A 46,524-nucleotide genomic window follows, 5' to 3' on the forward strand; every position below is an offset into this window, starting at 1 on the left:
TATTCGAGGATTTCCACCGACATGAGCGACACGACCCACCTCGGCGGCGCGCTGCCGCCGCTCTCTTCCCCCGGCGCGCGCGACGCCGGCACGCGTTTCCGGATCGTGCCCGCGCGCCACCGGTCGCGCACGGCCGGCACCGTGCTCGCCGTCGCGCTGATCGCGATCGTCCTGCATTCGATTCTCGGCAACCCGCAATGGGGCTGGCCGGTGTTCGCCGAATGGTTCCTGTCGCCGCCGGTGCTGTCGGGGCTCGCGCGCACGCTGGTGCTGACGCTGCTCGGCGCGGTGTTCGGCCTCGTGCTCGGCGCGTTCGTCGCGCTGGCCCGGCTGTCGCGTTCGCGGCTGCTGTCGGCGAGCGCTTGGACCTTCGTGTGGCTGTTCCGCTCGATTCCGCTGATCGTGCTGCTGCTCATCCTGAACAACCTCGGCTACCTGTACGAGCATGTGCGGCTCGGCGTGCCGTTCACCGACATCGTCTGGTTCGACACGCCGACGACCGACCTGATCAGCCCGTTCCTCGCGGCCGTGCTCGGCCTCACGCTGCACCACGCGGCGTTTTCCGCGGAGGTGATTCGCGGCGGCATTCTCGCGGTCGACCAGGGCCAGCTCGAGGCGGCCGCCGCGCTCGGGCTGCCGCGCGGCCGCCAGACCACGCGGATCGTGCTGCCGCAGGCGATGCGCGCGATCCTGCCGACCGCGTTCAACGACCTGATCATGCTCGCGAAAGGCACGTCGATGGTCTACGTGCTCGCGATGCCCGAGCTGTTCTATACGGTGCAGGTGATCTATCGCCGCAATCTCGAAGTGATTCCGCTGCTGATGGTCGCCACCGTCTGGTACCTGATCATCCTGACCGTGCTGTCGGCCATCCAGGTGCAGGTCGAGCGGCACTATGCGCGAGGGGCGCTGCGCAACCCGCCGCCGTCCGTCATCACGTTCGCGCTCGCGCGCCTCGGCGTGCTGTGGCGGCGTGTCGCGTCCCGTCACGCGGCATCGGTCGCGCAGGCTCACGGTGATAGCGACGCGGCGACCGCCGTCGCGCCGCGCGCCGGCGGCGAAGTGGCCGTGCATGGCGTGTCGAAGCAGTTCGGCATGCAGCGCGTGCTCGACAACGTGTCGTTCGTCGCGCCGCGCGGCAGCGTGACCGCGATCGTCGGGCCGTCGGGCTCGGGCAAGTCGACGCTGCTGCGCACGATCAACCATCTCGAACGCGTCGACGACGGCTTCATCGACATCGACGGCGAACTGATCGGCTATCGCCGCGACGGCGACGTGCTCTATGAACTGAAGGAGCGCGACGTGCTGACGCGGCGCACGGCCGTCGGGATGGTGTTCCAGAACTTCAACCTGTTCCCGCACCTGACCGTGCTCGAGAACCTGGTCGAAGCGCCGGTCGTCGTCGGCGGCATCACGCGCGACGCCGCCGAACGCATCGCCCGCACGCTGCTCGCGCGCGTCGGCCTCGCGGACAAGGCCGATGCGTACCCGCGCCAGTTGTCCGGCGGCCAGCAGCAGCGCGTCGCGATCGCGCGGGCGCTCGCGCTGCGCCCGAAGGTGCTGCTGTTCGACGAACCGACGTCGGCGCTCGATCCCGAGCTCGTCAACGAGGTGCTCGACGTGATCAAGGAACTCGCGCGTTCGGGCACGACGCTCGTGATCGTCACGCACGAGATCGGCTTCGCGCGCGAAGTCGCGGACAACGTGCTGTTCATGGAGCGCGGGCGCATCGTCGAAGCCGGGCCGCCGGCCGTCGTGCTCGATGCGCCGTCGCATCCGCGCACGCGCGCGTTCCTGTCGCGGGTGCTGTGATGCGCGCCGCTCCCGACCTGCGAGGTGCCGCACGATGACCGACCGACGCCAGTTCATGACCGCCGCGCTGGTCGCGGCAGCGGGCAGCCTTCCGTGGCACGCGGTGCAGGCAGCCGCCGCGACCGCGGATCTCGATCCGCGCCAGGCCGGCCGCCCGCGCGCGCAACCCGACGACGCGGCGATCCGTGCGGCAGCCGGCTACCGCTGGGTACGCGACGGTGCGTTCACGGTCGCGATTTCACCGCACGCGCCGCCCGTGTCGACCTACGCGACCGACGCGCGCACCGTGGTCGGCGCCGATCCCGACTATGCGCAGCTCGTCGCCGACGCGCTCGGCCGCACGCTCGTGCTGCTGCCGATCGCGTGGGCCGACTGGCCGCTCGGGCTGACGTCCGGCAAGTACGACGCGGTGATCTCGAACGTCGGCGTGACCGAGAAGCGCAAGGAGAAATACGATTTCACGACCTACCGGCTCGGGCTGCACGGCTTCTACGTGCGCACCGGCAGCCCGATCGCGAAGCTCGCCGAACCGAAGGACATCGCCGGCCTGCGCATCATCACCGGCGCGGGGACGAGCCAGGAGCGCATCCTGCTCGAGTGGAACAAGCGCAACGTGGCGCAGGGGCTGAAACCGGCCGAGCTGCTCTATTTCGACGACGATGCGGCGTCGCGCGTCGCGCTGCTGTCGGGTCGCGCCGATGCGGAGCTGAACCCGAATGCGTCGCTCGCATACGAGGCCGCACGCACCGGCAAGATCCGCCGCGTCGGCGTCGTCAATGCGGGCTGGCCGGCCAACGCCGACGTGGCGATCGCGACGCGGCGCGGCAGTGGGCTCGCGCCCGCGCTGACGCTGGCGACGAACGCGCTGATCGGCAGCGGCCGCTACGGGCAGGCGCTCGCGCGCTGGGGTTTGCAGAGTGAAGCGATCGCGCGTGCGGAGACCAATCCGCCGGGGCTGCCGTCGTTTTGACGGCGTCGACGGGGCGATGCCCGACATGACATCGCCCCGGCATGCCACGATGGCAATGCCGGGGCGCGTCGAAGCAACATCGTTGGCTGCAGGAGCCTACGCGGTCACCGCCGCGTGATACCGGTCGAGTTCCGCGACGTGCGCATGAATCGCCGGAATCAGCTCGCGCCCGTAATCGAGCGCATCGTCCAGCGGATCGAACCCGCGAATCAGGAACGTCGACACGCCCAGCCGGTAATACGCACCGAGCGCCCGCGCGACCTGTTCCGGCGTGCCGACCAGCGCGGTCGAATTCCAGCGCGCGCCGGTCAGGTTCGCGACACCCATCCACAGCCGCTCATCGAGCACGTCGCCCTGCGCGGCGGCCGCCATCAGCCGTTGCGAACCTGCATTCTGCGGCGCATGGTCGGCGATCGGCTGGCCGTTCGCGAGCCGTGCCGCGCGCACGCGTTCGCGGATCGCCTCGGCCTTCTCCCATGCGGCCGCCTCGGTGTCGGCCACGATCGGCCGGAACGACACGCTGATGCGCGGCGCACGCCCGAACGGTGCGGCGGCTTCGCGCACGCGTGCGATTTGCTCGCGCACCGACGCGAGCGGCTCACCCCACGTCATGTAGACATCGGCATGCTCGCCCGCGACCGCCAGCGCAGCCGGCGACGAACCGCCGAAATAGATCGGCACGTGCGGCCGCTGCGCGCCCTTCACGAGCGGCGACGCACCGCGCAGCCGATAGAACGCACCGTCATGGTCGACCGGCGCGTCGGCTTGCCAGATCCGTTTCAGCACGTCGAGATATTCGCCGGTGCGTCGGTAGCGCGCGTCGTGCGGCACGAAATCGCCGTCGCGCTGCAGGTCGGCATCGTCGCCGCCCGACACGACGTTCAGCGCCAGCCGGCCGCCGCTGAACACGTCGAGCGTCGCGATCTGCCGCGCGGCGGCCGACGGCACGATCACGCCCGGCCGGTGCGCGAGCAGGATGCGGATGCGTTCGGTCGCGGCAGCCGCGAACGACGCGACGATGAAGCCGTCCGCCGCGTTGCTGAAATGGCCGACCAGGATCTGGTCGAAGCCGGCGGCCTCGTGCGCCTGCGCGAAGCGGCGCACGTAGTCGGGCTGGACGGCCGCGCCGCCCGGTACGTCGACCTCCGCGCCGGGTGTCGCGGTGATCATGCCGATGATGTCGACTGGCATGTCGGGATGTCCTTGGGGTGCTCGATTGGAAATCGTGGCCGGGATGGCCCGCTTACTGCGCGGCGGCCGTCTTCTGCGCCGGCGCCGCGAACGCGCCCGCATACGAGCGGTCGAGCAGCTTCGACGTGTCGTACGCGGCCGGAATCACGCCGGCCTTGTACAGGAAGTCGGCCGTGTTCTGCGCGTCCTTCGCGGCCGTCTCGTCGACCGGGCCGACGCGCTGCTTCGCGTTGTTGAGCCAGCGGTACGCGACGTCGGGTTCGAGCTTCGCGCGCTTCGCCCACAGGTCCGCGTACTCGCGCGGATGGCTGTCGACCCACTGGCGCGCGGCGACGACGCGCCGCAGGAAATCGGTGAGCTCGGCGCGCTTGCCGGAGGCGGCCTGCTCGTTCGCGGCGACGAAGCTCAGCGCCGGCATCAGCCCCTGCGCGGTCGTCACCGGTCGCGCACCTTGCCGCAACGCGAGCGTGCTGACGAACGGCTCCCACAACGACACGGCGTCGACCGAGCCGTTCGCGAGCGCGTTGGTCGCATCGATCGGCATCAGGTACGCGTACTTGACCGAATCGGCGCGCAAGCCCGCGTGTTCGAGCGCGCGCAGCACGAGCTGCTGGCTCCACGCGCCGCGCCATACGGCGATGGTCTTGCCCTGCAGGTCGGCCACGGTGCGCACCGGCGAATTCTTCGGCACGAGGATCGCGACGCCGTCGAGGCTCTGCCGCGACACGGCGACCACCTTCACCGGCGCGCCGCGCGCGGCCAGCGTGAGCAGCGCGGAATCGCCGAGAAAGCCGACGTCGATCGCATTGCCGTTCAGCGATTCGGCGACGGGCGCCGCGGCCTGGAAATGCTTCCACTCGATCGTGTAAGGCAGGTCCTTCAGCACGCCGGACGCCTCCATCGACGCCTGGATGTTGAAGTAGTTCTGTTCACCGACGCGCAGCGTGACGGTGTCCTTGGCCATGCCCGGCTGCGCTGCAAGCGCCAGCAAGAGTGCCGTGACGATTCGACTCAACAACGTGATCTCCCGGAGGGTTGGCGGACGGCCGCGCGCGGGCGGCGCCCGTGGTCCGCCGTGCACGGTGGTCGGCGGAACGGATGGAACCGCTGAAGATACGTCGATCTTCATCATGAAACAAACGCAATATTCTTCTATGCAAAGATGCAAATGTTTTATGACATGGCAGGCGTCGCCGGATGCCGCCGGCCGCGCTCGAGGGAATCCGGTTCGAATGAATCCTCGACAGATATTTCGTGCGCGAAATAAATCACGGACTATATTTCGCATACGAAATAACTACCCGTAACGAGGACAGCCATGACCTCCGAGCCCATCGAGTTTTCCGCCGCCGACGGCTACGCGCTGCACGGCACGCTGTGGTCGCCGGACGCGCCGCCGCGCGCGCTGGTGCTGATCCATCCGGCAACGGCCGTGCCGGAGCGGCTGTATGCGGGCTTCGCGCGCTTCCTGACCGAACGCGGCTTCGCGGCGCTCACCTACAACTATCGCGGCATCGGCGCGTCTCGCCCCGCGCGCCTGGGTGCGTTGAAGGCCCGCATGCGCGACTGGATGGAACTCGACGTGGGCGCCGCGACCGCGTGGGCGCGGCAGGCGTACGAAGGCTTGCCGCTGCTGGCGGTCGGCCATAGCGTCGGCGGGCACGCGATCGGGCTGTCCGCCGCGACGCCGCACCTGCGTGCGGCCGTGCTGGTCGCCGCGCATGCGGGCAGCACGCGGCTGATCACGCAGGCGGCCGAACGCCTGAAGGTGCGGCTGATCCTGCGCGTGCTCGGCCCGCTGATGTCGGCGCTGCTCGGCTACGTGCCCGGCAAGCGGCTCGGGCTCGGCGAGGACATGCCGGCCGGCGTGTTCCGCGAATGGAGCCGCTGGACCACGCTGCCGCACTATTTCTTCGACGATCCGACACTCGGCGCGGCCGAGCGTTACGCGAAACAGCAGTTGCCGATCCTCGCGCTCGGCTTCGACGACGACCCGTGGGCGAACCCGCCGGCGATCGGGCTGCTGGTAAGCTATCTGACCCGCGCGACGGTCGAACGCCGCCAGATCGATCCGTACGCGGCGGGCAGCGGCCCGGTCGGGCACATGGGCTTCTTCCGCAGCCGCCCCGGCACCGTGCTGTGGCCCGACGTGGCCGACTGGCTCGCGCAGGAGCTCGATCCGCCGCGAACCGCGGGCCGCCCCTCCCTTTCCATTGCAGCCGGGAACCCAGCTTGAGCGAAGACCGACGACTGTTTTTCATGTTGAACATCGGCCAGCGGCGCGTGCAGCGCTGGATCGACCGCAAGGCGGAGACCGAGACGCGCGCGAGCGCCGCGCAGGCGGGCGCCTTGTTCTGTCTCGCGAAACAGGATGGTGCGCTGATCGGTGAAGTCGGCGCCGCGCTGCAACTCGCGCCGTCCGCGATGACAGGGCTCGCCGATCGGATGGCGAAAGCCGGCCTCATTACGCGTCACGCCGATTCGGATGACGGCCGCGCGACGCGCCTGTACCTGACCGACGCAGGCCACGCCGCGCTCAAGCATGCGCGCGTGCTGCTCCGCGAACTCAACGGCAAGCTGTGCGACGGGTTTTCCGACGACGAACTCGATGTCGTCGCGCGCTGGCTGCATGCGTTGCAGGAGCGGTTTCCGGCGGAGCGCTGAGCGGCACCTTCCGGCATCTTCACCGGCACTCACCGGCCCCATCGAAAGCGATTCCGATTCGCATTTTCATGCCGCCTCGACGGCATTTTTTGCGCGCCCGCCGCCCTCTTCCGGCAACGCTTTCCGGCTACGCACTGTTACAAAAAACTGCCTGCCGGGTGGCAATCGAATCGCCTACATTGCAATCCACCTCGACACATTCGTCGCCTGCCCGGGCAAGTCTTCCCGTCCGGTCGACATCGCAGACACGCCCGACAATCAATGAAAATGAAAAGGAGTCTTAACCGAAGTGCTGGCGGCATCCAGCGCACGCGGATTGCGATGGCCGAAGCGGCATCCTGAACGACACGTATCGGCCTGATGCGCGGCATCCGACGCCGCGCGCCGGATCGCGCTGCCGTGTCGTGCCGCACCAACGCACCCGCACGTCAACGAGGAGCAGTCCATGCGACGCATGATCGTGTCCCACTCGCTTGTCACCCGCCTGTCCGCCGCGATGGCGATGGCCGCCGCTGCCGCGGCGCACGCCGATCCCGTCGTCGTGTCCGGCCCGAGCCCGTTCGCCGCCTGCACCATCGGCGGCCCCGGCACCAACTACGTGAACGCCGAAGTCGAGCCGTGGCTATCGGTCAACCCTGCCAACCCGATGAACATGATCGGCGTGTGGCAGCAGGACCGCTGGTCGAACGGCGGCGCCCACGGGCTCGTCGCCGGCTACACGTTCGACGGCGGCGCGACCTGGGCACGCACGCCGCAGCCGTTCAGCGCATGCGCGCCGGGCGGGCTCAAGTACGAGCGCGCGTCCGATCCGTGGGTCTCGTTCGGGCCGGACGGCACCGCGTACTCGGTGTCGATTTCGTTCAACCAGTCGAACAACAGCAATGCGGTTGCCGCGTCGGTTTCGTCCGACGGCGGGCAGACGTGGAGCAGCCCGGCCGTGCTGATCGCGAACGACGAGCCGACGACGCAGTTCTTCAACGACAAGGAATCGGTCACCGCGAACCCGGTGAAGGCCGGCACGGCGTATGCGGTATGGGACCGCCTCGAGCTGCCGAACGGCAACCCGTACGCGAACCTGCACACGAAGGCATTCCGCGGCCCGACGCTGTTCTCGAAGACGACCGACGGCGGCAAGACGTGGAGCGCCCCGAAAGTGATCGTCAACGTGCCTTCACGCCAGCAGACGATCGGCAACCAGATCGTGGTCGATCCGAGGAACGGCACGCTCTACGATTTCTTCGACCTGATCCAGCCACCGTTCAGCAAGGCGGCCGGCAAGGTCGCGTTCATCAAGTCGACCGACGACGGCGCAACGTGGACGAAACCGCAGGTGATCGCCGGCCTGCAGACGGTCGGCGTCACGGATCCGGTGACCGGCGAACCGGTGCGCACCGGCGACATCATTCCGGAACCCGCGATCGATCCCGCGTCGGGGCAGCTGTACGTCGTGTGGCAGGACAGCCGCTTCAACGGCGGCACGTACGACGAGATTGCGGTATCGACGTCGAAGGACGGCGGCGCGACCTGGAGCGCACCCCAACAGTTGAACACGCCGACCGGGCGCCCCGCGTTCAATCCGTCGGTGCGCGTCGACAACACGGGGGCCGTGATGGTCACGTACTACGACTTCCGCGACCTGCAGGCCGGCAACACCACGACGCTGCCGACCGGCTTCTGGCGCAAGATCTCGCATGACGGCGGCACCACGTTCACCGACGAGCGGCGCGTCGGCGGCCCGTTCGACATGAAGCTCGCACCCAATGCCGAAGGGTTCTTCATCGGCGACTACCAGGGGCTCGACGTGCTTCCGTCGTCGTCGTTCCATCCGTTCTTCGTCCAGACCAACGCGGGCAACCTGACGAACCGCACCGACGTGTTCTTCGCACCATGACGCTGGCATGACCGCCACGCAGCCGCACGACGCGATGCGTCGCGCGGCGGCGTGGGCGTATTTACGGCATCAATGCATGTCGGTCAGCACGATGCGCCCGTCGACCTTGCCTTCGCGCAGCTTCGCGAACACGTCGTTGATGTTGCCGAGCCGGTCGCGATGGATATGCGCGCGCACCAGGCCATCGGCCGCGAAGTCGAGCGATTCCTGCAGGTCGCGCCGCGTGCCGACGATCGACCCGCGCACGGTGATGCCGTTCAGCACGGTCGAGAAGATCGGCAACGGGAAATCGCCGGGCGGCAAGCCGTTGAGCGCCACCGTGCCGCCGCGCCGCACCATCCCGAGCGCCTGCGCGAACGCGCTGCGCGACACGGCCGTGACGAGCACGCCGTGCGCACCGCCGATCTCCTTCTGGATCACCTTGGCCGGATCGTCGATCGACGCGTCGATCGTCAGTTCCGCGCCGAGCTGCCGCGCCAGCGCGAGCTTGTCGGGTGAAATGTCGATGGCCGCGACGTGCAGGCCCATCGCACGCGCATACTGCACGGCCACGTGCCCGAGGCCGCCGATGCCGGAGATCGCGAGCCACTGGCCCGGGCGCGTCTCGGTGACGCGAATGCCCTTGTAGACGGTGACACCCGCGCACAGGATCGGCGCGATCTCGTCGAACGCAACCTGCGCGGGCAAATGGCCGACGTAGTCGGGATCGGCCAGCACGTATTCCGCGTAGCTGCCGTTCACCGAATAGCCGGTGTTCTGCTGGCCGTGGCACAGCGTTTCCCAGCCCGTGTGGCAGTACTCGCAATGGCCGCAGGCCGTGTAGAGCCACGGCACGCCCACGCGATCCCCCTCGCGCACGTGCGTGACGCCCGCACCGACCGCCGCGACGATGCCCACGCCTTCATGCCCCGGAATGAACGGCAACGTCGGCTTGACCGGCCAGTCACCATCGGCTGCGTGCAGGTCGGTATGGCACACGCCCGATGCCTTGATGTTGACGAGGATCTGGCCGGGCCCCGGCGTCGGCACGGGCACTTCCTCGATGCGCAGCGGTTCGCCGAATGCGTGCACGACGGCCGCTTTCATGGTTTGGGTCATGGGTCGCTCCTGCCTGGTCAATGAGCGATCCAGTATCCGGTTTCGGAATCGAACGACGTTGATACGCATCAACACGCGGGGCAATGCACGGCGATGGCCACCGCTACAAGACGTCGCACCGTCGCGCGACGCGGAATCGCGCTGGCTCCCGACTCAGGAGCGAGGTCCGCTCCCGCTGCATCGATCAGCGCAGGGCTGCTTCGGGCGGACCGCTTCGACGGACACCGAACGCGGGCAACACGCACCTGGCCGGCGTATCGGCAACGCGTCGGCGCGCGCATCGCATCGTCCGGTTCAGGCGAGCGTTCCGAACACCGCGCAGACGATTTCCGCTCCCGCCGCCATTTCCCCCGTCCGACAGAAACCCGACAGGATCCCGCCATCCGGCTTGGATTTTGAGATGATATAACATATCATTTCGCGTGCTCGTTCGCCTGACGCCGTTCTACTGTGGGCGGCCGAGCCTCGCCGAGCCATGTTCCAACGGGTCACTGCGCGTCGCTGACGCAACAATATATCGTATCCAGCCGTGACCTGCATCGCTCGTTATCCGATCCGATTCCAACCGATTCACCGACCATGCGCGACCTCCCTCGTCTACCGCTTCGCCCGCTCTCGTCCCTTTCGCTGATGCTGTTCGCCGCCGTCGCGCACGCGCAGACCGAGCCGCCCGCCGGGTCCGGCACGCCGCCGACCACCACGCTCGCCCCGATCTTCGTGACCGCGAACCCGCTCGGCGACAACGAACTGATCGCACCGACCGCCCAGCTTTCCGGCGATGCGCTGACGCGCCGCCAGGCCGATTCGCTCGGCGAAACGCTGAACGGGCTGCCCGGCGTGTCGACCACCACCTACGGGCCGATGGTCGGCCGCCCGATCATCCGCGGGATGGATGGCGACCGGATCCGGCTGCTGCAGAACGGCGTCGCGGCGTACGACGCGTCGTCGCTGTCGTACGACCATGCGGTGCCGCAGGACCCGCTGTCGATCGAACGCGTCGAGATCGTGCGCGGCCCGGCCGCGCTGCTGTACGGCGGCAATGCGGTGGGCGGCGTCGTCAACACGATCGACAACCGGATTCCGCGCGAAGCGATCCAGGGCGTGACGGGCGCGCTCGACGCGCGCTACGGCGGCGCGAACTCGGTGCGCGCGGGCGCCGCGCAGGTCGAAGGCGGCAACGGCCGCTTCGCGTTCCACGTCGATGCGTTCGACCGCGAGACGAGCAAGCTGCGGATTCCCGGCTACGCGCGCAGCAGCGCACAACGCGCGATCGACGGCCCCGACGCGCCGCAGCCGTACGGCAACGTACCGAACAGCGACGGCCGCGTGCACGGCGGCGCGGTGGGCGCGTCGTACACGTGGGCGGACGGCTTCGCGGGCCTGTCCTACAGCGGCTACGAATCGAACTACGGCTCCGTCGCGGAAAGCGACGTGCGGCTGCGGATGCGCCAGGAGCGCCTCGCGCTCGCGTCCGAGGTGCGCAACCTGAGCGGGCCGTTCACGAAGCTGAAATTCGACTTCGCGTACACCGACTACCGTCACAAGGAAGTCGACAACGGCGAAACCGCGACCACCTTCCGCAATCGCGGCTACGAGGCGCGCATCGAGGCAACGCATCGCAAGATCGGCCCGTTCGAAGGTGCGATCGGCGTGCAGTTCGGCCAGAACACGTTCTCCGCGCTCGGCGACGAATTGCTCGTGCCGTCCACGCGCACCAACAGCGTCGCGCTGTTCGGCCTCGAGGAATGGCAGGTCGTCCCGGCGCTGAAGCTGAGCCTCGGCGGCCGCTTCGAACACGTGAAGGTCGATCCCGATCCGGCCGGCGTCGAGAAATTCGCGGGGGCGCAGCCGCGCGAATTCAACGCGGGCAGCCTGTCGGCCGGCGCCCTGTTCTCGCTGACGCCCGTGTGGTCGGTGGCGGCCAACGTCGCATACACCGAACGCGCGCCGACCTTCTATGAGCTGTATTCGAACGGCCCGCACGATGCGACCGGCCAGTTCCTGATCGGCAACCCGAACGCGTCGAAGGAAAAGGCCGTGTCGACCGACCTGTCGCTGCGCTATGCGAGCGGGCCGAACCGTGGCAGCGTCGGCGTGTTCTACAACCGCTTCTCGAACTACCTGACCGAGTACAACACGGGCCGCGTGGTGAACGGCGACGACGAGCCCGTCGCGCCCGGCGCCGACGGCGCGCTCAACGAAGCGATCTACCGCGGCGTGCGCGCCGAGTTCTACGGCATCGAGCTGGACGGCAAGTGGCGCGCGTTCGCGCGGCGCGGCCATACGGTCGACCTGGAGCTGACCGCCGACTACACGCATGCGCGCAACGTCGACACGGGCCAGCCGCTGCCGCGCATCGCGCCGCTGCGCGCGACGCTCGCGGCCGACTACGGTTACGGCCCGTTCGGCGCGCGTGCGCAAGTCACGCACGCGTGGTCGCAGCATCGCGTGCCCGACAACGATTTCTCGACGGACGGCTACACGTCGCTCGGCGTGATGCTCACCTACAAGTTCCGTGTCGGCCCGACGCACTGGCTCGCGTACCTGCGCGGCGACAACCTGACGAACCAGGAAATCCGCTATTCGACCTCGGTCGTGCGCGGCTTCGCGCCGCAAGGCGGCCGCAGCGTGATGGCCGGGTTGCGCACCACGTTCTGACCCTCTCATGGTCCGCGGCGCCCGCCGCGGGCCTCTCTCCGGCGCCCCTGCGGCGCGAGTTTCCGTTGATCCGCAATGACCGCCAGTCGCGCGGCATTCGCCGACGACGCGCACCAGTTCCCTCCCCAATTAAGTCGAAACCCAATTCCGATATTCATCCATAAATCGAAACAAATTCATCAGACAATTATTAGCAAAACCATAGTTTTTGTTTCACCCATGAAAACCGGTTTCGAATTCCACGTATAAACCTTTTAATTACGGGCACTCCGCCGATTTTTGATCAAAATCAGAAGCGCCCATCTGGCAACGATTCCAGCGCTAAAAAAACTAATATAAGGGTTTTCGAAGGGTAAAGAATCATCCCGAATACCCGTTAATGCCGGCACGAGCCCGTATCTGGTCGAACAATAAATTCAATTCGTCAACCACACGCACAGAGGCACACTGTGAAAATCGCCAGAATGAGCATCAAAACAAAACTCCTTGGCGGCTTCGGCCTGCTCGCCGCGGTCGTCGTGATCGTGTCGGGCATGGCACTCAAGGCGCTATCCGATACGAACGCCGAATTTTCCCGCTACATGAACGGCATCAATGCGCGGGCGACCGTTTCCGCGCAAATCCGCACCGCGGTCGACCGGCGCGCGATCGCCGCGCGCAACCTCGTGCTCGTGACCAAACCGTCCGACGTCGAGCTCGAACTGGCCGAGGTGAACCAGGCGCACAAGGACGTGCAGGATCACCTCGCGAAGCTCAAGGACCTGATGGCGAACGCGACGGACACCTCCGATCGCGCGCGCGAACTGGTGGCCGACATCGTGCGCATCGAAGGCAGCTACGGGCCCGTCGCCCTGCGCATCGTCGGGCTCGCGCAGGCCGGCAAGAAAGACGAGGCGACCGCCGACATCGACGGCAACTGCCGGCCACTGCTCGCGCAACTGGTGCGCGCAACCGATGCATACGCAACCTATACGCATGAACGCGAGCTCGCGATCGCGCAGCAATTCGCGGATCGCTATGCGATGGAACGCAACCTGCTGGCCGGCATCTGCCTGATCGCGGTCGCGGTCGCGGCATGCGGCGGCCTGTGGCTGACGCGCAAGATCACGGTGCCGATCGGCTCGGCCGTTGACGTCGCGCGCACGGTCGCGAACGGCGATCTCGGCAGCCGCATCAACGTGAGCGGCAACGACGAGACGCGCGACCTGCTCGACGCGCTGCGAACGATGAACGAGCGGCTGATCGGCATCGTCGGCCGCGTGCGCGATTCGTCGAACAGCATCGCGCATGCGGTCAGCGAGATCGCATCGGGCAACCTCGACCTGAGCCAGCGCACCGAGGAACAGGCCGCGTCGCTGCAGGAAACCGCCGCGACGATGGAGGAATTCACGTCGACGGTGCGCCTGAACGCGGAGAACGCGCAACAGGCCAGCTCGCTCGCCGCGAACGCGTCAGACGTCGCGCAGCGCGGCAGCGCGGTGGTCGGCCGCGTGGTCGACACGATGACGGAGATCGGCCAAAGCTCGTCGAAGATCGCGGACATCACGGGCATCATCGAAGGCATCGCGTTCCAGACCAACATCCTTGCGCTGAACGCAGCCGTCGAAGCCGCGCGTGCGGGCGAACAGGGACGCGGCTTCGCGGTGGTCGCCAGTGAAGTGCGCAGCCTCGCGCAACGCTCATCGACGGCGGCGAAGGAGATCAAGGAACTGATCTCCGCGTCGGTGCAGACGATCCGCGACGGTTCCGAACTCGCGGGCGAAGCCGGCAAGACGATGTCGGACGTCACGCAGGCCGTCGCGCGCGTGACGGACATCATGGGCGAGATCGCGGCCGCGTCGGCCGAGCAGAGCCGCGGCATCGACCAGGTGAACCTGACGATCACGCAGATGGACGAGACGACCCAGCAGAACGCGGCGCTCGTCGAGCAGGCCGCGGCCGCATCGAAGTCGCTCGAGGCGCAAGGCCGCGAGCTGTCCGAAACGGTTGCCGCGTTCCGGATGCCGTCCGGCACGCACGTGGCGTCGCTGGGCGAGTACGCGCAAGCGCCCGCCGTGCATCACTGGCAACCGGCCACTGCGTAACCTCGTAACCTCGCAACCGCGTAACCGATACCGCAAGGAGACGACGATGCGCCCGCTGTTGCGCCGATCCGCCTGCGTCACGCTTGCGCGCACCGCGCGATGTGCGGCCGCACGCGGCACGCGGTGCAGCTGCGTATCGTCGCCATCCGGCGCGGCCGGTTCGCCTGCACGACGTCGCGCTGCGCCGATTCGCGTCGCGCGTGCGCGGCACGCCTAAGCGTCGCTCGGTGCCGCTCGCGCGACGTCGCAGCCGCGGCATCGCCGGTTGCTTCCACCGACCGGCGCGGGCCGCGTGCGCACGTCATGAAATGCACATCGTCACGCTCGATCGCGCGTGACGTGCGCGCTTGCGCATCACGCGGCGCACGCTGAATCGGCAGCGCTGCGCAAGTTTTGATCCCGCCCATGTCTCTCACGTTGCCACACCGGCGACATGGAGATCACGCTGCATTCGCCCGCGCGTCGCTCGCCGATGCAGACTTTTAAAACAGCCGAATGACGAGTATGCTTAAAAAAGCACTCCGCGTTCGGACGGCGAATCGCGTGCCCTGACTCCCGTCCGATCGCATTGCGGCCCCATCGCCCTGCGCGCACCGCGCGTCGATGGCGGCGTCTGCTTCTCGCGCCACGGCCGCACGAACCTTTCCCTCAACAATCGTCAGGAGAGCTGGTGAGCCGACTCGTCGTCGTATCCAATCGCATTGCAGATCCCCGTAAAGCCGCGGCCGGCGGGCTCGCCGTCGCCGTGAAGGACAGCCTGCAGGAATCCGGCGGCGTATGGTTCGGCTGGAGCGGGAGGCTACGCGGCGGCGACGACCAGCCTGCGCACGGCGACGAGGTGCAGATCCAGAACGTCGGCGGCATCCAGCTCGCGACGATCGATCTCGATCCGCAGGATTACGACGCGTACTACCTCGGTTATTCGAACAACGTGCTGTGGCCGGTATTTCACTACCGGCTCGATCTCGCGCAGTTCGACCGCCGCTTCGCCGACGGCTACCGGCGCGTGAACCAGCTGTTCGCGCGCAAGCTGCGCACGCTGCTGCGCCCCGACGACACCATCTGGGTCCACGACTACCAGCTGATTCCGCTCGCCGCCGAGTTGCGCGCGATGGGCTGCACGAACCCGATCGGCTTCTTCCTGCACATTCCGATGCCGCCGCCGCCGATCATGGCCGCGATCCCGGAACACGAATGGCTGATGCGTTCGCTGTTCGCCTACGATCTCGTCGGCTTCCAGACCGAGTCGGATCTGCTTCACTTCGAGCATTACGTCGAAGCGGAAGCCGGCGCCGCGCGGCTGCCCGACGGCCGCCTGCGCGCGTTCGGCCGCACGCTGTCGGCCGGCGCATTCCCGATCGGCATCAACGTCGACGAGTTCGAATCGCTCGCGCGCGATCGCGACGGCCTCGACATGTTCGAGCGGATGCGCGATGAATACTCGCGCCGCCAGTTGCTGGTCGGCGTCGACCGCCTCGACTACACGAAGGGGCTGCCGCAGCGCGTGAATGCATTCCGCCAGTTGCTCGAGCAATATCCGGAGAACCGCAACCGCGCGACGCTGATCCAGATCGCCGCGCCGAGCCGCGAGGATCTCGGCGCGTACGACGACCTGCGGCGCGAGATGGACAGCCTGTGCGGCGCGATCAACGGCGACTACGGCGAACTCGAATGGATGCCGATGCGCTACATTCACCGCACCGTCGCGCGCAAGCGCTTGCCAGGTCTCTACCGCGCGAGCCGCGTCGCGCTCGTCACGCCGCTGCGCGACGGGATGAACCTCGTCGCGAAGGAATTTCTCGCCGCGCAGGATGCCGCCGACCCCGGCGTGCTCGTGCTGTCGCGTTTCGCCGGCGCGGCCGAGCAGTTGAAGTCGGCACTGCTCGTCAATCCGTACGACACGCAAGGCACCGCGCAGGCGATCCAGCGCGCGCTCACGATGCCGCTCGAAGAACGCCGCCAGCGCCACGCGGCGCTGATGGCGATCGTGCGCAAGACCGACGTGCACTGGTGGCGCACGCGCTTTCTCAACGCGCTCGCCGAGGCCGCCGAAGTCGCGGCCGCGACCGAATCCTGACCGATCTGACGCGCGCTCACGCGTCCGTCGTCGCGCGTTCGAGCGCCGCGCCGTTCACGTCGCACAGGTCGACCGACACCGGAATGCCTTCGCGCAGGCTCTCCGTCAGTACGCAATACGCGTCGAACTGATCGAGCACGCGCGTCGCGACCGCGAGATCGGCCCACGTCTTGCCGATCGACAGCCGTACCGACATCGCGCCCACGCGCACCCGGCCCGCTTCGTTCTGCACCATGTCGACGTCGATGTGCGCGGCAATCGGCTGCGGATCGACATGCTGCCTTTCCAGCGCGAACAGCAGGCTCGCCGCGAGACAGGTCGCGACCGCCGCGGCCAATAACCGGATCGGGTTCGGCCCGCGCCCGTCGCCGTGCGGCGGCGGTTCGTCGGTGAGCACCGGCGCCAGCGTCGTGCCGGCAAATACCACTTCGAAACAGAAACGCGCCTGCTGCGCGACATCGACCGATACGTGCGCCTCGCTCATGGCGACTCCGTGGAGATCAACGGGGAAAGGAATGACGGCACGCAGTCGCTTCGACGCGCGCCGCTCGCCGGTTCATGGCATCTTCAGCGCTCGGGTTCGCGTGGCGGCCCGTACGCGACGAAATCGCGCTCGACCGCGGACGCGTGCTCCGTTTCGATCGCGCCGCCGCGTGCGCCGGCTGCGTCGTCCGGCGCCGGCGTCGTGGCGGCCGGCGGTTCGGCGCGCCCGTCGATCAGCGCCTGCAGCGCATCACGTTCGAGCACTTCGCATTGCAGCAGCCGGCGCGCGATGCGTTCCAGCGCATCGCGACGTTCGCCGAGCGTGGCCGCGACGCGCGCATGCGCGTCGGTCAGCAGCGTATGCACCTCGTCGTCGATCATCCGCGCGGTGTGCTCGCTGCAGCGGCCGTCGCCCGCATGCCATACGCCCGGCATGCCGGTACGCGTGTCGCCGTCATCGAAAGTCACGAGCCCGATCTTCTCGCTCATCCCGTACTGCATGACCATGTGGCGCGCCATCGCGGTCGCGCGCTCGAGATCGTTCTGCGCGCCCGTCGACACGTCGCCGAACACGAGTTCCTCGGCAGCGCGGCCGCCGAGCAGCGCATCGATCCGGTCGAGCAGCTCGCTTCGGCGCAATACGTAGCGATCCTCGGTCGGTACCTGCTGCGTGTAGCCGAGCGCCGCGACACCGCGCGGAATGATCGACACTTTCTTCACCGGATCGCAATGCGTGCGACTTTCCGCGACGAGCGCGTGTCCGGCCTCGTGATACGCAATGGTCAGCTTCTCCTGCGCGTTCATCACGCGGCTCTTGCGCTCGAGGCCCGTCAACGCGCGGTCGATCGCCTCGTCGAAATCGGCCATGCCGATTGCCTGCTTGCCGAGTTCGGCCGCATGCAGCGCCGCCTCGTTGACGACGTTCGCGAGATCCGCGCCGACGAAGCCCGGCGTGCGCGATGCAAGTTCGCCAAGATCGACGTCGTCCGCGAGCTTCACGCGCTTCACGTGCACGCCGAGGATCTGCCTTCGGCCATTCACGTCGGGCCGGTCGATCGCGATGTGGCGATCGAAGCGGCCCGGCCGCAGCAGCGCGGGATCGAGGATCTCCGGCCGGTTCGTCGCGGCCATGATGATCACGCCGGAACCGGCCTGGAAGCCGTCCATCTCGACGAGCAACTGATTGAGCGTCTGCTCGCGTTCGTCGTTGCCCGACATCGGGCCGACGCCGCGCACCTTGCCGAGCGCATCGAGCTCGTCGACGAACACGATGCACGGCGCCTTCTGTTGCGCCTGCTCGAACAGGTCGCGCACGCGCGCCGCGCCCACGCCGACGAACATCTCGACGAACGCCGAGCCGCTGATCGAGAAGAACGGCACGGCCGCCTCGCCGGCCACCGCGCGCGCAAGCAGCGTCTTGCCGGTGCCCGGCGCGCCGACCACGAGCACGCCCTTCGGGATCTTGCCGCCGAGCCGCTGGTAGCGGTCGGGGTTGCGCAGGAATGCGACGAGCTGCTGCAGCTCGGCCTTCGCTTCGTCGATGCCCGCGATATCGTCGAACGTGATGCCGGTTTCCTGCTGCACGTACACCCGCGCCCGGCTCTTGCCCATCCCGGTGAAATCCTGCAGCCCGCCGCGCCTGCGCAGCATCATGTTCCAGATGAACACGAACAGCACGAGCGGCAGCAGCCACGACGCAAGCGATGCGACCCAGCTCGTGTCGGGCGCACCGTGATAGCGGATGCCGGCGGCGGTCAGCGTGTCGGTCAGGTGCTCGTCGGTCACGCGGTTGGTCGTGAAGCGCCACGGCGCGCCGGCCTGTCGCACGGCCGCGGCTTCGGATGCCGGCAGCATCGTGCCGGCCTGCGGCATCTTCAGCGTGCCCGAGATCGATACGGGGCCGACTTCGAGATCGTCGACGAGCCGGGCGGCGACGAGCTGATGGAAATCGCTGTACGCGATCGGCGCCGACGTCGGGCGCAGCATCAGCAACTGCGCGGCGAACAGCACGAAGAAGCCCGCCGCGATCAGCAATCCCGGGTAGTCGAATTTCCTGTCCATGGCGTCGGGCCGGACGTGCGCGCTACGCTTGCGTTGCGCGGCACGGCGGACGGGTGCGGGCACGCGCGCAACCGGCGCGCGCCATCGGCGGCCATGCGGAAGCGGCATTCATGCGCGCCATCGTCGCCTCGCTTCATCGCCTCGTTCGTCGCATCAATGGCTCCGCGGCGACGCCGTCGGCCGGCGCCGCCGCGCAATCCTCGCCCGGGCGGCACGCTTGCGACGCGCCGCCCCTGAATCCAGTCTAGTTCGCGCACGGGCGTCGCGCATGGCCCGGGACGCGCGTCGAATCGTCCGACAAACGCCTTTCATCCGCCCCCGTTGCCGCGTTATAGTCGCGTTCGTGACATTTTTGTGACAGACGGATCGCGCCAGCCCATCCGTAACCGGGGCCGTTGCTTTCCATCCCGCGGCGCGGCAGCCTGTGCGACGCCGCCGCGCGTCACGCCCCCGTCCACCCGCCCATTCGAGGAACCCACGACGTGAACGACACCCCCGATCGCCCCGACGACCTTCCCGCCGATCCCGACCGCCGCCGCGTGCTCGGCGGCCTCGCCGCGCTCGGTGCGGGTGTCGCGCTCAGCGGCTGTGAAACCACCGCAGGCAACGCGCCGCGTTCGGCCGCCGACCTGCGCATCGACGAAGCGTTGCGCCAGCGCGTGCGCCACATCGTCGTGATCTATGCGGAAAACCGCAGCTTCGCGAACCTGTACGGCGATTTCCCCGGCGTGCGCCATCCTCTGAGCGAGGTGCGGCCCGAGCATGCGCAGCAGCTCGATCGCGACGGCAAGACGCCGCTGCCCGTGCTGCCGAAGATCTGGGGCGGGCTCGTGCCGCAGGCGCAGGAAGTGGACGGCAAGCGCTACGCGATCGCCGAGCGCGACATCGACAAGCTGCCGAACGCGCCGTTCCTGATCAAGGACGCACAGGGCAACGCACTGCCGAACGGCGTGATCACGCGCGACCTGTGGCATCGCTTCTACCAGAACCAGATGCAGATCGCGGCCGGCCGCAACAACCAGTTCGCCGCGTGGGCCGATTCGGGTGGCCTCGTGATGGGCCACTATCGCAATTCGGCCGACACGCTGCGGCTGTGGAATCTCGCGCGCCAATACACGCTGTGCGACAACTTCTTCATGGCGGCATTCGGCGGGTCGTGGATGAACCACATGTTCCTGATCTCCGCGCAGCCCCCGCTGTATCCGGACGCGCACAAGCATCCGCATGCGGCGAAACTGCTGTCGAAGGTCGAAGGCGACGATCCGACCGGTACGCGCCTGAAGCTCGCCGACAATTCGCCGGCGTCCGCGCTCGACGGCCCGCCGAAGTTCGTGGCCGACGGCCCGCTGACGCCGGACGGCTACGGCGTGAACACGATGGCCCCGCCGTACCAGCCGAGCTACGTGCCGCCGCCCGATCCGGGCAACGCCGCGTATGCGGATCCGGCCGACCATCGCGTGATGCCGCCGCAGGGCTATGCGACGATCGGCGATCGCCTGTCGGAAAAGAACATCGACTGGGCGTGGTACAGCGGCGCATGGCAGTACGCGCTCGAGCATCGCGACACGGGCACCGTGCCCGATTTCCAGTACCACCACCAGCCGTTCAACTATTTCGTGAACTACGCGCCGGGCACCGACGCGCGCCGCAAGCACCTGCGCGACGCGGGGCTCGGCGACGAGCCGTCGACCAACCACTTCATCGCCGACATCGACGCGGGCCGCCTGCCGGCCGTCACGTTCTACAAGCCGCAGGGCAACCTGAACATGCACGCGGGCTACGCGGACATCGAATCGGGCGACCGTCACATCGCGACCGTGATCGACCATATCCGGCGCGGGCCGCAATGGGACCACACCGTGATCGTGATGACGCACGACGAGAACGGCGGCTGGTGGGATCACGTCGCGCCGCCGGAAGGCGACCGCTGGGGCCCGGGTTCGCGGATTCCGGCGCTCGTGATCTCGCCGTTCGCGAAGAAGGGCTTCGTCGATCACACGCTGTATGACACGAACTCGATCCTGCGCTTCATCAGCCGCGTGCACGGGCTCGCGCCGCTCGACGGCGTGGTTGCACGCAACAAGGCGTTCGCCGCGCGCGGCGCGACGCCGCCGGGTGATCTGACGAATGCGCTCGATCTGGGCTAAGCGCCGACTGGCCTGACTGGTTGGCCGCCTGGTTGCTTGAAACGACGACGCCCCGGGCGATGTGATTGCCCGGGGCGTCGTTCATTTCGCGCCTGAAAGCGCTAAGCGGCGCGGCGCACTGCGTTGCACTCCACCTGCGCAGCGTGACGCCCGGCCTGCCGGCCGAAGAACGTCGCATCAGCCAGCGACAGCCCCGAGCTGTACCCGGCGCCCCAGCGCGGCAGCCCGCAGGTCGTGCGGCCCGCCGCATAGAGCCCCGGCACCGGCGCGCGCGCCGCATCGACCACCTGCCCGGTCGGCAGCGTATCGAGCCCGCCGAGCGTGAAGTGCGGGTAGAACGCATAGTCGATCCGGCAATCGAGCGCGACGAACGGCGGCTCGATCAGCGGCTGCAGCCACTTCCTCGCCTTGTGGAACAGCGGATCGGTGCCGTCGGCCGCATGGCGGTTGTAGACGTCGACGGTCGCCGTCAGCGTGCCGGCCGGCATCTGCAGGTCGCGCTCGACTTCCTCCCACGTTTCGCCAGCCGCCGCGATGCCGATCCGCGCGATCGCGGGCGGCTCCTGGTAGGTGGCGTGGTCGACGAGCAGGTAGATCCGGTCGTCGGCCTGATGGAACGCGTGATGGCCCGTGCGGCCGTGATAGCCGTCCTCGTTGATGAAACGCTGGCCGCGCGCGTTCACGAAGATCCCCTTGATCAGCGATTCGGGCGCGTAGAACGGCAGGCTGACGAAGCCTTGATCCATGTGAATCGCCGCGCCGCCCGCGCTCTGGCCGAGCAGGATGCCCGAGCCGTCGTCGCCGGGGCTGCCGATCGGCTCGTCCGAGCGCAGGAACTGCGGTGCATGCCGGCGCACCATCTCGCGGTTCATCGCGAAGCCGCCCGCGCACAGGATCACCGCGCGACGCGCCCGTACGAATGCCGTCTCGCCATAGGCGCGCAGCACGACGCCGCACACCGCGCCGCCGTCGTCGACGATCAATGCGAGCGCGCGCGTGTCGTAGCGCGTCGCGACGCCGAGCGCCGCCACGCGTTCGGCCAGCACGCGCATCAGCATCTGGCCGCCGCCCCAACCCGGCCATTGCGGCGTGTGCCCGCGCGGGCACGGCTTCGCGGCCTCGCTGAACGGCCAGGCTTCCTCGCTGCCCGACCAGATCAGGCAATCGTCGGTTTCCGGTTCGACGATCCGCTCGGCGATGAACGTGTTCTTGTACGTGAGGCCCTGCGCGACGAGCCAGTCGTGGTGCGCCAGGCTGTGGTTCGCGTAGAGGCGCACTTTCGCCTCGTCGGCGTCGCGGCCGCCGGCCAGCATCAGGTAGCGGTACAGATCCTCGGTGTCGTCGGTAAAGCCGGCCTGCCGTTGCGCGGGTGTGCCGCCGCTGCCGCCGAGGTAGATCTCGCCGCCCGACAGCGCGCTCGTGCCGCCGTAGCTGGACGCGCGCTCCACGATCAGCGTGTCGGCGCCGGCGCTCGCGGCTTCGATCGCCGCGCAGGCGCCGGCCGCGCCGAAGCCGGCGATCACGACATCGTGTTCGGCGTCCCAGCGATGCACGTCGCGGGTGTTCAGGGGGTGAGTCAGGGAATAGTCGGATGACATGAGGAATGGGTCAGCGTTTGGGGAAATCTGCGGAAAGCGATGGATGTGGCGAGGGACTGACGCGGACGTTGCCGCGGGCCCCGTTGCCGAGGCGGACGTACGACGGGTGCGCGTGCAACGCTCACGTCCGTCTCTCGTCCGGTTGAAGTCGAAGCGCGTGAAGCGGGATCGGCGCGCGGCGACTCCACCGTTGCCGTAGCGAATCGCATCCATACGCCATCGCGCCCGCGCCGCGCGGCGCGCGGCCGCGCCGGTGTCACATGCCGCGCATCGCGGCAAAACCGAAGTGCGACGGATCGATCGGCACGCAACCGGTCGGCAGGCCGTTCGCGTCGACCGAACGGCATTGCAGGATGCCGGCCGCATACGGCGGCGACGGGACCTGATCGGCGCCGTATCGCGCCATCGCCATGGCAGCGAACGTCCCTATCGCCAATACGCACAGCTTGCGAGTCGTCAGTCTCATGATCGTCGTCCCCTCCGGTTGTCCGCTGGTGCGGTTCGTGTCCGGCGTGCATCACATGCGGCACCGGATGACTGCACGGTAGCCAGCGCCCGGCCGCCGGCCATCGTCCATTTCGACTAGGGGCAAACGCTGAGCGGACGATGCGCTGCCTGACGCATCGCAACATCGCGCGCCGCGGCTTCGCCCACGCGGAGGAAACGCGGCACGTCGCCCGCCTGCCGCAGCCGGCCGCACGAATCGTCAGACGCATCTCGCACACCGGTCGCCGCACCGCACCATCCCTGCGCCCTCACGTGACACGTGGCGGCCTGCCCCGGTGTTTTCCCCGACCCGCGCCCTGCTCCGTATGGATGATGAATCCCGGCCTGCGCGATGCGAACCTGCGCGTCGACGTCGCAATGCCGCCGCGTCGGCCCGCCTTGCGCGGCCGACGCGTTCCGTTCTTCCACGGGAGCCCACGCATGACCGATTCCAATCCCCGCCACGCGCTGTACGAACTGGCGTGCCGCTACGCGCAAGCCGTCGACCGGCGCAACTGGCCTCGCCTCACCACGCTCTTCACGCCCGATGCCGCCCTGGCCGGCCCCGGCTTCCGCTTCGACGACCGCGACGCGATCGTCGCGGGCATGCGTGTGATCGAGCGCTACGAAGCGACCCAGCATCACGTGCACAACCAGCTCGTCACGCTCGACGGCGGCGAGGCCGAGGTAGAAACCTACGGCGTCGCCTGCCACGTCTACGTGCGCGACGGCGTGAAGCGCAAGCTCGACTGGGGGCTGCGCTATCGCGATCGTTGCGTGGTCGACGGCAGCACGTGGCGCTTCGCCGCGCGCACGCTGCACGTCGACTGGGCCCAAGACCTGCCGCTGGAGGGCTGAACGATGCGCACCTCCGCTCCCCTCGCCGGCCGCACTGCACTCGTCACGGGCGGCGCCGGCGGCATCGGCGCGGCGTGCGCGCACGCGCTCGTCGCCGACGGCGCGGCCGTCGTGCTGATGGGCCGCCGCCGCGACGCGCTCGAACGCACGCAGCGGCAATTGACCGACGCCGTGCCCGGCAGCCGCGTCGCGATCCATGCGGGCGACGCCTGTGACGAAGGCGACCTGCAGGCCGCGCTCGACTGCGCGTGGGCGCTCGACCATCGCCTCGACATCGTCGTGCCGACGGTCGGCGGGGCGGGCTTCCGGCCGCTGCTGCTGCACGACGCCGACACGTTCCGCGCCGAAATCGACCTGAACCTGCACAGCGCGTTCGCCGCGATCCGTCATGCCGCGCCGCGGCTCGCCGACAGCGGCGGCGGCGCGATCGTCTGCATTTCGTCGACGGCCGCGCAGATCAATTTCCGCTGGCTGTCCGCGTACTGCACCGCGAAGGCCGCGCTCGAAGCACTCGTGCGCGGCGCGGCCGAGGAACTGGCCGGCGCGAGGATCCGCGTGAACGCGGTGCGCCCGGGCCTCACGCGCTCGGAAGCCACCGCGCCGATGTTCGACAACCGCGCGCTCGTCGACAGCTTTCTCGAACAGATCCCGCTCGGCACGCTCGGCGAACCCGAAGCGATCGCGCATGCGGTGCGCTATCTCGCCGGCCCCGAGTCGGGCTGGGTGACCGGCCAGAGCTTCGCGGTCGACGGCGGCCATGAGCTGCGCACCAACCCGCGCGTCGACGACACGATCGCGCGGATCTACGGCACGGCCGCGCTCGACGCGATCAAGGCCGGCCGCGTGCCGGGCACCGCATGAGCGCGCGCCTTCTTTCAACGTCAAAGGAATCCGACCGACCATGAATCGAGTCGCAAACAAGGTCGCGCTGGTCACCGGCGCGGCAAGCGGCGTCGGCCGCGCGGATGCGCTGCTGCTCGCCGCCGAAGGTGCGCGTGTCGTGCTGACCGACATCGACGAGGACGCGGGCCGTGCGCTCGCTCGCGAGATCGGCGACGCGGCGCTGTTCGTCCGCCACGACATCGCCGACGAAGCCGGTTGGCAGCACGCGATCGCATCGACGCTCGACCGCTTCGGCCGCCTCGACGTGCTCGTCAACAACGCGGCGATCTGCCCGGTCGGTTCGATCGAGGACACGAGCCTCGACACGTGGCGGCGCGTGATGCGTACCAACGCCGATGGGTATTTCCTCGGCTGCCAGTACGCGATCGGCGCGATGAAGGGCAACGACACGCCAGGCTCGATCGTGATGATGTCGTCGGTCGCCGCGCTCGGCGGGCTGCCGATGATGTGCGCGTACACCGGATCGAAAGGCGCGGTGACGGCACTCGCGCGCAGCGTCGCCGTGCACTGCAAGCGCAGCGGCTACCGGATCCGCTGCAACTCGATCCATCCGGACGGGATCTGGACGCCGATGACGCAGGCGCTGATGCCCGATCTCGACCCGGCCGCGCTCGGCATCGGCAGCGATCCGATGGCGCGCATGTGCGACCCGCAGGACGTCGCGAATCTCGTGCTGTTCCTCGCGTCCGACGAATCGCGTTTCGTGAACGGTGCGGAGCTGCGGATCGACAACGCGCAACTGGTGTCGTCGCTGTGACGCGGCTCACTGCTGTCCCGTTCAAAGGAGTCCATCGATGATTTCATTCACCGGCAAGACCGTGCTGGTCACCGGCGGCGGCGCGGGCATCGGCCGTGCGTGCGCGGAAGCGTTCGGCGCGGCCGGCGCGCGCGTCGCGGTAGCCGAGATCGACCCGGCCCGCGCGCACGACGTGCGCCAGGCACTCGAAGCGGCGGGCGTCGATGCGCTCGTCGGCACCGTGGACGTCACGCGTCGCGACGAGGTCGATGCATTCGCGCGCACCGTCGACGCACGCTTCGGCGGCCTCGACGTACTCGTCAACAATGTCGGCGATTTCCTGCAGATCGCGAAACCGTTCGACGACTGCACCGACGACGACATCGCGCGGCTGTTCGATGTGAACCTGCGCCAGGTCTTCATCGTCACGCGCGCGATGCTGCCGTTGCTGCGCAAGCGCGGCGCGGGCAGCAGCATCGTCGGCGTGTCGTCGATCGAAGGCTTTCGCGCGATTCCGAACTGCACCGTGTACGCGTCGTTCAAGGCCGCGCTGACCGGCTTCACGAAGAGCCTTGCTCTCGAACTCGGGCCGGCCGGCATTCGTGTGAACCAGATCGCTCCCGAAACCACCGAGACGCCGCAGGTGCCCGTCAGCGCGATGGTCGCGGCCGAGCATCACGGGCACATCCCGCGCTGGATCCCGCTCGGGCGCTTCGGCGCGGCCGGCGATATCGCGGGCGCCGCGCTGTTCCTCGCGAGCCCGCTCGCTGCCTGGATCACCGGCACGACGCTGCATGTCGACGGCGGCGCGCTCGCGGCGGCCGGCTGGTATCGCGACCCGAACGGCTTCTGGACCAACCTGCCCGTCGTCACGGGCAACGGCTTCAACTTCTGAGCGGCACCGCTCGCCTGTTCATTTCACGCGGCGAAATGGCGCCGCTTTCGGAGACATCATGAAGATCCTGATCGTCGGCGGCACCGGCCTCATCGGCGGCCATGCCGCGCTGCACCTGCACGCGCAGGGCAACCCCGTCACGCTCGCCGCGCGCAAGCCGCCCGCCCCCGGCAGCGCGCTCGCGCGGTTCGACGTGCTGCTGCGCGACTACGTCGCCGGCAACTTCACGCGCGACGACCTCGCACCGTTCGACGCGGTGGTGTTCGCGGCCGGCAACGACATCCGCCACCTGCCGCCCGGCACCGACGAAGCCGCGCACTGGGAACGCGCGAACGTCGATGCGGTGCCGCGCTTCTTCGCGCTGGCGCGCGAGGCAGGCGTGAAGCGTGCGGTGCTGGTCGGCAGCTTCTATCCGCAGGTCGCGCCGGCGCTCGTCGACACGGTGCCGTACGTTCGCTCGCGCCATCTCGCCGACGAACGCGTGCGCGCGCTCGCGACGCCGTCGTTCGCCGTGTGCAGCGTCAACGCGCCGTTCGTCGTCGGGTCGGTGCCGGGGCTGCGCAACGAGATGTTCGCGGCGTACACCGGCTACGCGCAGGGCCAGTTCGCGGGGCTGCCCGTGTTCGGGCCGGCCGGCGGCAGCAACTTCATCTCGACGCAATCGCTGTCGGAAGCGATCTGGGGGGCGTTGCAGCGCGGCGAAGCGGGCAAGGCGTACCTCGTCGGCGACGAGAATCTCAGCTTCGCCGATTACTTCGCGGCCTTCTTCCGCGCGGCCGGCAATCCGCAGGACGTGCCGTCGCTCGACCGGGAGCATCCGCTGCTGCCCGACATGGCGATCTACACGGGGCGCGGCAACGTCGTGTCGTACGAGCCCGATCCGGCCGACAGCGCGCTGCTGCGCTACCGGCGCGGCGACGTGCAGCGCGCGGTGGACGAGGTCGTCGCGCATTGCCGCGCGCAGTAAGCGAACGGCGCGTGTGTGGAGCCGATGCAAAAACGTCCCGCCGCCGGCGATGCATGCCGGCGGCGGGACGTCAGGATGACTACGCGAATGCGAACCGTCAGGCGCCGATGCGCTGCTCGATCTTCTTCATCGTATCGGACATTTCGGCCGGCAGGCGCAGCTTCAGCATATCGAACAGCGCCGCATGAAGCTTCAGCTCCTCGCGCCATTCGTCGGCGTTCATCGACGTCACCGCATCGAACTGATCGCGCGTGAAATCGAGGCCGTCCCAGTGCAGGTCCTCATACGCGGGCGACACGCCGAACGCATGCTCGCCGCCGCCACCGGTGCCTTCGAGACGATCCAGCATCCACTTCAGCACGCGCATGTTCTCGCCGAAGCCCGGCCACACGAACTTGCCGTTCGCATCCTTGCGGAACCAGTTCACGCAGTAGATTTTCGGCAGTTTCGCGCCCGCGCCTTCGAGCTGCTTGCCGAGCTTGAGCCAGTGCGCGAAATAATCGCTGACGTTGTAGCCGCAGAACGGCAGCATCGCGAACGGATCGCGACGCACGATGCCCTGCTGGCCGACCGCCGCGGCGGTGGTTTCCGAGCCCATCGTCGCGGCCATGTACACGCCTTCGACCCAGTCGCGCGCCTCGGTCACCAGCGGCACGGTCGTCGAACGGCGGCCGCCGAAGATGAATGCATCGATCGGCACGCCGGCCGGGTTCTCCCAGTCGCCGTCGATCGACGGACACTGCGCGGCCGGCGCCGTGAAGCGCGAATTCGGATGCGCGGCCTTGCGGCCGGTTTCCTTGCCGATCTCCGGCGTCCACGGGTTGCCCTGCCAGTCGGTCAGCTTCGCGGGCGGCGTGTCGGTCAGCCCTTCCCACCACACGTCGCCGTCTTCCGTCAGCGCGACGTTCGTGAAGATCACGTTCTCGGTGAGCGTCGAGATCGCGTTCGGGTTCGTCTTCACGCCGGTGCCCGGCGCGACGCCGAAGAAGCCCGCTTCCGGGTTGATCGCATACAGTCGGCCGTCGCGGCCCGGCTTCAGCCACGCGATGTCGTCGCCGATCGTCGTGACCTTCCAGCCGTCGAAGCCCTGCGGCGGAATCAGCATCGCGAAGTTGGTCTTGCCGCACGCGGACGGGAACGCAGCCGCGACGTGATATTTCTTGCCGGCCGGCGACGTCACGCCGAGGATCAGCATGTGTTCGGCGAGCCAGCCCTGGTCGCGGCCCATCGTCGACGCGATACGCAGCGCGAAACACTTCTTGCCGAGCAGCGCGTTGCCGCCGTAGCCCGAGCCGAAACTCCAGATCTCGCGCGTCTCGGGGAAATGCACGATGTACTTGACCGGGTTGCACGGCCACGGCACATCCTGCTGGCCGGCTTCGAGCGGATGGCCGACGCTGTGCACGCACGGCACGAACTCGCCGTCCTCGCCCAGCACGTCGTACACCTCACGACCCATGCGCGTCATGATCCGCATGTTCACGACAACGTACGGGCTGTCGGACAGTTCGACGCCGACGTGCGCGATCGGCGAGCCGAGCGGGCCCATCGAAAACGGCACGACGTACAGCGTGCGGCCGCGCATCGAGCCGCGGAACAGGCCGTTGAGCGTCTCGCGCATTTCGGCGGGTTCGATCCAGTTGTTGGTCGGGCCGACGTCGTCCCGCGAGGCCGCGCAGATGAACGTGCGATCCTCGACGCGCGCGACGTCGGACGGATCGGATTGCGCGAGATACGAGTTCGGGCGCTTCGCCGGGTTCAGGCGCGTGAGCGTGCCCTGGTCGACCATCGCCTGGCACAGCGCGTCGTTTTCTTCCTGCGAACCGTCACACCACACGACACGCTCGGGCTCCGTCAGCGCCGCGATACGCGACACCCAGTCGATCAGCTTGCGATGTTTGACGAAAGCCGGCGGAGCGATCAGCGGGCCGTGTGTTGCTTCGGCCAAAGTGTTTTGCGACATGAGGATGTCTCCAGATTATTGGGCGGGGATGGGGGTTGCGGGGCGAGCCCGCGAGATGGGGTATGCGATTGGAGCGCAGGGTGCGGCGGCGCGCAGGACGGGACGCGCGAGCGGAGCGCGCGTCGATGCCGCGATGCGTGCGAGAGAAGGTGATGTCTCTTTAGTAATTGCGAACGCGAGTTTCGCCATACAAGCAACCTGCCGTACAACTCCATGACGGCCAGCATACCATCGCCGTTATTCGGCAAACGTTGCGTTGCAACAAGAAACAACTATGTCGGCGCGCCGGCACGCCGGTTGCATGTGCGTGCTTTTTACAGCACCGTGGCGCGCGCTTTGGGGACGAAACGGCCAGAACGGCCGTCCGGCAAGGGTTTCGCGGAAGCGGCAAATTTGCCGCACCGCTCCCGCGTGAGGCCCACGCGAGCGCGGGCCGGGCGAATTCACGTTTTCGCTACTCAGGCAAACCCTGAATTAGGTTGCGTACACAAACATCTGACGTGAGCGTGTCGCAGGCACCCCTGCTCAAAACGGCGCGCCGGGCAATCCGGGGTAATACGCGCCTGCCGCCATCCCGCCGTCGACGGCCAGCTCGGCGCCGTTGCAGTACGACGCTTCGTCGCTCGCGAGGAACAGCGTCGCGCGCGCGATTTCGTCGGGCAGGCCGACGCGTTGCAGCGGCACGTTCGCATAGTGCTGGTTGATTTCCTCGAGCGGCGCGCCGGTCGGGTTCGACATCGCGGTGTTCACGCCACCCGGATGGATCGAATTCACGCGCACGCCCTGATGGCCGAGTTCGAGCGCCGCGACCTTCGTCAGCCCGCGCACGCCCCATTTGCTCGACACGTACGCGGCCAGCGCGTTCACGCCGCGCAGCCCGTCCACCGACGAGATGTTGACGATCGACCCGCTCTTCTGCGCGATCATGCGTGGCGCGATGGTCCGGATGCCGACGAACGTCCCGACGAGGTTGATCGACACCGCGCGCTCGAAATCGCGTTTCGACAGCTCCGTGATACCGCCGAACGTCAGCACGGCTGCATTGTTGACCAGTACGTCGATCCGGCCGAACTGCTCCATCGTCGCTTCGGTCACGCGCGCCCAGCTCGCTTCGTCGGCGACGTCGAGCCGCATGAAGCGCGCCGCGTCGCCGAGCTCGCGCGCGAGCGCTTCGCCTTGCGCATCGAGCACGTCGCCGATCACGACGCGCGCGCCCTCCGCGACGAACAGCCGGCACGTCGCCGCGCCCATGCCACGCGCACCACCCGTGACGATCGCTACCTTTCCTTCCAGTCGACCCATGTCGTCCTCGCTTCGATTCCGGTTTGCCGGTGGCCGCGCGCAGGCGTGCGCGTGCTCGCCGGTTCATGATTGGCACGCGGCAAGCACCGCGCGCCGTCGGCCCCCGCCGTCAGCCCCAGTAAGCCTGCCCGCCGTCGAGCGGCAGCGTCGCGCCCGTCAGGTAGGCGGCATCGCGGCTCGCCAGAAACACGATCGCGCGCCCGATGTCCTGCTCGCAGTCGCCGACGCGGCCGAGCGGAATCGTGCGGAAAAACGCCGCGGCTTCCTGCGGATTCGCGTCGACCCAGCCTTTCAGGCCCGGCGACAACGCGTGCGGCGCGACCGCGTTCACGCGGATGCCGTCCACGCCCCATTCGCAGGCCGCCGCGCGCGTCAGCGCACGAATCGCCTCCTTGGTCGCCGCATACGCGCCGTAGCCCGACGCATCCCAGCGCACCGCGGCCGACGACGCGAAATTGACGATCACGCCGTCGCCCTTCAGATACGGATGGCACGCGCGCATCATGCGCAGCGTCGCGATCGGCCCCGATTCGAGCCCCGCCAGGAAACTCGAGTCGGTCACGTCGAGCAGACGGCCGAGCGGCACGACCTGCGCGTTGTTGATCAGGATCTGCACGCCACCGAACCGTGCGACGACGTTGTCGACGCATTGCTCGATCTGCGTCGCGTCCATCACGTCGCAGACGAACGGCTCGGCCACGCCGCCGCGCGCACGGATCGCCTCGCAGGTCGCGAGCAGCTTGTCGAGGGTGCGGCCGACCACCGCGACGTGCGCCCCTTCCGCCGCGAGCGCCTGCGCGACGCCCTGGCCGACGCCCTGCCCCGCGCCCGTCACGAGCGCGACCTTGCCTGTCAGGATGCCCATGCGTGCTCCTCAGGCGACGATCGCCGGATGCGCCTGCACGGGCCCGCCGAGCAGTTCGCGGTAAGAAGGCGGCTGCTTGCCGTCGAGATCGGCGATGCCGTACCGCAGCGCGGCTTCCGCGCCGACGAGCACCTGCCCCGACAGCGCCATGCGCTGCGGATCGCCGTGGATCGCGTGAATCACGCGGCCCGTGAATTCGGGGCTTTCCGCGACGAGCGAGAAATCCTTGTACAGATCCGGGTGTTCTTCCCACACGCGCGTCGTGCGCTCGGTGCGCAGCGGGCCCATCCAGATCGACACGGCCGCGACGTCGAACGGCTTCAGGTCGACGGCCATGTCCTTCGCGAACTTGTCGACGCCGGACTTCTGCGCGCCGTACGCCGCGCCGTGCATGTAGCAGCTCGCGCCGAACGACGACGTGAACGCGATCAGCCCGCTGCGGCGGCGCGCCATCAGCCGCGCCGCGTGCCAGCTCGCGACATAGGCCGAGCGCAGCCCGACATCGAGGATGTTGACGAGATCGAGCGACTTCTCCCAGAACGGGCCCGGCAGGATCAACTGATCGTGCAGGTAGGTCGCGTTGTTCACGAGGATGTCGAGCCGCCCGCTTTCGCGTTCGACACGCTCGAACAGCGCCTGCACCTGGGCGTCGTCCGCGTGGTCGCAGGCCACCGCGATTCCGCGGCCGCCGAGCGCATCGATCTCGCGCGCGGTTTCGTGGATCGTGCCGGGCAGCGGCGCATCGCCTTCGTTCTGCGAGCGGCCCGTCACATAAACGGTCATGCCGGCCGCGCCGAGCGCGCGCGCGATGCCCTTGCCCGCGCCGCGCGATGCGCCCGTCACGACGGCGACCGGCGCCTCGTGGTTCTGTGTCATGTTCGATGTCTCCTGTGGAATGTGCTGGGCGCCACGTGAATGGCGTTCGCGTGCGTCACGCGGCCGCCGGCGGCTGCGTGCCGGCGAACAGCACGCCCGGCGCATCGCCTTCGTAGCGGGCCGACAGCGTCGACGTGACGACGCAGCGCGTGCCCGCGATCTTCCATTCGCCGTCGACCTTCCGGTATTCGTCGTCGTAGTACGCGCCGAGCTGCGTGAGCGTGCGCGCGTTCGTGTCGATTATCTGGTAGTGCAGGCCCCACGTGCCGCGTGCATGCGTCGCGTCGAGCACATCGATCTCGGGATTCACGCCGTGGTGCATCTCGACGATGTGCGGATGGCAGCCGAGTTGCGCGAAGACGTCGACGAGCGCGTCGCGTGTATCGAACGTGCCGATCCGGCCGTAGTCGATCTGCACGGGGCCGGGCGCGAAGCAGTCGCGCATCCCTTCCGGATCCTTGCGGTCGCAGCAGGTGAAGTAGCGCGCCTTCAGCCGGCGAATTGCGTCGGCGTCCTCGAGCCGGCGCACGCGCGCTTCCAGCGATTCGATGAGGGTCATCCTGTCTCCTTGTTCGGTGCCGGCGCGGTTCGAAGGCCGCGTCGATGCCACGTTACCGCCGCGCGATGCGTCGGCCATCACCCGTTCGGATGAAATCCGTGATTCGTTTCGGCCGTGCTGTTTGCGCGTGTCGGCGGCATTCGTCCGAACAGACGATGTGATGCAGGCGGCTTCGTTCCTACCATCGAACGACACCACCACGAGACCCGGCGATGGACGACACGACCCGCACGCTCCATGAGTACGAGCAGATCCGACAGTTGAAGTACCGGTATTTCCGCGCGGTCGACACGCACGACTGGGCGCTGCTTGCCGATTGCCTGACCGACGACTGCGAGGCGCGGCTGTATGGCGGCCGCTATGCGTACGATGGCCGCGACGCGTTCGTGTCGAGCCTGCGCGCGCTGATCGGCAAGCCGACCTTCCTGACGATGCATCACGGCCATCACCCCGAGCTCACGCTGGTCTCGGCCGATCACGCGTGCGGCGTGTGGTTTCTCGAGGATCACGCAATCAATCTTGAGGATAACTACCTGCTGCACGGCACCGCGTTCTACGACGACCAGTACGTGAAACGCGATGGCGTGTGGCGCATTCACGCGATGCGTCACGAGCGGCTGTTCGAAACCGTTACGTCGCCGATTCCGCCGTCGTTCACGCTGACCGCGAACCGGTTCGCGCCGGGCGCGCACCAGGCGGCCGGATCGCCTGAAACCGCTTCCTGAATCCCGGCGGCAATGCCGCCGATCCTGTCATTCCCCTCTGGAGCCGGAGCAATGGAGAAAGTCATTTATGTGTTGTGGCGCGATACGCAGGCCGCGCCCGATCAGTGGAGCCGCACGGTGCGCGCGCAGCTAGCCGACAAGCTGCTGTCGCTCGGTGCGCACGGCGTGCAGGTGAACGTCGCCGATGCGGATGTCGCGCCGGCCGCCGGCCTGAAGCAGACCAACACGCACCCGGGCATCGACGGGATCGTCGCGGTGTGGGTCGATAGCGCGAATGCGATGTTCCGCCAGCCGTTCGACGACGCGGTGCGCGCCGTGGTCCCGCACATGGCGGCGTATCTCGTTACCGAGTCGCAGCCGATTCCAAATACGCGCTATCCGGCGCGGTCGGGCGAGCGGACGACGGGTTTTTCGCAGCTCGCGTTTCTGAAGCGTCCGCCGCGGCTGACGCATGAAGCGTGGCTCGATGTGTGGCACGGGCATCACACGCGCGTCGCGATCGATACGCAGGATAACTTCCTGTACGTGCAGAACGTCGTCGTGCGGGCGCTCACGCATGCGGCGCCGGGGTACGACGCGATCGTCGAGGAATGCTTCCCCGCTGCGGCGATGACCGATCCGCATGCGTTCTTCGATGCAGTCGGCGATGACGAGAAGTTTCAGCGGAATGTAGCGGAGATGATGGACAGCTGTGGGCGCTTCATCGATTTCGACAAGATCGATGTGGTGCCGACGAGTCAGTATGTGGTGAAGGCGGTGCGGGGGTGAGGTCGGGGGATCGCGTGGTGCGGTCGCCTACGTCTGGCTGTTCACCTGGCGTCGTCGCTACCGCGAGCAATTGCAGGCCGAAACGACATCCTTGATTCCCGTGGCGGTGGTCCATGAGACGCTGCCGACGCACGTGGCGATGACGTCGGAAGCACGGAACGTCGGCAATCCGACTGCGCGAGCCGGGACGATCGAGCTTCGAATCGGCAGCGTAGTCGTCAAGGTCGACGGCGCCGTTGATGCCAACGCGCTCCGGATCGTATTGGGAGCGTGCGATCGCGATCTCTCTACCCACGGGTACACGCGTCTGGCGGGTGGCAGGCGTCACCGACATGCGCTGCGGATTCCAAGGCCTGCCGACGAAGGTACAGACGGCGCGCGAAGAGAATCCGCTGGGTGGCAACGGCTTACCGAGCTTGCTCAACACGATGGTGTTCACGCACATCCCGGCAAGCCTGTTTCAGGCTATGGCGTCCAGAGAACAGCGTGCGTGGCTCCGCTCGCAGTATTCGCGACGCCAACCACTTGTCCGTGATCGTTAATCCCCAAAGCTCGGCTGAAGGTACCACCCGGGAGCGTACCGAGATCGGACATCACCCCGTCTTGAAACAGAAAAGCATGCAAGGCGCCGCTTGCGGTGCTCGCCTCGCCGACCACCGCACCGCGGTTGTTAATTCCGAAAGCTGCGCTATAAGTGCCACCGGGGAGCATACCGAGATCGGACATTACCCCGTTGCGAAGCAGAAAGGCGTGCAGGGGCCCGTTCGCGGTGCTCGCCTCGCCGACCACCTCGCCGCGGTTGTTGACCCCGAAAGCTGCGCTATAAGCGCCACCGGGGAGCGTGCCGAGGTCTGACATCACCCCGCTTTCAAACAAGAATGCATGTGCGGGCCCGGTTGTGGCAACCGCCCAACCCACGATTTGGCCGCGGTTGTTGATCCCGGTCGCGACGCTAAAAGCGGCACCGGGGAGCCAGGTCAACCCACCGTCTTCATACAGAAAAGCCGCTGAATGTGGACGACCGTGTCTGGGGCCAGAGTTGCCGACCACCTGGCCGCGATTGTTGATGCCGGTAGCGTCGACGAAGCTGTCAATACTGATGTTCAGGCCGGTCATCACCCCTTTATCAAACAGAAAAGCGTCCGTAGGCCCGAAGCTCCTGATAGTCGAACTTCCGACCACTTGGCCTCGCTCGTTAATCGCGTAAGCTTGGCTGGATCCGCTACCGGAGAGCGTGCCGAGGTCGGTCATCACCCCACTTTCAAACAAGAAGGCATGCGTGCCCCCGCTCGCGATGTCCGCTTGGCCCACCACTTGGCCGCGATTGTTGATCCCGGCAGCCCGGCTAGAGTTGCCACCGAGCGTGCCCAGGTCTCGTATGGTGACACTTTGGGCGTAGGCAGGCTGGAAGGCCGCGACAACCAAAAGGGCGAAAGCCATCAGGACGTGGTGAACGTAGTAGCGCACACCGCTATTTACTTTGCGTGCGGATTCCATCTTGATCCTCTTCCTGGGACATGGCCCACCTCGCGATCTGTCGCAGCCAGGGCCAATGCTGCCGCGAAGGCTACCGACAGACGGTTCGGATACGTCGTACTCATGACGCGCGCACCGATCAGGTCCAACTGACTGGAGCTGTGCGGGCTTTGTCTACAAACGCACAACCCTCGGCCCCTCCGGCGCCTGCGTATCCAAGCTATAGACGTGCCCGATGTGTTTGGGCATTGATTCCATTGAAAAAAACCCGGCGATTGGTTATGGCGTGGTTGAGAAAATCGAAATATGTTTCATGCACGACACGGCGCGGACCTCGCCAAACCGTGGAGCGTAGACGAAGAGCCTCTTTGCGCTCGTCGATATTGGCTTCCGGCGAAACGCGATGTGTTTCAACGCTGAAACTCGGCCAAGCTCGGACACCGGCGGACAAATCGCGATCGTCTCCATGATTGGCGATCGCGGACGCGATCTCATGCGACGTCCAGGTTAGCCCGGGATCATGCATGCCGAGCGCGCGGAGCGGGAAACGGCCTTGGCGAGGCGCTTACGATGGTCGTCAAGTACCTCGACCAGAAGATCGTTGCGGTGAAATACCGGTCGGGCGCGGATTCGAACCAGGTTTGCCATGGTTTGCTTCTTTTGCGTTGACCGGTTGAATCTGCAATCCGATTCAGTCGACCGTGGTCGCCTCTGAGCCGCGGGTCGCCGGTCGCCTCCCAACAACTTCGATGTCCATTTGCGACCCAAGCAGCCGGCCAGACTATCGAATGAGGTCAATCAATGATTGCACTTTGGCGATATCAGGGCACGGTTAATCAGCAACTGCGCACCATCCGCCCATTGGTCCGGATTAGCGTCAATGTAAGCGTGGACCGCATTCAGTTCGTCATGTGTTGAACGCAGCCCGGATTCGTCACAGACGAGTCCCAGCGTACGCGCATATTCGGCGCTTCCGTGGATATAGCCCGTGACGTACGCAGCAAGCTGAGATGTAGACGAACCTTTGTCAGTCAACGCTTGATTCAGGCCTTTTCTCAGTTCCTCAACGCCAAGCGCAAAACAACTCCGCGTCGCAATCAGCGCGACGATGAAAACGAATACCGATTTCCCTCGCATCTCGAAGTTTCCTGTCAAATGACCGAAGTTGGCCGAGGGCAGCCAGAGCCGTTAGCCGTGGCCGACTCGACGCGATCCTTCAGACTTACGGTTTGCGGTCTTTCAACTAAGGCAACCAAAGTTTTTTCAGCTCTGTCGTTCGTTGTTCCGTCAGATTGGTCAGACACGACGCTACGATCGCCGCACGCAATGTTCCATGTTGAAAGATGCGATCCTGAACCTGACAGTCTGCATCACGGAACTTGATCCATTGTCGTTGTGCGGCCACTAACGCAGCTCTCGCATCGGCCCGCTCGGTGTCGGAACCCAAGAGATCAAGAGCGGCCCGGTAAGCGTCGTTTAGCTGCGCGTCAGCTCCAACGAAACCTTGATGCGCACAAACAGCACTATCGGCACCCGATCCGTCGTCGTGACAAACAGGCTCTTGTGAGTTTGCCATCGTCGTGAAGCTGGCGGCAGCGAGGCAAAGGATCATCGATAGCGTGCGTCTCTTCATTTGGGAGCCTCTGTTCCGTGGCGGTTACCGAACGGAAATAACGTGCTTCTGTCTTTCTCCGGAACTAGCGCCGACTCGCTGGCGATCCGCGCACGAACGCCGATACTGCCTCCACGACACCGTCCGCCAGTGGCAGATCCGGGTTCGAATAAGCAGCGAGGTTTTCTTGCAGATCCGCCGTGCGGACCGTCTTGAGAACATGATTGGCGTCGGCGATCAGCGCCATTTCGGCCTGCGGATTGGCTCGCCGTAACAGTTCCGCGTCTTGTACGGTAACCTGGATATCCCGCGCGCCCTGCACGATCAGCACGGGCTTCATGTAATCGGCCAGCAGTGCTGCGGGGTCGATGGTCAATTCGCTCATCAGGAAGCGCTGGACTTGCGGCCTGAACACCGGCATGAGCGCCGGATCGACGCCGGTCGCGTCTACCCCATTTCCCGCTTCCAGGGAATCGAGGATCCGCATTGCATTTTCCAGGATCGGCGCATTTGCAGGGTTCGATTGCAGTTGCTGCCGCAATACGGGCCCGAGCGGACGCCCCGCCGCGGCAATCAAGATCAGGCCGGCAATGTCGGCCGATTGCCGCGCCGCCAGCAACGCCACCAAACCGCCCTCGCTGTGCCCCAACACCCATACGCTGGAAGCACCTGTCCGTGCGCGGATGGCGGCTACCCACGAATGGACGTCCGCCGCGTAGTCGTCGATCACGACATCATTGGCATCCGGTATCGCCGACGCGCTGCCGTACATGCCGCGCTTGTCGATTCGTACCGACGCGATCCCTTCTTCGCACAATCCTTCCGCGAGCAACCGGTACGTCGACGCCTGAAGCCAGCTCGGCGCGTTGCCATTTCTGTCGGTCGCGCCGGAGCCCGGCACGATCAGCACCACCGGCATATCGCCGGTGTCCGGGGACAACAGCGTGCCCTTCAACGGACCGGCAGGGCCCGGCGCTTCGATTTCCGTCTGCATGGATTAAAAGCCCCCTGGCAATGAGCTACCGACAATCGCTCCAACAGTGCAGCTCACGGCGCCTTGGCCAAAGCCAGAATGGCCGTCACCGCATCGTCCTCGATTCCCTTGATATCCGACGGGAACCGATTCCTTTGCGGTATCAACACGATAAGCCCCTCGATCTGCGCCGTCACGAGCGCCGCGCGCCGGATGCGTACCGCTTGCGGCAGCGCCGGGTTCACGCCCTCGATGAGGCCGGCGATCACGCCGCGTTGAAATTCATACCCCTCCTCGAGCATCTTCCGCGCGAACTCTTGCGTTTGGGCGAGTGCCCAGAAGTTCACGAACAGGCTTTGGGTCTTGGGCTGCTTTCCGTCTTCGAGCAACAGCCGGACCACTTTCTCCAGCCGGCCCTCGGGTGTCAGCGACGTGTCCGCGTGCACGCCGTCGTACGTATTGGCGTATGCCTCCCGCGTCACGGTAAGGATGGCCGCGAAGATGTCTTCGCGCGTGGGAAAGTAGTGCTGCAGGTTCGACAGCGCCAATCCCGCCTTTGCCGCGACCTTCCGCATGGTCAGCCCGCCGTAGCCTTCGTCCACGAAGATCTCGATCGCACTGGCCATAATCTTGTTCACAGCGTTCTTGCCGCGTTCGGTCAAGACGCGTCCGTTATCGAGAGCCGCCCTCTTCAAGAATTCCTCCTGCTGCCCCGTGAGCGCATGCTCGGGGCGATGGTGCCGATGGCGCGTCGGCGCCGCTGATGCCCGGTCGCAGACCACACGCACCGTATCCGCTCCATGCACGGGGAGTGGTGATATAGGTTGGTCGACCGGATTTTGCAAAACATCGGTGCCCGACTCGGGGTCGTGTCGGTTCCACTGCCGGGACCGAAAGGCCGAACCTGACGGGCGACATTCTACGCAGGATTGAAACTCCGCGGAGAGGCACCAATATCGATTGACGAGCGTACACATGACTTGTTCGATACCCGTCACAAAATGGGTCGATCGACACATTCTCGTCGATGCGACTGAACGTCCTTGACTCCCCGCGCTCCCGTCCCTTTGCCACCCCCATGACAAAACATCTATACTTGGACAATCCATCGACCGGCACGCCGAAGCATACGAACCCGAGCGCGCCCCCGATTCCCCGGCCCAAATTTGCCCGGAGCGACATGAGCGACTACCCCGTTTTCGACACGCTTTGCGATCTGCTGAACACGTCCGGCGCGCGGTTCCGTGTGCTGGCGCATCCGGCCGAAGGGAAATCCGACGCCATCGCCGCGCTGCGCGGCACGCGCCCCGAACAGGGCGCGAAGGCGATGCTCTGCACGTTCAAGGATGGCGGCGACACCACCGCGCTCGCGGTGATTCCCGGCCACCTGAAGATCGATTTCCGCAAGGTCGCCGATGCGGTCGGCCGCCGCAAGGCCACCCTCGCGTCGCCCGACCTCGCGGCCACCGTCACGCGCTGCGTGATGGGCGCCGTGCCGCCGTTCGTGTTCGACGCCCGCGTGACGCTCGTCGTCGACCCCGCCCTGGTCGAACGCAACACCGAGATCGCGTTCAACGCGGGCCGCCTCGACCGCTCCGTCGTGCTCGACGCGGCCGACTACGTGCGGATCGCGCAGCCCCTGCTCGCCGACATTACCCGGCCGGAAGCGGCGGACGGCGAGTAACACGCCGGTTGCCCCTTCCCCCGCAGCCGTCGCCTCGATCCGAAACCTGACCGCGAAACCATCATGACCACTACCCGGAAACTCGTGCCGTCCGAGCAGGCATCGCTGATCGAACAGGTGCAGCGCATCGCCGAAGGGCTCGGTGCGATGTTCGCGCCGTTCACCGAAGTCGTGGTTCACGACCTGCGCACGCCGAAGCACGCGATCCTCGCGATCCACAACAACCTGTCGGGCCGCGCGGTCGGCGATCCCGCGACCGAGCTCGGCCTCGCACGCATCGCGGACGACGATTTCCCGCCCGTGCTCGCGAACTACCCGAACCGCTTCGCCGACGGCCGCACCGCGAAAAGCACGTCGATCGGCATCAAGGATTCGAGCGGCCGCTATGTGGCCGCGCTGTGCCTGAATGCCGACGTCACGCTGTTCCGCGGCTTCCAGGGCATGCTGAACCAGTTCTGCAGCACGGAAGGCGAAGCCGTCGCGGAAACGCTCGATCCGGCCGGCGCGGACGCGATCCGCCAACGCATCGACGCGTTCGCGATGCGTCTCGCGACGACGCCGCGCGAACTGAAGACCGACCAGCGCCGCGAGCTGATGCAGACGCTGAAGGCAGACGGTTTCCTCGAAGTGCGCCGCGCGATGGAGATCGTGTCGCAACATCTCGGCGTCTCGCGCGCGACCGTCTACAACGATGCGAAATGACGCAAGCGCGTGACACGCGCTGCTTTCCTGCTGAACGATTTCAACGACCACCTGGCAATCCATGAACGCTCCGACTCTCCCCACCTACGACGACGTTGCCGCCGCCGCGGCCCGGCTCGAAGGCCATGCGCACCGCACACCGGTGATGACCTCACGGACGATCGACGAAGCGCTCGGCGCGCACGTGTTCTTCAAGTGCGAGAACCTGCAGCGCATGGGCGCATTCAAGTTCCGCGGCGCGTTCAACGCGCTGTCGCGCTTCGACGCGGAGCAGCGTCGCAACGGCGTCGTCGCGTTCTCGTCCGGCAACCACGCGCAGGCGATCGCGCTGTCGGCGCGCATGCTCGGCATTCCCGCGACGATCGTGATGCCGCAGGATGCGCCGGCCGCGAAGATGGCCGCGACGCGCGGCTACGGCGGCAAGGTCGTGACCTACGACCGCTACACCGAGGATCGCGAGCAGATCGGGCGCGATCTCGCGGCGCAGCACGGCCTCACGCTGATCCCGCCCTACGACCACCCGGACGTGATCGCCGGCCAGGGCACGGCAGCCAAGGAACTGTTCGACGAAGTCGGCCCGCTCGATGCGGTATTCACGCCGCTCGGCGGCGGCGGCCTGCTGTCGGGCACCGCGCTCGCCACGCGCGCGCTGTCGCCCCACGCGACGCTGTACGGCGTCGAGCCGGAAGCCGGCAACGACGGCCAGCAATCGTTCCGGTCCGGCGCGATCGTGCATATCGACACGCCGCGCACGATCGCCGACGGGGCGCAGACGCAGCACCTCGGCAACCTGACGTTCCCGATCATCCGGCGCGACGTCGACGACATCCTGACCGCGACGGACGCGGAACTGATCGACTGCATGCGCTTCTTCGCCACGCGTATGAAGATGGTGGTCGAGCCGACCGGCTGCCTGTCGTTCGCCGCGGTGCGACGGATGAAGGACGCGCTGCAGGGCAAGCGCGTGGGCATCGTGATCAGCGGCGGCAACGTCGATCTCGAGAACTTCTGCGCCCTGGTGTCGGCACCGGCATGAACGTCGCGGCGCGCATGAACATTCCGTCATCCGCGCCGCATCATTCCTTCACGTCGCGTTAAGTTTCGCGCCCTAGACTGATGATGTTGTCCCGCAGTCAGTCGTGAAGGAGCCACCATGAAATCGCACGCGATCGTCGCCGCCGCCCTGGCGGCTGCTTCCCTTTCGGCGTTCGCTCAACCGGGCGTGACGTCATCCGGTTTTCCCGCAGCGTCGCCGCACGACGCCGTCGCGCAAGCGACGCACCGCTCGCCCGGCGCGTTGCCGCACGCCGGCTTCGTGCTCGCGAAGATCGATCAGAACAATACGCCGCCCGATCGCGGCGGCGACCCGAGCGGCCGCTCGCACTCCGGCATGCGCATGTGACGGCACGCGCCGGGCGCTGTGCCGCGCCCGGCCCTCAGAACGCAGGCAGCGACGGATCGCGTGACGCGAGGATGTCGTCGGTGCGCCGCTGCAGCGCGCCGTCGATCGTCTCCGGTTGCGGAATCAGCCAGTAGCGCCCGTCCCGGATGCCGTCGAACACCCGCGCGGCGAACGCGTCGGGCGTGAGACCGTGCGCGTTCAGCATCGCGCGCATCGTGTCGACGAAGCCACGCACCTCCGGCCGGTCGTGCACCGCGCCGAACGGGTCGTTGAAGATGCCCGACTGCACGGGGCCCGGCGCAAGCAACGACACGCCGACCGGTGCGCCCAACATCTTCAGTTCTCCATACAGCGATTCCGTCAGCGCGACCACCGCGAATTTCGTTGCCGAATAAGGCGACATCAGCGGGCTCGGCAGGAACCCGCCGACCGACGCGGTATTCACGACGCGCGCCGGCACGTTGCGCTCGAGCATCCGCGGCACGAAGCTGCGGATGCCGTTCAGCACGCCGTGCACGTTGATCGCGAAGCTGCGCTCGAAGCGTTCCGGCGTGATTTCCCAGCTGAAACCGGTCGCCATCACGCCCGCGTTGTTGAACAGCAGGTCGACGCCGCCGAAGCGCTGCCACGCCGCTTCCGCCAGCGCGTCGACGGCTTCCGGCCGGCTGACGTCGGTCGGCACGCACAGGACGTCGGTGTCGAGCGTCGCGGCGAAGGCGTCGAGCTTCGCCGGGTCGAGATCGGCCAGCACGACGCGCATGCCGAGCCCGGCGGCGTAGCGTGCGAGCCCGCTGCCGATACCGCTGGCCGCGCCGGTGATCACGGCGGTGCCGCCGTCGAAGCGAATCGAGTTCGTCATGTCAATCAAAGTCCTGTCGGGTCGATGTGGGGATGCGCATACGCGGGAACCACCGGCGGCGGCAGCACCGTGCGGCCGTCGAGCGAGCGCACCGCGAGTTGCTGCGCGAGCGGGAAATGCAGGCTGTGCGTGACGAGGCCCGTGCGTTCGCGCGCCGGCAGACGGCACAGCGCGAGCGCGGTCTCGGCGAGATACGCGACGTCCTCGGTCGGATAGCCTTCGGGGATGTAGCGCGCGGCACCGGGCGTGCGGATCGCCGTGCTCGGCGCGACGAGATTCACCGCGATGCCGTCGGCTTCGAGTTCGGCCGCGAGCCCCTGCGTGAAGCGCGACAGCGCCGCCTTCGCCGCCGCATAGACGGTCGCGCCGCCCGCACGCGAGAAATCGTCGAACGGCCGCAGCGGCGGCAGCGCCGTCACCGAGCCGACGTTGACGATCCAGCCGGCGCCGCGGGCGCGCATCAGCGGGATCGCGGCCTGTGCCAGCGCGAACGGAATCCGCAGATAGTGTTCGATCGTCGTGTCGAACATCGTCATCGGCATCGCGTCGACGCACGCGTAGTCGGCCACGCCCGCGTTGTTGACGAGGATGTCGAGGCCGCCGGCGGCTTGCGCCGCGCGCCCGACGAGCGCGTCGCGCTCGGCCGCGTTCGACAGGTCGGCCGCCAGCGCAATCGCGCGGCCGCCGGCGGCCTCGATCAGCGCAACCGTTTCGGCGAGCGTGCCGGCGGTCGTCGCCGATTGCGTGAGGCTGCGCGCCGTCACGACGACGGTCGCGCCTTCGGATGCGAGGCGCTGCGCGATCGCACGGCCAATGCCGCGGCTGGCGCCCGTCACGAGCGCGCACTTGCCGGCCAGTACGCCGGTTCGGGTATCGGTCATCGTAGTCTCCTGTGTTGTGCGTGCGGGCCGCTCAACGGGCGATATCCGCAACATGAAGCACCAGCTTCGTTTTCGCCTCGCCCGTTTGAACGAGGTCGAGCGCGCGGGCCGCCTGTTCGAGCGGGAAACGGTCGAAGCGCGGCACGCGCAGCGCGCGCTTGTCGAGTTGCGCCGCGATCCGGCCGAGCGTGCCGCCGCTCGGCATCCGGCTGTAGGTCATCGCGGTGCGCAGGCCGCGTCGTGCGGCAACGGCCGCCGTCGCGGCGAGCCGCTCCGCATCGCCGGCCGCGAGCGTCATGATGTTCGCCAGCGTGCCGCCCGGCGCCAGCAGGTCGAGCGCATCGGGCAACGTGTCGCCGCCGACCGCGTCGAGCACGAGGTCGACACCGCCGGGCGCCCAGGCGCGCAGGGCCGCGGCGATGTCCTGCGCGCGATAGTCGATGCTCGCCGCCGCGCCCAGCGATTCGACCGTCTCGCGGTTGCACGCCGAACACGTTGCCGCGACGCGCGCGCCGGCCTGCACGGCAAGCTGGATCGCGAACGTGCCGACCGCGCCCGCGCCGCCGTGCACCAGCACGGTCTGGCCCGCCTTCAGCCCGCCGTCGTCGAACAGGCCGGCCCATGCGGCAAGCGCAGGCGTCGGCACCGTGGCGGCTTCCGCCAGGCTCACCGCGTCGGGCACGCGCACGACCGAGTCGTGACGCACCGCGACGAATTCCGCATACGCACCCCAGCGCCCCGCGCCGACGTCGGTCTGCGCGAACACGCGCATGCCGGGCGCGAACCCGTCGACGCCGTCGCCGACCGCTTCGACCACGCCCGCCGCGTCGAAGCCGATCACGAACGGAAACGTGTATTGCATGAACGCGCCGAGGTAGCCTTCGCGGCATTTCCAGTCGGCGGGATTGATGCCCGCGTAGGCCACGCGGATCAGCACGTCGCCGGGGCCCGGCGTCGGGGCCGGCACGTCGGCCATTCGCAAGGTGTCGGAATGACCGACGCGGTCGATCAACAGGGCTCGCATCTTCGTGTCTCCAGGGTTGGTTTGATGTCAGCTCGATGTGGGCTGCGCGTCACGCCGCCGTATCCGCCAGCAGGCTCGACGCGAGCGGACAGAACGCATGCGAGATCGCATCGACCGTCCAGTCGGGGCTTTCGGCGTCGAACCGGCGGTCGACCCAGCCCCAGTGATACGGATGCATCAGGTATTCGCCGAGCAGATCGCCGACGTGCGCGAATTCCTGCTGCCACACGTGCGTCCATCCACCGGGCGTTTCGATCCGGCTCAGCCGCCAGTTGCGGATGCCGGGCATGAACGCGGGCATCTGCAGCAGTTCGCGTTCGAGCGCGGCGATCCGCGCTGTGCTGGCCTGCGGCCGCACGCGCAGCATCAGCGTGCGCCAGACGCCGTCGCGCAACACCGGTTCGCGCAGGCCGCCGCCGATCGAGCGGCATTGAGCGCCATCGATGCGCTCGATACCCGGCAATTGAGCCAGCGCCACGAAATCCGCCGTGCCGTCGGCCGCCGAATCGTCGCGCAACACGTCGAGCGTGTAGTCGCCCGCGCCCCAGCTGCCGTCCAGATTGCGTGCCAATGCCACGCGTTTCGTGCCAGGCCGCGCGTGCGCGGCTTCGTGCAATGCATGCTCGATCGCGCCCGCATCGCAATCCGCGGACACGAATACCTGTGCCGTGTCATGCCGCATGATCGACCTCCGTCAGCGCAGGCAGCGGCGCATCGGCGTCCGTCATCACATGGCGGCGGCGCAGGTCGCACAGCGCGTCGACCGCCATCCAGAACCCGACCACGCCGGCATCCGTCAACGCACGCATCCGGTAATAGGCCGGCGCGTCGGCCACGTGCCAGGTCAGCCACAGCGTGCTCGGCTGCCCCGGCACCGCGACGGGCGGTGATACCCAACGGCCGGCCGCCGTCAGCCCACGCGCCGCGTGGCCCGGCAGGTAACGGTCGCGCAGCAGTGCAAGCACGTCGGGAATGCGCTCGGGCGCGAGCGTGATTTCGTCTACGATCTGGATCATTCGCGTGTCGTCCGTGGTCGTTCGTGACAGGGATGCGCAGCCGGCCTACGCCGTTCCGGCGAGGCCGAACGCGGTCGGCGTGGATAGCATTCTTGCGTGGTGACGATTCACAGACCCCTACCGGCCCGCTCACCGCCCCCTGTCGCAACGATCAGATCGGGAAACTCATGAAACAGCGCGCCATCCCGGCCCTCGGCCGCGTCCTGCCGGGCCTCGGCGCGCGCCTGCTGAGCGAACTCACGCGCAGCGGCGCGCCGC

Annotated in this window: 43 protein-coding genes; 20 read left to right on the forward strand and 23 right to left on the reverse strand. The window is 67.5% G+C overall.

All coding sequences use genetic code 11. The features are described 5' to 3' along the window. The first annotated feature begins 21 nt into the window (after positions 1–21). Together G3N98_RS40200 and G3N98_RS18330 are read left to right on the forward strand one after the other, a co-directional pair. On the forward strand, positions 22–1,812 hold the full coding sequence (locus G3N98_RS40200; RefSeq protein WP_166887473.1) for an amino acid ABC transporter permease/ATP-binding protein: 1,791 nt from the start codon (positions 22–24) through the stop codon (positions 1,810–1,812). 34 nt (positions 1,813–1,846) lie between these two features. Further along, positions 1,847–2,782, forward strand: a complete 936-nt coding sequence (locus G3N98_RS18330; protein WP_089474924.1) for an ABC transporter substrate-binding protein — start codon at positions 1,847–1,849, stop codon at positions 2,780–2,782. 96 nt (positions 2,783–2,878) lie between these two features. Here the strand turns inward: G3N98_RS18330 and G3N98_RS18335 are convergent, their stop codons facing one another. Together G3N98_RS18335 and G3N98_RS18340 are read right to left on the reverse strand one after the other, a co-directional pair. After that, positions 2,879–3,973 carry an LLM class flavin-dependent oxidoreductase gene (locus G3N98_RS18335; protein WP_206148830.1) on the reverse strand — a complete coding sequence of 365 codons (1,095 nt, stop codon included), beginning with the start codon at positions 3,971–3,973 and terminating at the stop codon, positions 2,879–2,881. Between the two features lie 52 nt (positions 3,974–4,025). Further along, positions 4,026–4,991, reverse strand: a complete 966-nt coding sequence (locus G3N98_RS18340; protein ID WP_175238474.1) for an ABC transporter substrate-binding protein — start codon at positions 4,989–4,991, stop codon at positions 4,026–4,028. Positions 4,992–5,291: 300 nt separating this feature from the next. Here G3N98_RS18340 and G3N98_RS18345 point away from each other — a divergent pair, with 300 nt between their 5' ends. The 3 genes from G3N98_RS18345 to G3N98_RS18355 all read left to right on the forward strand — a co-directional run bounded on the left by G3N98_RS18345 (position 5,292) and on the right by G3N98_RS18355 (position 8,528). After that, positions 5,292–6,209: an alpha/beta hydrolase gene (locus tag G3N98_RS18345; RefSeq protein WP_206148831.1), complete on the forward strand. Its 918-nt coding sequence runs from the start codon at positions 5,292–5,294 to the stop codon at positions 6,207–6,209. Beyond that, positions 6,206–6,637, forward strand: coding sequence for a MarR family transcriptional regulator (locus G3N98_RS18350; RefSeq protein ID WP_089474928.1), 432 nt, complete (start codon positions 6,206–6,208; stop codon positions 6,635–6,637). Before G3N98_RS18345 ends, G3N98_RS18350 begins: the two co-directional genes overlap by 4 nt. A gap of 445 nt (positions 6,638–7,082) precedes the next feature. After that, entirely contained in the window at positions 7,083–8,528 is a 1,446-nt protein-coding gene (locus tag G3N98_RS18355) for a sialidase family protein (protein ID WP_089427431.1), read from the forward strand. Between the two features lie 69 nt (positions 8,529–8,597). On the opposite strand, the gene adhP is transcribed toward G3N98_RS18355, so the two are convergent. Next, positions 8,598–9,626: an alcohol dehydrogenase AdhP gene (gene adhP / locus G3N98_RS18360; RefSeq protein WP_175238471.1), complete on the reverse strand. Its 1,029-nt coding sequence runs from the start codon at positions 9,624–9,626 to the stop codon at positions 8,598–8,600. Positions 9,627–10,205: 579 nt separating this feature from the next. On the opposite strand from adhP, the gene G3N98_RS18365 reads away from it, so the two are divergent. The 3 genes from G3N98_RS18365 to otsA all read left to right on the forward strand — a co-directional run bounded on the left by G3N98_RS18365 (position 10,206) and on the right by otsA (position 16,445). Next, positions 10,206–12,284, forward strand: coding sequence for a TonB-dependent receptor (locus G3N98_RS18365; RefSeq protein ID WP_241025959.1), 2,079 nt, complete (start codon positions 10,206–10,208; stop codon positions 12,282–12,284). 464 nt (positions 12,285–12,748) lie between these two features. Continuing rightward, the gene (locus G3N98_RS18370; protein WP_089474931.1) at positions 12,749–14,368 is read left to right on the forward strand and encodes a methyl-accepting chemotaxis protein; all 1,620 of its coding nucleotides are present in this window, start codon (positions 12,749–12,751) and stop codon (positions 14,366–14,368) included. Positions 14,369–15,038: 670 nt separating this feature from the next. Next, positions 15,039–16,445, forward strand: a complete 1,407-nt coding sequence (otsA, locus tag G3N98_RS18375) for an alpha,alpha-trehalose-phosphate synthase (UDP-forming) (RefSeq protein WP_089496892.1) — start codon at positions 15,039–15,041, stop codon at positions 16,443–16,445. A 16-nt stretch (positions 16,446–16,461) separates the two neighbouring features. Here otsA and G3N98_RS18380 read toward each other — a convergent pair whose 3' ends face one another. Both G3N98_RS18380 and ftsH read right to left on the reverse strand, forming a co-directional pair. Continuing rightward, complete coding sequence (locus tag G3N98_RS18380; protein WP_206148832.1) at positions 16,462–16,929, reverse strand: OsmC family protein; 468 nt, start codon at positions 16,927–16,929, stop codon at positions 16,462–16,464. Between the two features lie 83 nt (positions 16,930–17,012). Then, entirely contained in the window at positions 17,013–18,989 is a 1,977-nt protein-coding gene (gene ftsH / locus G3N98_RS18385) for an ATP-dependent zinc metalloprotease FtsH (protein ID WP_206148833.1), read from the reverse strand. A gap of 482 nt (positions 18,990–19,471) precedes the next feature. On the opposite strand from ftsH, the gene G3N98_RS18390 reads away from it, so the two are divergent. Then, positions 19,472–21,136 carry an acid phosphatase gene (locus G3N98_RS18390; RefSeq protein ID WP_206148834.1) on the forward strand — a complete coding sequence of 555 codons (1,665 nt, stop codon included), beginning with the start codon at positions 19,472–19,474 and terminating at the stop codon, positions 21,134–21,136. Positions 21,137–21,237: 101 nt separating this feature from the next. Here the strand turns inward: G3N98_RS18390 and G3N98_RS18395 are convergent, their stop codons facing one another. Further along, positions 21,238–22,734, reverse strand: coding sequence for an FAD-dependent oxidoreductase (locus G3N98_RS18395; RefSeq protein WP_206148835.1), 1,497 nt, complete (start codon positions 22,732–22,734; stop codon positions 21,238–21,240). Between the two features lie 256 nt (positions 22,735–22,990). Further along, entirely contained in the window at positions 22,991–23,200 is a 210-nt protein-coding gene (locus G3N98_RS18400; RefSeq protein ID WP_089427420.1) for a hypothetical protein, read from the reverse strand. A 461-nt stretch (positions 23,201–23,661) separates the two neighbouring features. On the opposite strand from G3N98_RS18400, the gene G3N98_RS18405 reads away from it, so the two are divergent. The 5 genes from G3N98_RS18405 to G3N98_RS18425 are packed head-to-tail and all read left to right on the forward strand — an operon-like array spanning position 23,662 to position 27,579. Beyond that, the gene (locus tag G3N98_RS18405; protein ID WP_206148836.1) at positions 23,662–24,078 is read left to right on the forward strand and encodes a nuclear transport factor 2 family protein; all 417 of its coding nucleotides are present in this window, start codon (positions 23,662–23,664) and stop codon (positions 24,076–24,078) included. A gap of 3 nt (positions 24,079–24,081) precedes the next feature. Further along, positions 24,082–24,939 (forward strand): SDR family oxidoreductase, encoded by an 858-nt coding sequence (locus G3N98_RS18410; RefSeq protein WP_206148837.1) that lies wholly within the window; start codon positions 24,082–24,084, stop codon positions 24,937–24,939. A gap of 40 nt (positions 24,940–24,979) precedes the next feature. Beyond that, positions 24,980–25,738 carry an SDR family oxidoreductase gene (locus tag G3N98_RS18415; protein ID WP_089427418.1) on the forward strand — a complete coding sequence of 253 codons (759 nt, stop codon included), beginning with the start codon at positions 24,980–24,982 and terminating at the stop codon, positions 25,736–25,738. Between the two features lie 40 nt (positions 25,739–25,778). Continuing rightward, positions 25,779–26,612, forward strand: coding sequence for an SDR family NAD(P)-dependent oxidoreductase (locus G3N98_RS18420; protein ID WP_206148856.1), 834 nt, complete (start codon positions 25,779–25,781; stop codon positions 26,610–26,612). A gap of 58 nt (positions 26,613–26,670) precedes the next feature. Further along, on the forward strand, positions 26,671–27,579 hold the full coding sequence (locus G3N98_RS18425; protein ID WP_206148838.1) for an NAD-dependent epimerase/dehydratase family protein: 909 nt from the start codon (positions 26,671–26,673) through the stop codon (positions 27,577–27,579). Between the two features lie 97 nt (positions 27,580–27,676). Here G3N98_RS18425 and G3N98_RS18430 read toward each other — a convergent pair whose 3' ends face one another. The 5 genes from G3N98_RS18430 to G3N98_RS18450 all read right to left on the reverse strand — a co-directional run bounded on the left by G3N98_RS18430 (position 27,677) and on the right by G3N98_RS18450 (position 33,144). Beyond that, positions 27,677–29,542 carry a phosphoenolpyruvate carboxykinase (GTP) gene (locus tag G3N98_RS18430; protein WP_175238460.1) on the reverse strand — a complete coding sequence of 622 codons (1,866 nt, stop codon included), beginning with the start codon at positions 29,540–29,542 and terminating at the stop codon, positions 27,677–27,679. Between the two features lie 525 nt (positions 29,543–30,067). After that, complete coding sequence (locus tag G3N98_RS18435; protein ID WP_206148839.1) at positions 30,068–30,844, reverse strand: glucose 1-dehydrogenase; 777 nt, start codon at positions 30,842–30,844, stop codon at positions 30,068–30,070. A 109-nt stretch (positions 30,845–30,953) separates the two neighbouring features. Then, positions 30,954–31,709, reverse strand: coding sequence for an SDR family oxidoreductase (locus G3N98_RS18440; protein WP_206148840.1), 756 nt, complete (start codon positions 31,707–31,709; stop codon positions 30,954–30,956). Between the two features lie 9 nt (positions 31,710–31,718). Beyond that, positions 31,719–32,585 carry an SDR family NAD(P)-dependent oxidoreductase gene (locus G3N98_RS18445; RefSeq protein ID WP_206136582.1) on the reverse strand — a complete coding sequence of 289 codons (867 nt, stop codon included), beginning with the start codon at positions 32,583–32,585 and terminating at the stop codon, positions 31,719–31,721. A gap of 55 nt (positions 32,586–32,640) precedes the next feature. Further along, positions 32,641–33,144, reverse strand: coding sequence for a nuclear transport factor 2 family protein (locus tag G3N98_RS18450; protein ID WP_206148841.1), 504 nt, complete (start codon positions 33,142–33,144; stop codon positions 32,641–32,643). 212 nt (positions 33,145–33,356) lie between these two features. On the opposite strand from G3N98_RS18450, the gene G3N98_RS18455 reads away from it, so the two are divergent. Both G3N98_RS18455 and G3N98_RS18460 read left to right on the forward strand, forming a co-directional pair. After that, on the forward strand, positions 33,357–33,869 hold the full coding sequence (locus G3N98_RS18455) for a nuclear transport factor 2 family protein (protein WP_206148842.1): 513 nt from the start codon (positions 33,357–33,359) through the stop codon (positions 33,867–33,869). A 51-nt stretch (positions 33,870–33,920) separates the two neighbouring features. Continuing rightward, positions 33,921–34,637 (forward strand): EthD domain-containing protein, encoded by a 717-nt coding sequence (locus G3N98_RS18460; RefSeq protein ID WP_206148843.1) that lies wholly within the window; start codon positions 33,921–33,923, stop codon positions 34,635–34,637. 465 nt (positions 34,638–35,102) lie between these two features. Here G3N98_RS18460 and G3N98_RS18465 read toward each other — a convergent pair whose 3' ends face one another. From G3N98_RS18465 to G3N98_RS18490, 6 genes are all read right to left on the reverse strand, one after another. Next, entirely contained in the window at positions 35,103–36,134 is a 1,032-nt protein-coding gene (locus G3N98_RS18465) for an HAF repeat-containing protein (RefSeq protein ID WP_241025961.1), read from the reverse strand. 486 nt (positions 36,135–36,620) lie between these two features. Continuing rightward, positions 36,621–36,761 carry a hypothetical protein gene (locus G3N98_RS18470; protein ID WP_206148844.1) on the reverse strand — a complete coding sequence of 47 codons (141 nt, stop codon included), beginning with the start codon at positions 36,759–36,761 and terminating at the stop codon, positions 36,621–36,623. A 150-nt stretch (positions 36,762–36,911) separates the two neighbouring features. Further along, positions 36,912–37,250, reverse strand: a complete 339-nt coding sequence (locus G3N98_RS18475; protein WP_175238454.1) for a hypothetical protein — start codon at positions 37,248–37,250, stop codon at positions 36,912–36,914. 106 nt (positions 37,251–37,356) lie between these two features. Continuing rightward, positions 37,357–37,746 (reverse strand): lysozyme inhibitor LprI family protein, encoded by a 390-nt coding sequence (locus G3N98_RS18480; protein WP_206148845.1) that lies wholly within the window; start codon positions 37,744–37,746, stop codon positions 37,357–37,359. 64 nt (positions 37,747–37,810) lie between these two features. Then, on the reverse strand, positions 37,811–38,719 hold the full coding sequence (locus G3N98_RS18485) for an alpha/beta fold hydrolase (RefSeq protein WP_206148846.1): 909 nt from the start codon (positions 38,717–38,719) through the stop codon (positions 37,811–37,813). Between the two features lie 53 nt (positions 38,720–38,772). Further along, positions 38,773–39,360, reverse strand: a complete 588-nt coding sequence (locus G3N98_RS18490) for a TetR/AcrR family transcriptional regulator (RefSeq protein WP_206148847.1) — start codon at positions 39,358–39,360, stop codon at positions 38,773–38,775. 518 nt (positions 39,361–39,878) lie between these two features. Here G3N98_RS18490 and G3N98_RS18495 point away from each other — a divergent pair. The 4 genes from G3N98_RS18495 (at position 39,879) to G3N98_RS18510 (ending at position 42,486) form a co-directional block, all read left to right on the forward strand. Next, the gene (locus G3N98_RS18495) at positions 39,879–40,382 is read left to right on the forward strand and encodes a YbaK/prolyl-tRNA synthetase associated domain-containing protein (protein WP_206148848.1); all 504 of its coding nucleotides are present in this window, start codon (positions 39,879–39,881) and stop codon (positions 40,380–40,382) included. A gap of 63 nt (positions 40,383–40,445) precedes the next feature. Further along, entirely contained in the window at positions 40,446–41,084 is a 639-nt protein-coding gene (locus tag G3N98_RS18500) for a helix-turn-helix transcriptional regulator (RefSeq protein WP_206148849.1), read from the forward strand. A 61-nt stretch (positions 41,085–41,145) separates the two neighbouring features. Then, positions 41,146–42,120, forward strand: a complete 975-nt coding sequence (locus tag G3N98_RS18505) for a threo-3-hydroxy-L-aspartate ammonia-lyase (protein WP_175238449.1) — start codon at positions 41,146–41,148, stop codon at positions 42,118–42,120. Positions 42,121–42,237: 117 nt separating this feature from the next. Beyond that, the gene (locus G3N98_RS18510) at positions 42,238–42,486 is read left to right on the forward strand and encodes a hypothetical protein (protein WP_089427404.1); all 249 of its coding nucleotides are present in this window, start codon (positions 42,238–42,240) and stop codon (positions 42,484–42,486) included. Between the two features lie 34 nt (positions 42,487–42,520). Here the strand turns inward: G3N98_RS18510 and G3N98_RS18515 are convergent, their stop codons facing one another. From G3N98_RS18515 to G3N98_RS18535, 5 genes are read right to left on the reverse strand one after another with little or no spacing between them, the layout of a single operon-like run. After that, complete coding sequence (locus tag G3N98_RS18515; RefSeq protein ID WP_206148850.1) at positions 42,521–43,345, reverse strand: SDR family NAD(P)-dependent oxidoreductase; 825 nt, start codon at positions 43,343–43,345, stop codon at positions 42,521–42,523. 5 nt (positions 43,346–43,350) lie between these two features. Continuing rightward, positions 43,351–44,226, reverse strand: coding sequence for an SDR family NAD(P)-dependent oxidoreductase (locus G3N98_RS18520; protein ID WP_206148851.1), 876 nt, complete (start codon positions 44,224–44,226; stop codon positions 43,351–43,353). Positions 44,227–44,257: 31 nt separating this feature from the next. Beyond that, on the reverse strand, positions 44,258–45,250 hold the full coding sequence (locus tag G3N98_RS18525; RefSeq protein ID WP_206148852.1) for an NADP-dependent oxidoreductase: 993 nt from the start codon (positions 45,248–45,250) through the stop codon (positions 44,258–44,260). 49 nt (positions 45,251–45,299) lie between these two features. Continuing rightward, the gene (locus tag G3N98_RS18530) at positions 45,300–45,932 is read right to left on the reverse strand and encodes a Dabb family protein (protein WP_206148853.1); all 633 of its coding nucleotides are present in this window, start codon (positions 45,930–45,932) and stop codon (positions 45,300–45,302) included. Continuing rightward, complete coding sequence (locus G3N98_RS18535) at positions 45,922–46,266, reverse strand: hypothetical protein (RefSeq protein ID WP_206148854.1); 345 nt, start codon at positions 46,264–46,266, stop codon at positions 45,922–45,924. Before G3N98_RS18535 ends, G3N98_RS18530 begins: the two co-directional genes overlap by 11 nt. Positions 46,267–46,524 lie beyond the last annotated feature (258 nt).

It is taken from the genome of Burkholderia sp. Tr-20390, from assembly GCF_017104595.1.
Classification (GTDB): domain Bacteria; phylum Pseudomonadota; class Gammaproteobacteria; order Burkholderiales; family Burkholderiaceae; genus Burkholderia.

Excerpts from the sequence above, each read along its gene's own strand:
- G3N98_RS18425 (WP_206148838.1), top strand. The coding sequence starts at position 26,671 with ATGAAGATCCTGATCGTCGGCGGCACCGGCCTCATCGGCGGCCATGCC.
- ftsH (WP_206148833.1), bottom strand. The coding sequence starts at position 18,989 with ATGGACAGGAAATTCGACTACCCGGGATTGCTGATCGCGGCGGGCTTC.
- G3N98_RS18405 (WP_206148836.1), top strand. The coding sequence starts at position 23,662 with ATGACCGATTCCAATCCCCGCCACGCGCTGTACGAACTGGCGTGCCGC.
- G3N98_RS18445 (WP_206136582.1), bottom strand. The coding sequence starts at position 32,585 with ATGACACAGAACCACGAGGCGCCGGTCGCCGTCGTGACGGGCGCATCG.
- G3N98_RS18400 (WP_089427420.1), bottom strand. The coding sequence starts at position 23,200 with ATGAGACTGACGACTCGCAAGCTGTGCGTATTGGCGATAGGGACGTTC.
- G3N98_RS18440 (WP_206148840.1), bottom strand. The coding sequence starts at position 31,709 with ATGGGCATCCTGACAGGCAAGGTCGCGCTCGTGACGGGCGCGGGGCAG.
- G3N98_RS18465 (WP_241025961.1), bottom strand. The coding sequence starts at position 36,134 with ATGGAATCCGCACGCAAAGTAAATAGCGGTGTGCGCTACTACGTTCAC.
- G3N98_RS18480 (WP_206148845.1), bottom strand. The coding sequence starts at position 37,746 with ATGAAGAGACGCACGCTATCGATGATCCTTTGCCTCGCTGCCGCCAGC.
- G3N98_RS18525 (WP_206148852.1), bottom strand. The coding sequence starts at position 45,250 with ATGCGAGCCCTGTTGATCGACCGCGTCGGTCATTCCGACACCTTGCGA.
- G3N98_RS18520 (WP_206148851.1), bottom strand. The coding sequence starts at position 44,226 with ATGACCGATACCCGAACCGGCGTACTGGCCGGCAAGTGCGCGCTCGTG.
- G3N98_RS18475 (WP_175238454.1), bottom strand. The coding sequence starts at position 37,250 with ATGCGAGGGAAATCGGTATTCGTTTTCATCGTCGCGCTGATTGCGACG.
- G3N98_RS40200 (WP_166887473.1), top strand. The coding sequence starts at position 22 with ATGAGCGACACGACCCACCTCGGCGGCGCGCTGCCGCCGCTCTCTTCC.
- G3N98_RS18330 (WP_089474924.1), top strand. The coding sequence starts at position 1,847 with ATGACCGACCGACGCCAGTTCATGACCGCCGCGCTGGTCGCGGCAGCG.
- G3N98_RS18495 (WP_206148848.1), top strand. The coding sequence starts at position 39,879 with ATGAGCGACTACCCCGTTTTCGACACGCTTTGCGATCTGCTGAACACG.
- G3N98_RS18415 (WP_089427418.1), top strand. The coding sequence starts at position 24,980 with ATGAATCGAGTCGCAAACAAGGTCGCGCTGGTCACCGGCGCGGCAAGC.
- G3N98_RS18335 (WP_206148830.1), bottom strand. The coding sequence starts at position 3,973 with ATGCCAGTCGACATCATCGGCATGATCACCGCGACACCCGGCGCGGAG.
- G3N98_RS18485 (WP_206148846.1), bottom strand. The coding sequence starts at position 38,719 with ATGCAGACGGAAATCGAAGCGCCGGGCCCTGCCGGTCCGTTGAAGGGC.
- G3N98_RS18365 (WP_241025959.1), top strand. The coding sequence starts at position 10,206 with ATGCGCGACCTCCCTCGTCTACCGCTTCGCCCGCTCTCGTCCCTTTCG.
- G3N98_RS18505 (WP_175238449.1), top strand. The coding sequence starts at position 41,146 with ATGAACGCTCCGACTCTCCCCACCTACGACGACGTTGCCGCCGCCGCG.
- G3N98_RS18380 (WP_206148832.1), bottom strand. The coding sequence starts at position 16,929 with ATGAGCGAGGCGCACGTATCGGTCGATGTCGCGCAGCAGGCGCGTTTC.
- G3N98_RS18455 (WP_206148842.1), top strand. The coding sequence starts at position 33,357 with ATGGACGACACGACCCGCACGCTCCATGAGTACGAGCAGATCCGACAG.
- G3N98_RS18515 (WP_206148850.1), bottom strand. The coding sequence starts at position 43,345 with ATGACGAACTCGATTCGCTTCGACGGCGGCACCGCCGTGATCACCGGC.
- G3N98_RS18355 (WP_089427431.1), top strand. The coding sequence starts at position 7,083 with ATGCGACGCATGATCGTGTCCCACTCGCTTGTCACCCGCCTGTCCGCC.
- adhP (WP_175238471.1), bottom strand. The coding sequence starts at position 9,626 with ATGACCCAAACCATGAAAGCGGCCGTCGTGCACGCATTCGGCGAACCG.
- G3N98_RS18450 (WP_206148841.1), bottom strand. The coding sequence starts at position 33,144 with ATGACCCTCATCGAATCGCTGGAAGCGCGCGTGCGCCGGCTCGAGGAC.
- G3N98_RS18345 (WP_206148831.1), top strand. The coding sequence starts at position 5,292 with ATGACCTCCGAGCCCATCGAGTTTTCCGCCGCCGACGGCTACGCGCTG.
- G3N98_RS18535 (WP_206148854.1), bottom strand. The coding sequence starts at position 46,266 with ATGATCCAGATCGTAGACGAAATCACGCTCGCGCCCGAGCGCATTCCC.
- G3N98_RS18530 (WP_206148853.1), bottom strand. The coding sequence starts at position 45,932 with ATGCGGCATGACACGGCACAGGTATTCGTGTCCGCGGATTGCGATGCG.
- G3N98_RS18395 (WP_206148835.1), bottom strand. The coding sequence starts at position 22,734 with ATGTCATCCGACTATTCCCTGACTCACCCCCTGAACACCCGCGACGTG.
- G3N98_RS18500 (WP_206148849.1), top strand. The coding sequence starts at position 40,446 with ATGACCACTACCCGGAAACTCGTGCCGTCCGAGCAGGCATCGCTGATC.
- G3N98_RS18460 (WP_206148843.1), top strand. The coding sequence starts at position 33,921 with ATGGAGAAAGTCATTTATGTGTTGTGGCGCGATACGCAGGCCGCGCCC.
- G3N98_RS18470 (WP_206148844.1), bottom strand. The coding sequence starts at position 36,761 with ATGGCAAACCTGGTTCGAATCCGCGCCCGACCGGTATTTCACCGCAAC.
- G3N98_RS18410 (WP_206148837.1), top strand. The coding sequence starts at position 24,082 with ATGCGCACCTCCGCTCCCCTCGCCGGCCGCACTGCACTCGTCACGGGC.
- G3N98_RS18370 (WP_089474931.1), top strand. The coding sequence starts at position 12,749 with ATGAGCATCAAAACAAAACTCCTTGGCGGCTTCGGCCTGCTCGCCGCG.
- G3N98_RS18430 (WP_175238460.1), bottom strand. The coding sequence starts at position 29,542 with ATGTCGCAAAACACTTTGGCCGAAGCAACACACGGCCCGCTGATCGCT.
- G3N98_RS18435 (WP_206148839.1), bottom strand. The coding sequence starts at position 30,844 with ATGGGTCGACTGGAAGGAAAGGTAGCGATCGTCACGGGTGGTGCGCGT.
- G3N98_RS18510 (WP_089427404.1), top strand. The coding sequence starts at position 42,238 with ATGAAATCGCACGCGATCGTCGCCGCCGCCCTGGCGGCTGCTTCCCTT.